Source organism: Arthrobacter sp. TMN-49 (genome assembly GCF_054511095.1).
The window spans coordinates 55,409-100,801 of sequence record NZ_JBTNDH010000014.1 but is presented as its reverse complement, the minus strand read 5'-3'; the positions used below and the strand labels follow the sequence as shown (position 1 = coordinate 100,801).

At 63.0% G+C, this 45,393-nt stretch carries 43 protein-coding genes, 1 tRNA gene, 4 pseudogenes and 2 riboswitches (1 of these 50 running past the window's edge); of the genes and pseudogenes, 23 read left to right on the top strand and 25 right to left on the bottom strand.

What is annotated here, in order from left to right:
• Positions 1 to 81: 81 nt before the first annotated feature.
• Positions 82 to 909, bottom strand: a pseudogene (locus ACX80E_RS08620) (aldo/keto reductase).
• A 24-nt stretch (positions 910 to 933) separates the two neighbouring features.
• Positions 934 to 2,149, bottom strand: a pseudogene (locus ACX80E_RS08615) (MFS transporter).
• 151 nt (positions 2,150 to 2,300) lie between these two features.
• On the opposite strand from ACX80E_RS08615, the gene ACX80E_RS08610 reads away from it, so the two are divergent.
• A complete protein-coding gene (locus ACX80E_RS08610; protein WP_459301509.1) occupies positions 2,301 to 2,759 on the top strand; it encodes a MarR family winged helix-turn-helix transcriptional regulator in 459 nt (152 codons plus the stop codon).
• Between the two features lie 304 nt (positions 2,760 to 3,063).
• Positions 3,064 to 4,434 carry an NAD(P)-binding protein gene (locus ACX80E_RS08605; RefSeq protein WP_459301508.1) on the top strand — a complete coding sequence of 457 codons (1,371 nt, stop codon included), beginning with the start codon at positions 3,064 to 3,066 and terminating at the stop codon, positions 4,432 to 4,434.
• 222 nt (positions 4,435 to 4,656) lie between these two features.
• Here the strand turns inward: ACX80E_RS08605 and sucD are convergent, their stop codons facing one another.
• From sucD to ACX80E_RS08580, 5 genes are all read right to left on the bottom strand, one after another.
• Positions 4,657 to 5,559: a succinate--CoA ligase subunit alpha gene (gene sucD, locus ACX80E_RS08600; RefSeq protein ID WP_459301507.1), complete on the bottom strand. Its 903-nt coding sequence runs from the start codon at positions 5,557 to 5,559 to the stop codon at positions 4,657 to 4,659.
• Positions 5,560 to 5,572: 13 nt separating this feature from the next.
• A complete protein-coding gene (sucC, locus tag ACX80E_RS08595) occupies positions 5,573 to 6,742 on the bottom strand; it encodes an ADP-forming succinate--CoA ligase subunit beta (protein WP_459301506.1) in 1,170 nt (389 codons plus the stop codon).
• 173 nt (positions 6,743 to 6,915) lie between these two features.
• Complete coding sequence (locus ACX80E_RS08590; RefSeq protein WP_459301505.1) at positions 6,916 to 7,668, bottom strand: hypothetical protein; 753 nt, start codon at positions 7,666 to 7,668, stop codon at positions 6,916 to 6,918.
• A 90-nt stretch (positions 7,669 to 7,758) separates the two neighbouring features.
• On the bottom strand, positions 7,759 to 10,299 hold the full coding sequence (pcrA, locus tag ACX80E_RS08585; RefSeq protein ID WP_459301514.1) for a DNA helicase PcrA: 2,541 nt from the start codon (positions 10,297 to 10,299) through the stop codon (positions 7,759 to 7,761).
• A gap of 139 nt (positions 10,300 to 10,438) precedes the next feature.
• A complete protein-coding gene (locus ACX80E_RS08580; RefSeq protein WP_459301504.1) occupies positions 10,439 to 11,293 on the bottom strand; it encodes an inositol monophosphatase family protein in 855 nt (284 codons plus the stop codon).
• 32 nt (positions 11,294 to 11,325) lie between these two features.
• Here ACX80E_RS08580 and ACX80E_RS08575 point away from each other — a divergent pair, with 32 nt between their 5' ends.
• From ACX80E_RS08575 to ACX80E_RS08560, 4 genes and pseudogenes are all read left to right on the top strand, one after another.
• Positions 11,326 to 11,952 carry a hypothetical protein gene (locus ACX80E_RS08575; RefSeq protein WP_459301503.1) on the top strand — a complete coding sequence of 209 codons (627 nt, stop codon included), beginning with the start codon at positions 11,326 to 11,328 and terminating at the stop codon, positions 11,950 to 11,952.
• A gap of 60 nt (positions 11,953 to 12,012) precedes the next feature.
• Positions 12,013 to 12,084, top strand: a tRNA-Arg gene (locus ACX80E_RS08570).
• A gap of 82 nt (positions 12,085 to 12,166) precedes the next feature.
• Positions 12,167 to 12,928: pseudogene (gene rarD / locus ACX80E_RS08565) on the top strand (EamA family transporter RarD); the annotation flags it as partial.
• A gap of 240 nt (positions 12,929 to 13,168) precedes the next feature.
• Positions 13,169 to 13,618, top strand: a complete 450-nt coding sequence (locus ACX80E_RS08560; RefSeq protein WP_459301513.1) for an NUDIX hydrolase — start codon at positions 13,169 to 13,171, stop codon at positions 13,616 to 13,618.
• 150 nt (positions 13,619 to 13,768) lie between these two features.
• On the opposite strand, the gene ACX80E_RS08555 is transcribed toward ACX80E_RS08560, so the two are convergent.
• Positions 13,769 to 15,661, bottom strand: coding sequence for an ABC transporter ATP-binding protein (locus tag ACX80E_RS08555; RefSeq protein ID WP_459301502.1), 1,893 nt, complete (start codon positions 15,659 to 15,661; stop codon positions 13,769 to 13,771).
• 298 nt (positions 15,662 to 15,959) lie between these two features.
• Between ACX80E_RS08555 and ACX80E_RS08550 the strand changes: the two genes are divergently transcribed.
• The 8 genes from ACX80E_RS08550 to ACX80E_RS08515 all read left to right on the top strand — a co-directional run bounded on the left by ACX80E_RS08550 (position 15,960) and on the right by ACX80E_RS08515 (position 21,924).
• Positions 15,960 to 16,769, top strand: coding sequence for a transporter substrate-binding domain-containing protein (locus ACX80E_RS08550; protein ID WP_459301501.1), 810 nt, complete (start codon positions 15,960 to 15,962; stop codon positions 16,767 to 16,769).
• 50 nt (positions 16,770 to 16,819) lie between these two features.
• Complete coding sequence (locus ACX80E_RS08545) at positions 16,820 to 17,479, top strand: amino acid ABC transporter permease (RefSeq protein WP_459301500.1); 660 nt, start codon at positions 16,820 to 16,822, stop codon at positions 17,477 to 17,479.
• Positions 17,466 to 18,263 (top strand): amino acid ABC transporter ATP-binding protein, encoded by a 798-nt coding sequence (locus ACX80E_RS08540; protein ID WP_459301499.1) that lies wholly within the window; start codon positions 17,466 to 17,468, stop codon positions 18,261 to 18,263. The genes ACX80E_RS08545 and ACX80E_RS08540 overlap by 14 nt, the downstream gene beginning before the upstream one ends.
• A 150-nt stretch (positions 18,264 to 18,413) precedes the next feature.
• Complete coding sequence (locus ACX80E_RS08535) at positions 18,414 to 19,256, top strand: hypothetical protein (RefSeq protein WP_459301498.1); 843 nt, start codon at positions 18,414 to 18,416, stop codon at positions 19,254 to 19,256.
• Complete coding sequence (locus ACX80E_RS08530; protein WP_459301497.1) at positions 19,253 to 20,716, top strand: WXG100 family type VII secretion target; 1,464 nt, start codon at positions 19,253 to 19,255, stop codon at positions 20,714 to 20,716. Before ACX80E_RS08535 ends, ACX80E_RS08530 begins: the two co-directional genes overlap by 4 nt.
• Positions 20,717 to 20,761: 45 nt before the next feature.
• Positions 20,762 to 21,130, top strand: a complete 369-nt coding sequence (locus ACX80E_RS08525; protein ID WP_459301496.1) for a hypothetical protein — start codon at positions 20,762 to 20,764, stop codon at positions 21,128 to 21,130.
• A 25-nt stretch (positions 21,131 to 21,155) separates the two neighbouring features.
• Positions 21,156 to 21,497 (top strand): hypothetical protein, encoded by a 342-nt coding sequence (locus ACX80E_RS08520; RefSeq protein ID WP_459301495.1) that lies wholly within the window; start codon positions 21,156 to 21,158, stop codon positions 21,495 to 21,497.
• Between the two features lie 13 nt (positions 21,498 to 21,510).
• Positions 21,511 to 21,924, top strand: a complete 414-nt coding sequence (locus ACX80E_RS08515) for a hypothetical protein (RefSeq protein ID WP_459301494.1) — start codon at positions 21,511 to 21,513, stop codon at positions 21,922 to 21,924.
• A gap of 16 nt (positions 21,925 to 21,940) precedes the next feature.
• Here ACX80E_RS08515 and fdhD read toward each other — a convergent pair whose 3' ends face one another.
• Positions 21,941 to 22,774 (bottom strand): formate dehydrogenase accessory sulfurtransferase FdhD, encoded by an 834-nt coding sequence (gene fdhD, locus ACX80E_RS08510; protein ID WP_459301493.1) that lies wholly within the window; start codon positions 22,772 to 22,774, stop codon positions 21,941 to 21,943.
• Positions 22,775 to 22,839: 65 nt separating this feature from the next.
• On the opposite strand from fdhD, the gene ACX80E_RS08505 reads away from it, so the two are divergent.
• Positions 22,840 to 25,167, top strand: coding sequence for an FdhF/YdeP family oxidoreductase (locus ACX80E_RS08505; RefSeq protein ID WP_459301492.1), 2,328 nt, complete (start codon positions 22,840 to 22,842; stop codon positions 25,165 to 25,167).
• 11 nt (positions 25,168 to 25,178) lie between these two features.
• On the opposite strand, the gene ACX80E_RS08500 is transcribed toward ACX80E_RS08505, so the two are convergent.
• Positions 25,179 to 26,210, bottom strand: coding sequence for an ornithine cyclodeaminase (locus ACX80E_RS08500; protein ID WP_459301491.1), 1,032 nt, complete (start codon positions 26,208 to 26,210; stop codon positions 25,179 to 25,181).
• Positions 26,211 to 26,333: 123 nt separating this feature from the next.
• Between ACX80E_RS08500 and ACX80E_RS08495 the strand changes: the two genes are divergently transcribed.
• Positions 26,334 to 26,765 (top strand): Lrp/AsnC family transcriptional regulator, encoded by a 432-nt coding sequence (locus tag ACX80E_RS08495; protein WP_459301490.1) that lies wholly within the window; start codon positions 26,334 to 26,336, stop codon positions 26,763 to 26,765.
• Here the strand turns inward: ACX80E_RS08495 and ACX80E_RS08490 are convergent.
• From ACX80E_RS08490 to ACX80E_RS08460, 7 genes are all read right to left on the bottom strand, one after another.
• Positions 26,746 to 27,699: an alpha/beta hydrolase family protein gene (locus ACX80E_RS08490; protein ID WP_459301489.1), complete on the bottom strand. Its 954-nt coding sequence runs from the start codon at positions 27,697 to 27,699 to the stop codon at positions 26,746 to 26,748. The genes ACX80E_RS08495 and ACX80E_RS08490 overlap by 20 nt on opposite strands.
• On the bottom strand, positions 27,690 to 28,898 hold the full coding sequence (locus ACX80E_RS08485) for a molybdopterin molybdotransferase MoeA (protein WP_459301488.1): 1,209 nt from the start codon (positions 28,896 to 28,898) through the stop codon (positions 27,690 to 27,692). The genes ACX80E_RS08490 and ACX80E_RS08485 overlap by 10 nt, the downstream gene beginning before the upstream one ends.
• 3 nt (positions 28,899 to 28,901) lie before the next feature.
• Complete coding sequence (locus tag ACX80E_RS08480) at positions 28,902 to 29,201, bottom strand: DUF6457 domain-containing protein (RefSeq protein WP_459301487.1); 300 nt, start codon at positions 29,199 to 29,201, stop codon at positions 28,902 to 28,904.
• Between the two features lie 8 nt (positions 29,202 to 29,209).
• Positions 29,210 to 29,878: a molybdenum cofactor guanylyltransferase gene (gene mobA / locus ACX80E_RS08475; protein WP_459301486.1), complete on the bottom strand. Its 669-nt coding sequence runs from the start codon at positions 29,876 to 29,878 to the stop codon at positions 29,210 to 29,212.
• Positions 29,879 to 30,561: 683 nt separating this feature from the next.
• Positions 30,562 to 31,365: an NlpC/P60 family protein gene (locus tag ACX80E_RS08470; RefSeq protein WP_459301485.1), complete on the bottom strand. Its 804-nt coding sequence runs from the start codon at positions 31,363 to 31,365 to the stop codon at positions 30,562 to 30,564.
• Positions 31,366 to 31,369: 4 nt separating this feature from the next.
• Positions 31,370 to 31,590, bottom strand: a riboswitch (cyclic di-AMP (ydaO/yuaA leader).
• 134 nt (positions 31,591 to 31,724) lie between these two features.
• Positions 31,725 to 32,474 carry a M23 family metallopeptidase gene (locus tag ACX80E_RS08465; RefSeq protein ID WP_459301484.1) on the bottom strand — a complete coding sequence of 250 codons (750 nt, stop codon included), beginning with the start codon at positions 32,472 to 32,474 and terminating at the stop codon, positions 31,725 to 31,727.
• Positions 32,475 to 32,542: 68 nt separating this feature from the next.
• Positions 32,543 to 32,778, bottom strand: a riboswitch (cyclic di-AMP (ydaO/yuaA leader).
• Between the two features lie 115 nt (positions 32,779 to 32,893).
• The gene (locus ACX80E_RS08460; RefSeq protein ID WP_459301483.1) at positions 32,894 to 33,589 is read right to left on the bottom strand and encodes a metal-dependent transcriptional regulator; all 696 of its coding nucleotides are present in this window, start codon (positions 33,587 to 33,589) and stop codon (positions 32,894 to 32,896) included.
• A gap of 240 nt (positions 33,590 to 33,829) precedes the next feature.
• On the opposite strand from ACX80E_RS08460, the gene serC reads away from it, so the two are divergent.
• The gene (gene serC, locus ACX80E_RS08455; RefSeq protein WP_459301482.1) at positions 33,830 to 34,957 is read left to right on the top strand and encodes a phosphoserine transaminase; all 1,128 of its coding nucleotides are present in this window, start codon (positions 33,830 to 33,832) and stop codon (positions 34,955 to 34,957) included.
• Positions 34,958 to 35,041: 84 nt separating this feature from the next.
• Here the strand turns inward: serC and ACX80E_RS08450 are convergent, their stop codons facing one another.
• The gene (locus ACX80E_RS08450; protein WP_459301481.1) at positions 35,042 to 35,524 is read right to left on the bottom strand and encodes a DUF3027 domain-containing protein; all 483 of its coding nucleotides are present in this window, start codon (positions 35,522 to 35,524) and stop codon (positions 35,042 to 35,044) included.
• An 11-nt stretch (positions 35,525 to 35,535) separates the two neighbouring features.
• Positions 35,536 to 35,916 (bottom strand): cold-shock protein, encoded by a 381-nt coding sequence (locus ACX80E_RS08445; RefSeq protein WP_459301480.1) that lies wholly within the window; start codon positions 35,914 to 35,916, stop codon positions 35,536 to 35,538.
• Between the two features lie 201 nt (positions 35,917 to 36,117).
• Here ACX80E_RS08445 and ACX80E_RS08440 point away from each other — a divergent pair, with 201 nt between their 5' ends.
• Together ACX80E_RS08440 and ACX80E_RS08435 are read left to right on the top strand one after the other, a co-directional pair.
• Complete coding sequence (locus ACX80E_RS08440) at positions 36,118 to 36,357, top strand: hypothetical protein (protein WP_459301479.1); 240 nt, start codon at positions 36,118 to 36,120, stop codon at positions 36,355 to 36,357.
• A 274-nt stretch (positions 36,358 to 36,631) separates the two neighbouring features.
• Positions 36,632 to 37,024, top strand: coding sequence for a VOC family protein (locus ACX80E_RS08435; RefSeq protein WP_459301478.1), 393 nt, complete (start codon positions 36,632 to 36,634; stop codon positions 37,022 to 37,024).
• On the opposite strand, the gene ACX80E_RS08430 is transcribed toward ACX80E_RS08435, so the two are convergent.
• A complete protein-coding gene (locus ACX80E_RS08430; RefSeq protein ID WP_459301477.1) occupies positions 37,021 to 37,827 on the bottom strand; it encodes an NAD(P)H-binding protein in 807 nt (268 codons plus the stop codon). The genes ACX80E_RS08435 and ACX80E_RS08430 overlap by 4 nt on opposite strands.
• An 80-nt stretch (positions 37,828 to 37,907) precedes the next feature.
• Here ACX80E_RS08430 and ACX80E_RS08425 point away from each other — a divergent pair, with 80 nt between their 5' ends.
• The gene (locus ACX80E_RS08425) at positions 37,908 to 38,321 is read left to right on the top strand and encodes a winged helix-turn-helix transcriptional regulator (RefSeq protein ID WP_459301476.1); all 414 of its coding nucleotides are present in this window, start codon (positions 37,908 to 37,910) and stop codon (positions 38,319 to 38,321) included.
• Positions 38,322 to 38,446: 125 nt separating this feature from the next.
• A complete protein-coding gene (locus ACX80E_RS08420) occupies positions 38,447 to 39,238 on the top strand; it encodes a class I SAM-dependent methyltransferase (protein ID WP_459301475.1) in 792 nt (263 codons plus the stop codon).
• Between the two features lie 7 nt (positions 39,239 to 39,245).
• On the opposite strand, the gene ACX80E_RS08415 is transcribed toward ACX80E_RS08420, so the two are convergent.
• Positions 39,246 to 40,130 carry a sugar phosphate isomerase/epimerase family protein gene (locus ACX80E_RS08415; RefSeq protein WP_459301474.1) on the bottom strand — a complete coding sequence of 295 codons (885 nt, stop codon included), beginning with the start codon at positions 40,128 to 40,130 and terminating at the stop codon, positions 39,246 to 39,248.
• A gap of 148 nt (positions 40,131 to 40,278) precedes the next feature.
• Here ACX80E_RS08415 and ACX80E_RS08410 point away from each other — a divergent pair, with 148 nt between their 5' ends.
• The gene (locus ACX80E_RS08410) at positions 40,279 to 40,530 is read left to right on the top strand and encodes a sulfatase-like hydrolase/transferase (RefSeq protein ID WP_459301473.1); all 252 of its coding nucleotides are present in this window, start codon (positions 40,279 to 40,281) and stop codon (positions 40,528 to 40,530) included.
• An 11-nt stretch (positions 40,531 to 40,541) separates the two neighbouring features.
• On the top strand, positions 40,542 to 40,871 hold the full coding sequence (locus ACX80E_RS08405) for a hypothetical protein (protein ID WP_459301472.1): 330 nt from the start codon (positions 40,542 to 40,544) through the stop codon (positions 40,869 to 40,871).
• Between the two features lie 318 nt (positions 40,872 to 41,189).
• Here the strand turns inward: ACX80E_RS08405 and ACX80E_RS08400 are convergent, their stop codons facing one another.
• The 4 genes and pseudogenes from ACX80E_RS08400 to ACX80E_RS08385 all read right to left on the bottom strand — a co-directional run.
• Complete coding sequence (locus ACX80E_RS08400; RefSeq protein WP_459301471.1) at positions 41,190 to 42,173, bottom strand: Gfo/Idh/MocA family protein; 984 nt, start codon at positions 42,171 to 42,173, stop codon at positions 41,190 to 41,192.
• 9 nt (positions 42,174 to 42,182) lie between these two features.
• Positions 42,183 to 42,488: pseudogene (locus tag ACX80E_RS08395) on the bottom strand (substrate-binding domain-containing protein); the annotation flags it as partial.
• 154 nt (positions 42,489 to 42,642) lie between these two features.
• A complete protein-coding gene (locus tag ACX80E_RS08390; RefSeq protein WP_459301470.1) occupies positions 42,643 to 43,962 on the bottom strand; it encodes an SdrD B-like domain-containing protein in 1,320 nt (439 codons plus the stop codon).
• Positions 43,963 to 44,275: 313 nt separating this feature from the next.
• Positions 44,276 to 45,393: the 3' portion of an MFS transporter gene (locus ACX80E_RS08385; protein WP_459301469.1), read on the bottom strand. The gene runs 58 nt beyond the window's last position; only the last 1,118 of its 1,176 coding nucleotides appear in the window; its start codon lies beyond the right edge, outside the window; its stop codon occupies positions 44,276 to 44,278.

Genomic DNA, 45,393 nt, shown 5'->3' with positions numbered 1-45,393 from the left:
TGCAGGTTGTTGAGGGTGCTGTGGAGAACATCCGGTGGTGTTCAACCACCATCGGCTTCCCACAACGGCCCCCGCAACCTTTTAGCCGTTGAAGTGCGCCGGGTGCGGGCCTGTACGGCCGTCCCTCTCCAGCGCATCAAGGGCTGCCAGCTGCCCATCGGCCCGTTCAAAGTCCAGGATGTCAAGGTTTTCCTTGATGCGTGATTCCGTCACCGACTTGGGGATGATGACCCGGCCCTGCGCGAGGTGCCAGCGCAAAATTACCTGTGCCGGGGTGCGCCCGTGAGCCGCGGCATTGGCCAGCACCGCTGGGTCGTCCAACACGGCACCCTGCACCAACGGGCTCCACGCCTCGGTGACAATGCCGTGTGCGGCGTTGAACGCTGCAATACTGCCCTGTTGCAGCGCCGGATGCAGCTCAATCTGGTTGACGGCAGGCACCGTTCCGCCCAGGGCAATGATCGACTCAAGGTGCTCGGGCAGGAAGTTGGAGACGCCAATGGCGCGCACCTTCCCGGCCGCCAGCAGTTCCTCCAGCGCCTTCCACGACTCCAGGTACAGCTCCGTCTCCGGTGCCGGCCAGTGGATCAGGTACAGGTCAAGGTAGTCCAGACCAAGTTTCGCCAGGCTGATTTCGTAGGCCGCAAGTGTCTGCGCGTAGCCAAGATCGGCAATCCAGGCCTTCGAGGTGATGAACAGATCCTGGCGGGGCACTCCTGACGCGGCCAGGGCCCGGCCCACGCCTGCCTCATTGCCGTAGACGGCAGCCGTGTCGATGCTCCATTAACCTGCAGCCAGAGCCGCCGTGACCGCCTGCTCCGTTTCGGCGTCGGGCACCTGAAACACGCCGTAGCCGATCTCAGGCATGCGCACGCCGTTGTTCAGTGAGATGGAGGGGATGGAAGTCATGATGTTCTCCTGGGTGTTGAGGTTTTAGACGGTGGAAAGTTCGACGGCGTGGGGGTGCCGGGGCTGTTGGGCGGCGGCGAGCTTGCGGCCGTTGACTGCTGCGTAGGCCATGACGACGACGGCAAGGGCGCTCAGTCCGGTCCCGGCCCAGATGGGTGAGGTGTAGCCCAATCCGGTGGTGATGGTGACACCGCCCAGACAGGCGCCAAGCGCATTGCCCAGGTTGAAGGCACCAATGTTGGCGCCGGAGGCGAGAGTTGGGGCCGGAGGCGAGAGTTGGGGCCGCTGACGCATATTTCATGACCCGCATTTGCAGGCCGGGTACGGTGGCGAAGCCAAAGCCGCCCATTAGGACCAGGGAAGCGATGGTCATGATCTGGCTGGTGGCCGTCAACGCAAAGACGGCCAGAATGACCACCAGGATGGATAAGGCGAGCAAAAGTGTCTTGTCCACATTCTTGTCCGCGGCCTTGCCTCCCACGGTGTTGTCGATGAACAGGCCAACCCCGAACAGAATGAGCAGCCACGGGACTGTGGTGGCGCGGAAGCCTGTCACCTCCGTCAGGGTGAAGGCAATGTAGGTGAACGCGCCAAACATGCCGCCGTAGCCAAGCACGGTTACGGTGATAGACAGCCAGACTTGGTGGGACTTGAACGCGCGCAGTTCCCCACGCAGCCCTGCTCCACGTTCGTGGGCCAGGTTCGGTACCAGAGCCAGGATGCCTATCAGCGCAATGACACCGATGACCGTGATGGCCCAAAACGTAGAGCGCCAGCCGGCGTGTTGGCCCAGCAGGGTCCCGAACGGTACGCCCAACACGTTGGCGGCTGTCAGGCCGGTAAACATGATGGCGAAGGCCCCGGCCTTTTTGCTGGGGGCCACCATGTCCGCGGCCACCACCGCACCAATGCCAAAGAACGCGCCGTGGCAGAGGGCCGCGATGACGCGCCCCGCCATCATGATGGCATAGTCGGGCGCTATGGCGGAGATCAAGTTTCCCGCGATGAACAGGACCATCAAGGCGGCCAGGACGAGCTTGCGAGGAAGCCTGGTGACGGCTGCTGTCAGCAGCAGAGCACCCACAACGACGCTCAGCGCGTAGCCGGAGATGAGCCACCCTGCAGTGGCTTCGCTGACGGCAAAATCGGCGGCAACCTCGGGGAGCAACCCCATGATGGCGAACTCGGTGACTCCGATGCCGAACCCTCCGAGGGCTAGTGCTAACAGGCCGAGAGACATGATTCTCCTTCTGGGGCTTGGGGCTGGTAAATCGGGGGCGCAAGCTAGTAGTTGCAGACGCTTCATAAATTGGTGTACACGCACCTATAGCGCGCAAGCAACTAAACTACTTTGTGCTGCACCGCACGTTTCTCGCGAAAGGAATCCGCCCATGAGCATTAAGGATGACGCAGTTGAAGTTCGCGCCCGGGGGTGGCGGACTTTGGCAGCACTTCACGGCTTGATCGAAGCAAGCATGGAGAAGGCACTGGCGAACGCCGCGCAGCTGTCGGTGGTGGAATACACCGTCCTGGACGCCCTGAGCAGGCAGGATGGCTGGCACATGCGTATGCAACAGCTGGGCCGCGCCACAGCGCTGAGCCCCAGCGCCACCACACGCCTGGTCAACCGTTTGGAGGACCGCGGGCTCCTCACGCGCATCCTGTGCGCCGATGACCGCCGCGGGATCTACACGGAGCTGACGCCCGCTGGCCTGGACTTGCTCGAAACAGCGCGCCCCGTCCACGACGAAGCGCTGGAGTGCGCCTTGGCGGAGGCTGCACTTCTACCGGAGCTGGCCCCGCTGGTAACGGCACTCCCGCAACTCCACGCCGGCGTCCCCGCCGGCTAGTTGCTCCCCGCAACCCTTAATGCGCCGAGGTAGCCGGTTGGCGTCGAGACCCGCATGCGGCGTATGTGGGTCTCGACGCTTACCGGCTACCTCGGCCGAAACGCTGGCTAGATACCCGTACTGGGTCCGCCTCACTGGAAGCACAGGAGGCCGTGGCCGCAGTCCGGGCCAGCGTTGGGGCTGCGTCTTTTCCCGTGCAGTCTACTCAAGGCTGGGAGGCCACCCCCTCCGGGCCGCACTTTTCGTTTGGGGTATTCACGCCCGACCCATTGATCAGCCACCCTCCCGGTGGTTGGATTGAGCCATGACGCGCATTGTGCGAGCAGACTACCTAGTGGTCGGCGCCGGTGCCACGGGTATGGCGTTCACTGATGCGCTGATCGAGCACAGCAACGCACGCGTGGCGGTGGTTGACCGCCGCCACTCGGTGGGCGGGCACTGGCTCGATGCCTATCCTTTTGTCCGCTTGCACCAGGCGTCGGCCTTTTACGGTGTCGCGTCGACGCTACTGGGCGGCGGCCGGGTGCAACAGCACGGACCAGAGGCCGGGCTGCATGAGCGGGCCGACGTCTCCGAGATCTGCGCCTACTATGGTCGCGTCTTGACCGACCGGTTGCTGGAGACCGGCAGGGTCGAGTTCTTTGCCAATTGCGAGTACCTCGCGGACCATCAGATCCTCTCGCGCATCTCCGGGGAGCGGTTTGAGGTGTCGCCGGGGTGCCGGATTGTTGACGCCCGGTACCTCTCCCCCACGATCCCCGCAGATACGCCGCCCCCGTTCGACGTCGCTGTCGACGCCCGCGTGATTCCGGTCAACGACCTCGCCCGCCTGGCCGAGGCGCCCAGTCAGTTCGTGATCGTTGGCTCGGGCAAGACTGCGACCGACGCCTGCCTCTGGCTGCTGGCACGCGGCGTGGACGCCGCTAAGATCTGTTGGGTCAGGCCACGCGATCCGTGGATGCTCAACCGGGCAGTGGTTCAGCCGGATCCAGCCGCGTTCCTGGGCATGGTCGCCGACATTATGGAGTCGGCCGGGGCCGCGACATCGTTTCAGGACATGTTCCTCCGGATGGAAGATGCCGGCGTCATGCTGCGGATCGACCGCTCCGTGACGCCGACGATGGCGAAGACGCCTACGCTGGCCAACTGGGAACTCCGCCAACTACGCACGATCGAGCACGTTGTGCGCCTGGGGCATGTCCGTTCGGTTGAGCGAGGACGCATCACGCTCGCGGAGGGGTCGGCCGCGATAGCGAGGGACGCGATGGTGGTGCACTGCGCGGCGTCCGGCTTGCAGTACCCGCCCAGCGTACCGATTTGGGGACGTTCGGCGATTACCCTACAGCCTATCCGGGCCGGGTTCCCGTGCTTCGGGGCTGCTCTGGCAGGGTATGTGGAAGCTACTCGTGAAGACGACGCCGCAAAGAACCGGCTGTGCCCACCAACACCGTATGCGAACACCCTGGCGGACTGGGCAACCATGAACATCTTGGGCAGCCACGCGGCGATGTCGTACGGATCCGAGACCGATATCAGGGTCTGGGCCGACGGCGTGGCGCTCAACCCTGCGCGACTTCCGCCCGAGCAGGACAGGTCAGCAGCGTTGCAGTCGGTGCTCACTCGCCTAAAGACTCAGCTTCCCCGTGGTTTGGCGAAGCTAGTCGAGCTGAGCTGAGCCGCCGTGGCGATCGTGCGCCGAGTCAGACGGACGCCCGCGAAAACTCAGCAGCGCAGCGTCTGACTCGGCGGCTTTCAGTCTGACTCGGCGCGCGGGGCGGGGCAAGGAACAGGGCGCGGCGCGCGGGCAGGGAGCACGGACGCGAGCGCGCGCGGGCACAAAAAAGCGCGGCCACCACATCTAAAGATGCGGCGGCCGCGCTCTTGCGCTCAAGAAAGCTTAGAGCGCTGCGAAAACTTCGCGCAGCAGTGCAGCCGTCTCGGACGGCGTCTTGCCGACCTTCACGCCAGCAGCCTCAAGGGCTTCCTTCTTGGCCTGTGCGGTTCCTGCTGAGCCGGAGACGATGGCGCCGGCGTGGCCCATGGTCTTGCCCTCGGGAGCCGTGAAGCCTGCAACATAGCCAACAACGGGCTTGGTGACGTGGGCCTTGATGTAATCGGCTGCGCGCTCTTCAGCGTCGCCACCAATCTCACCAATCATGACGATGGCCTTGGTCTCCGGGTCAGCCTCGAACGCAGCGAGTGCGTCGATGTGGGTGGTGCCGATGACGGGGTCGCCACCGATGCCGATAGCGGTGGAGAAGCCCAGGTCGCGCAGCTCGAACATCATCTGGTAGGTCAAGGTACCGGACTTGGAAACCAAGCCGATGGGGCCCTTCTGGGTGATGTTGTTCGGCGTGATGCCAACCAGTGCTTCACCGGGGGTGATGATGCCGGGGCAGTTCGGCCCGATGATGCGGGTGATCTGGTTCCCGGAAGCGTCAACCTTGGACTGAGCCAGGGCCCAGAACTCAGCGGAGTCCTGAACCGGCACGCCTTCGGTGATGACAACAACCAGCGGAACGCCGGCTTCGATGGCCTCAACCACTGCATTCTTGGTGAATGCCGGGGGCACGAACACGATGGAGACGTCGGCGCCGGTGGCTGCAACAGCTTCGGACACTGCACCGAAAACGGGCAGTTCAACGTCGCCGTGAACAACTGTGGTGCCGGCCTTGCGTGCGTTCACGCCGCCAACAACCTGGGTGCCAGCCTTGAGCATCAGGGCTGTGTGCTTGGTGCCTTCGCCGCCGGTGATGCCCTGGACGATGACCTTGGAATCTTTATTCAAGAAGATAGACATAGTTTCTAGACCTCTACTTCGAAGCGTTGGCGAGCTCGGCGGCCTTGTCGGCGCCCTCGTCCATCGTGGCGGCCAGGGTGACCAACGGGTGGTTGGCGTCGTTGAGAATGCGACGGCCTTCTTCAACGTTGTTTCCGTCGAGACGGACAACCAGCGGCTTGTTGGCTGAGGAACCGAGCTCGGCCAATGCGCCAACAATGCCCTTGGCAACAGCGTCACAGGAGGTGATGCCGCCGAAGACGTTGACGAACACGCTCTTGACCTGTGGGTCGTTGAGGATGACGTCCAGGCCAGCGGCCATGACCTCTGCGGATGCTCCACCGCCAATGTCCAAGAAGTTGGCGGGCTTGACGCCGCCGTGGTTTTCGCCAGCATAGGCGACAACATCCAGCGTGGACATGACCAGGCCGGCACCGTTGCCGATAACGCCAACTTCGCCGTCGAGCTTGACGTAGTTCAAGTCCGCAGCCTTAGCCTTGGCCTCCAACGGGTCGGCCGCAGCAGCGTCTTCGAGTTTGGTGTGGTGGGGGTGACGGAAGTCGGCGTTCTCATCGAGGGTGACCTTGCCGTCGAGGGCTACGATGTCGCCGGCTCCGGTGAGGACCAAGGGGTTGACCTCAACCAGTGTGGCGTCTTCTTTGGCGAAAACGTCCCACAGCTTGATGATGGCCGCGGCAACCTTGGGAGCGAGCTCCGCGGAGAAGCCTGCAGTGGCGACGATTTCCTCGGCCTTGGCCTGGTCGATGCCCACGGCGGGGTCAACGGCGACCCGGGCCAAGGCGTCGGGGCGTTCTACTGCCAGAACCTCGATCTCCATGCCACCTTCTACCGAGCACATGGCCAGGTAGTTGCGGTTGGCGCGGTCCAGCAGCACCGAGAAGTAGAACTCCTCGGCGATGTCTGCACCCTGTGCGATCATGACCGTGTTGACGGTGTGACCCTTGATGTCCATGCCAAGTATGGCTGAGGCGTGCTCAAACGCTTCGTCAGCGGTTTTTGCAACCTTGACGCCGCCAGCCTTGCCGCGGCCACCGACCTTTACCTGTGCCTTGACGACTGTGACGCCGCCAATCTTCTCGGCTGCTGCTTTTGCTTCTTCAGGGGTGTGCGCCACGATGCCGGCCAACACGGGAACGCCGTGAGCCTCAAACATGTCGCGCGCCTGGTATTCAAACAGGTCCACGGATTGGTGTCCTTCTACGTCGAAGTAGTGATTTCGAGGGGCGTTGACCCCTTCCACACACTACCGCGTCGTTGTGAAAGCACATATTTCACTAGTCCGCCACAGTCCACGGGGGTTATTCAGCTCACAAAGGGTCGTGTTTGGTGCACGACGGCGTTACTTTCCTAGCGCTCCTACCCTGCGGCCGCCGTCGGGCTGCTGGTGGGTTGTTTGGTGGGTTGCCCGGCGCCAAAAAGTTCGTACTTCTCGGCGGCAACAAAGAAGCCCACCCCGCTGGCCAGATTGGCGCACGCAACGCCGTCGTCCAGGGGTGCGCAGCGATAGCCTTGGGATTCCATGGCTGCGCCCGGGGCCAGGACGGGGATGCTGCCCATGACTTGATTCACTGTTCCGCGGGCGCCGAACGCTGCCTCCACCGCACTCACCCCGGCCCGGCAGCCGCCGTAGCTGGCCTTGTCCGGGAGGAGCGTGGCAACCCCGCCCAGGTAGCCAACGAAGGTTCCGGCACAGTTCTCGCGCACATCGGCGGCTTGAACTTGCGGGTAACTGACCATTTGGCACGAGACCACCGGGAGGGTGGGGGCTGTGGCGTTGGCGGCATCGTTGAAGTTGTTGGGTTCCCACGGCTGGTTCAGGTGCCCGGCCCGCGAGGTGGTGAAAACACAGGCAATGTTGCGTGAATCGGTGATGAATTGTGGCAGTTCGGTGGCGCCCTCGCTGGGCGGGGCGACAGCTGTGGCCTTGAGCCTGTCGACGAATGTCTGCGGCGCGGTGGGCCCCTGCGTGGCTGTCGGGTCACCGCCCCCGGTCGGCACGGTGATGCAGCCAGCCAAACTCAGGGCCACCAGCGTGGCGAGCGCGCACCACACTGGCGCGGCGGGGCGGGGTGTGCGGGCGCGCAGCCGGCCGGGCGTGTTCATGACCATGGACCAAGCTTGCCGCATCCGTGACCGTCCGCCCAACTGTGTACTAGCTGCCTGTGCAGAAGCGCTCGAAAACGCGTGCCCCCGAGCCCCTTATTCGATTTTCACCACGGGCGCATACCGCAGCAAAAGACGCTTCTCACCAATACTGAAACGCACCTTGGCCACTGTCTTATCCTCCACCCCTGTGACTTCCAGAACTGTGCCATCACCGAAGGAGGTGTGGTTGACTTTGTCGCCCACACTGACGGAGATGACTTCCTTTTGCGGTTGCACACGTCCGGCCGCCGTGCGGGCGGAAATGCTCGGCGGCAGGAGGCCGGCGGCGCGTCCCCCCACGGCCGAGCCAGCCCCCCACGACGACCCCGAGTAGCGGCTGGTACCAAAATCTCCCGCCACGGGAGCAACCCGTGCGGTGCCTTCGCGCTTCCATTCAATGAGCTCGGCCGGGACCTCATCAATGAACTGGCTGGGCGGGTTGTACTGGCTCTGGCCCCACAGGCTGCGCACTTCGGAGCGCGTCAGATACAGCCGCTTCCGTGCCCGGGTCAGCCCCACATAGGCCAGCCGGCGCTCCTCCGCGAGCTCCTTGGGATCAGTGGCCGAGCGCGAATGCGGGAACAAACCGTGCTCCATGCCTGTCAGGAACACGACAGGGAATTCCAGGCCCTTGGCCGTGTGCAACGTCATGAGCGTCACAACACCAAGCCGCTTCGCCTCGGCCACGGCGGCAGCAGCCTCGGCCTCGGACCCGCCAGGAGCATCGGGGATCTGGTCGGCGTCAGCCACCAGCGAGACTTGCTCCAGGAACTCCCCCAACGTTCCTTCCGGGTTTTCTTGCCCAAATTCACGCACGACGGCGAGAAGTTCAGCCAGGTTCTCCACGCGGGACTCATCCTGCGGGTCGGTGCTAGTGCGCAAGCCCGCCAGGTAGCCGCTCTGCTCCAGCACAGCTTCCAGGGCCGTGGCGGGGCTGGCGGTGGCGGCCACCTCGCCAAGATCTGTCATCATTTTCGCGAAGACGTTGACGGCGTTGAGGGATCGTGAGGCAATACCGGGCGCTTCCTCGGCCCGGGCCAGGGCTGCCGAGAACGAGATTCTTTCCCGCTGCGCCAACGCCGCCACGGCGCCTTCGGCACGGTCCCCGATACCGCGCTTGGGTTCGTTGAGAATCCTGCGCAAGTTCACGTCGTCGTCCGGGTTGACCAGGGCGCGCAGGTACGCCAGAGCGTCCTTGATTTCCTTGCGCTCGTAGAATCGGGTGCCGCCGACCACCCGGTACGGCAACCCCACCCGCACCAGAATGTCCTCAATGGCGCGGGACTGGGCGTTGGTGCGGTAGAAAATGGCCACGTCACCGGGACGGATATCCGTCTCATCCTGGAGCCTGTCAATCTCCTTGGCGATGAACCGGGCCTCGTCGTGCTCGGACTCGGCCACGTAGCCAACGATCTTTTCGCCGTCACCCTCGGCCGTCCACAGGCGCTTCTCGCGCCGATTGGGGTTCCGGGAGATCACGGCGTTGGCGGCGCTGAGAATGTTCTGCGTGGACCTGTAGTTCTGCTCCAACTTGATGGTGTCAGCGGACGGATAGTCCTGCTCAAATTCGACAATGTTGCGGATGTCGGCGCCCCGGAAAGCGTAGATGGACTGGTCGGAGTCGCCCACCACTGTCAGCTGGGCCGGCGCAATGCCGCTCGTGTTGGCGTGGTCGGTGCCCACAATTTCCTTCACCAGCGCGTACTGGGCGTGGTTGGTGTCCTGGTACTCATCCACCAGCACATGCCGGAAGCGGCGCCGGTAATACTCGGCAACACCGGGGAAGGCCCGGAACATGTACACGGTTTGGGCAATGAGATCGTCAAAGTCCATGGCGTTGGCTTGGCGCAGACGTTGTGCATAGCCCGTGTAAACCTCCGCCACGGCGGCCGCGAAGGGCTCGTTGAAGTTGGTGTTCATGGAATTCTCATCGTCATCGATGAGCTCATTCTTCAATGCCGAGATCTTGTGCATCATGGCCTTGGGCGCAAACTTCTTCGGATCCAGCTCCAGGCCCTTGGCCACCAGCGTGATCAGGCGCAGCGAGTCGGCCGAATCGTAGATGGAGAAGTTGGAGTTCAGCCCGATGACTTTCGCCTCGCGGCGCAGAATCCGCACACATGAGGAGTGGAACGTGGAAATCCACATCGACTTCGCCGCATCACCGATCAAGGCCTCGATGCGTTCACGCATTTCCGCCGCGGCCTTGTTGGTGAACGTGATGGCCAAAATCTGGCCGGGGTGTGCCTGGTCTGTGGCCAGCAAATACGCGATCCGATGGCTGAGCACCCTGGTCTTTCCTGAGCCGGCACCCGCCACAATCAGCAAAGGCGCGCCGGTGTGCACCACGGCCGCTTCCTGCCCCGGGTTCATGCCCTCGAGCAACTCGGCCGGGTCAGGCCAGCGCCGCGGAGCCGCACCGGGCCCGGCGTCGTAGTACTGACCCTCAGGCTGGGGCGGCGAGGCGGACCCGTCGGGCGCAAATTCGGGCGCGTCAGCACCGGGGTCGTCCTGCTCAAAGGGCTGCCACACGGGCAGTCCGGCGCCGGCGCTGGGCGTAGATTTGGGCTTTTGCGGGTAAGGGTCAAACAACATATCCATGGTGACATCCAGTCTAGTTGCCCCCACTGACAATCCCCGCGCCCTCCCCCTGCTCGCAAGCTCGCAGCGGGGCCCTCGGGCGCGTGGCCCCACCCGCGCCCTCCCCACAGCTTGCACTCCCCGGCCGCTCCGACTAGTCGTCCTCCCCAGCCGCGCCTTGTTCCAGTGCCGTCCGGAGCTGCGCCACCGCGGCCGCCGGCCCGGCCATGAACCAGTCAAGACCGTTGACGTGGACGACGCCGGTGTCCCCGCCTGCCGCCCGAACGATCCCTTTACCGGGGAGCCAGTCCCAGGACGGGCAACTGTGCTGGAACCACACACCGAGCTCGCCTTGAGCCACCCGGGCCAGATCGCACGAGCCCGAACCGAGCATGCGCAAGGTGGCCGGGAGCACTGCTGCGTGCTGCCACGGCACGGCCGCCCGGGGTTGGGCCAGCCAGGTGGGGTGAAGGTAGGTGCCGGCGGAGAGCTCCGCCAACGCGTGGCGTGTGTCAACACGTATCGGCCGGCCGTTGAGCGTTGCCGGATGGGCCGATCCCCCCAGCCACAGTTTGTCCTCCTGATGCTGGTACACGGCGCCCAGCAGCACCGGCGCGTCATGCAAGGACGCCGGCGCCGGAGGCGAGCCTGCTGGCAGCTGCGCCAGCGCAAGGGCTGCGCACCAGTACGTTGACCCGCTGGCGAAGTTGAACGTGCCATCCACCGGGTCGATGACCCAGACCCGGTCCGAGGTGCCCGCGAAACCGGCGCCTTCCTCGCCCACGATCGAGTCGTCCGGGCGGGCATGGCGCAGTTGCGTGAAGATGTAATTCTCGGCGGCCAGATCGGCGGCCGTGACAAAATCTGAGGCGCCGCTCTTGATCCGTCCCCCATCGCGGAGAGCACTTAAACCTTCGGCGCGGATGGCGTGGGCCAGCGTTCCCGCCTGCCGCAGCAGCTTCGCCGCCAATTCGTGGTCGTTGAGCGCGGGGTCGAGTTCCAATGCCATGGCATCAGCCTAATCTGAGCGATAATGATTCCATGGCTAAAACTCCCGCTCAACGTGCAGCAAAGCATGGCGGGGCCGCTACGCAGCCCGGCGCCCCCGTCATTAACTCCAGCACTGCGCGTTCACCGCACAAGGCGCAGAACAACGCGAATCTGCTGCTGATTGCCGGTTCCGTGGCGAGTTTGTTCCTGTTCTGGTACTTCCACGTGCTGACGTTGAACCAGATGACAGATCTTTCCGGCGGCCTGGCCATGCCCGACTCCATGGTTTTTGGTTTTGACGTTGCCCACATTGAGGCGTTGCGGGCAGCCATGGATTCCGACGCCATGGGTCAGTTGCAATTCGTGCACAAAACGGCCGGAACACTGTTTCCCTTGGTCTTTGCCTTGAGCGCCCTGACCTTGACGGCCATCAATGTTGCACAGAAGGCAGTGCGGCGGGTGCTGTGGGTTTTCCCTGTCCTGTTTGCGGCCGTTCAACTGTGGGCCAATGTTGCCGTTGACAATATGCTCGGCGCAGAATCCCTTGACCCATCGGCTGTCTCGCTGGCTTCGACGCTGGTCATGGCGAGCTGGTTCCTGTTGGTACTTTCGATGGCCGGGCTCGGTGTGGCCTTGTTCCTTGGCCGGAGGAAGAAAGTGAAGCCTGTCGAGGGCTAAGGGGCCCACACCCCACACCCGTTTTTGCTTGCTTGCCAGTTCCGCTAGGCTTGGTGACGCGCCTCTGTAGTCCAATGGATAAGACAGCCCTCTCCTAAAGGGCAAATCCGGGTTCGATCCCCGGCGGGGGCACTCTTTTCTTCCCGCAAGGCCACAACTGGCAGTGTTGTAAAACAGCCAGTTTCCTGCGGCCGTAAACGGTGAGGATCCTGCCATGGGCACCGACACTGCCGCACGCGGCGTGGCAGTTTCCCTCACGGCGTCGCTCCTCTTTGCTGTGATCTTCCTGCTGGCCGGTCTGCTGCCCGGCTGGGGCGCCGAAGAGATCTTTGGTTGGCGCATCGTGCTGACGCTTGCCACCTTGGCCGGCATTTTCCCTTTCCTTGGCTCGGCACGTACCGAGATCCGCGCCCTGATGACGCGTGTTCGACGTCGTCCGGCTCTCCTTCCGCTGGGGGTCCTGGCCGCAGCGCTGGTGGGTGTGCAGCTGTGGCTGTTTATGTGGGCGCCACTGCACAATATGGCGTTGTCCGTGTCCTTCGGCTATTTCCTGCTGCCGCTGACCATGGTGCTGGCTGGCCGCGTGTTCTTTGCCGACAAGCTCAGCGTGCTGCGCAAATTGGCCGTTGCTGCCGCGGCGCTTGGTGTGGCCCATGAAGCGTTTGCTGCGGGCGGGCTGGCCTGGCCCACCCTGGTGGTTTGTTTGGGGTACCCGGTGTACTTTGTGCTGCGCCGCAAGATCGGCTTCGACAATCTGCCGGCTTTTGCCGCCGAGCTGCTGTTTCTTCTGCCGCTGGGCATCTACTTCATCCTGACGGGTCCGCACGGCATTGGCTCCGGCGGGCCGGGAAGCCTTGATGGAGTGTGGGTGACTTGGGCCATCGGTGTCCTGGGCGGTGCCGCCATGGCCCTGTATCTGTTGGCCAGCAAGTGGCTGCCGCTGTCCTTGTTTGGCTTGCTCAGCTACGTGGAACCGGTTCTTCTCATTGGCGTTTCCTGGATCTTGGGCGAAACACTGGGTTGGGCCTCGCTGCTGACGTACGGACCCATCCTGGCGGCATTGTTGTTGCTGGCCTTGGACGGGCGCCGCGGCCCGCAGCCTGAGCCCTCTCCTCTCCTCTCCTCTCCTCTCCTCTCTCGCGAACGGGGAGTAGTGGTTGATGTTTGGCGTAAACATCGACCACTACTCCCCGTTCGGCAGGAACCCCCACGGGTCATGGCGTTCGGTGGGATCAAATTCGTTAGGATCAAAGACGTGAAAAGTGTTCTAAAGGTTTCAGCTGTTTGTGTTTACGACCCCGCCGGAAGGCTCCTGACGGTGCGCAAAACCGGCACCACCAAGTTCATGCATCCCGGCGGCAAGCCGGAGCTCGGCGAGAGCGCAGCGCAGGCGGCTGTCCGCGAATTGGCCGAAGAAGTGGGCATCGATGTTGACGCTGCCGCCCTTGAACTCATGGGTGTTTGGCACGGCACAGCCGCCAATGAAGCCAACACCGACATCGAGGCCACTGTCTTCACGGCGCCGGGGCGCTGGGATGCGGACGCTGTTGTGCCCACCGCCGAGATTGCTGAACTGCGTTGGATGGACGTTGCGGGAGCGGCCGATTTTGACGACCTGGCGCCCCTGTTGACCGAGTTCGTCCTCCCCCGCCTGAACAGCAACTAACATCCCCGCGCCTGAACACCCCAAACTGACCCGCAGAAAACGCCGAAAATCGCGTCAAAAACGCGAATTTTCGGCGTTTTCTGCGGGTCAGTTGTCCTAGGTGGCAGTTGCCCGGGGCGGGTCAGTTCAATGTCGAGGAGCCCTGACGCCCTACTGCTCCTGCGTCTCGGCCACCGCGGCCACTGCCTGGGCGAATTGGGTTTCATGCAGTTCGGCGTAGCGCCCGCCGCGAAGGATGAGTTCGTCATGTGTGCCGTGCTCCACGATGCGTCCGGCTTCCAACACCAAGATGGCGTCGGCCGAACGGATGGTGGACAACCTGTGTGCAATGACCAGGGCCGTCCTGCCCTCCAGTGCCTCCCCCAGGGCCGCCTGAACTGCAACCTCGTTCGTGGAGTCAAGGGCTGCTGTGGCCTCATCCAAAATCACCACGGCAGGTTGCACCAACAGCAACCTGGCGATGGTCAGGCGCTGACGCTCACCACCGGAAAGCCTGTACCCGCGCTCCCCCACCACGGTGTCCAGACCGTCGGGCAGCGCCGTGGCGAAGTCCTCCAGTCGCGCCCTTTTCAGGACGTCCCAAATTTCCCCGTCAGTTGCTGTGGGCTTGGCCAGGCGCAGATTGGAGCGGATTGACTCGTGGAACAAGTGCCCGTCCTGGGTGACCATGCCCACCCCCGCCCGGAGCCCGTCAAAGGTGAGGTCACGCACGTCCATGCCGCCAATGCGCACACTGCCGGCGTCGACGTCGTACAGGCGCGACAGCAGCTGGGCGATGGTTGACTTGCCAGCCCCGGAGGAACCCACCAGGGCAATGGTTTGCCCCGGTTCGGCGCGGAAGGAAATCCCGTGCAACACGTCCTCGCCGCCGCGGGTGTCAAGCACGGCCACATCCTCCAACGAGGCCAGCGAAACCTTGTCTGCCGACGGGTAGGCGAACGAGACGTCGGTAAATTCAATGCTCAACCGGCCCGCCGGGACGGGCTTGGCCGTGGGCTTCTCGGAGATCAAGGGTTTCAGGTCGAGAATTTCAAACACCCTGTCAAAGCTGACCAGTGCGCTCATGATGTCCACGCGGGCGTTGGCCAGGGCAGTCAGCGGCGCGTAGAGACGGGTCAGCAGCAGGGCCAGGACGACGACGTCGCCCGCGTTAAGCGTGCCACCGATCGCCAAGGCGCCGCCGAGGCCATACACGAGCGCCAGGGCCAGGGCCGAAACCAGCATCAGTGCCGTGAAAAACACAAACTGCATGACGGCCGTGCGCACACCAATGTCGCGCACCCTGTTGGCCCGTGAGGCAAATTCGCGCGACTCCTCGCCGGGGCGGCCAAACAGCTTGACCAGCGTGGCGCCCGGTGCGGAGAAACGCTCCGTCATCTGCGTGCTCATATCGGCGTTCAGGTCCGCCGCCTCACGCCGCAGTCCGGCCAGGCGGCGGCCAAACCGGCGTGCCGGCATCAAGAAGATTGGCAGCAACACCAGCGCCAACAAGGTCACCAGCCAGGAGGTGTTCAACATGACCAGCAAGGTCAGGATCAGCTGCACGGAGTTGGACACGATCCCGGACAGCGTGCCGGAGAACGCCTGCTGGGCGCCAATGACATCGTTGTTGAGCCGGCTCACCAAGGCACCGGTGCGGGTCCGGGTGAAAAACGCTATGGGCATGCGTTGGACGTGGTCAAAAACCGCTGTGCGCAGGTCCAAGATCACGCTCTCACCCAGGTTGGCCGAAATCCACCGGATCACCAGGGACAGTCCGGCGTCCAAAACCGCCACGACAGCAATTAGCACGGCCAGCCGCACCACCACATCAACAGCAGTTTTCGCCACAATGGCATCAACCACCTGCCCGGCAAGCACCGGGGTGGCCACCGCCAGCGCCGCCGAAACCACTGACAAGACCACAAAAACCAGCAATTTGCGGGTATAGGGCTTGGCGAAACGGATGGTCCGGCGCAGGGTGTCCTCCGAGATTCCACCATTGCTCTTGTTCGAGCGCATGGAACTCCACAAAGAGCTCCAGGCCGCGCCTTCCATACTCATGCGTGTATTCCTTAGTCGTTAAGAGGGCAAGCTACCAGCCTAATCCTCCCTGCCGCGCCAGGAGGACTCCTGGTCCGGTGATTCAGAGCAACAAGCACCATACAAGGAACCACATTGCCACCAGCTAGCGCAAATATCCACAGTGAGTCAATTCACTACCTTAACAATGACGTCACATGATGAAATATTAGCTCTTGTTTTGCGGTTGAGCAGTGATAACGTCCATTCATGGGCTGCCCGTGAGCCACACTAAAGTCACGGGCACACACGATCTTGCACAGCAAAGGAACACTGAAAAATGAATCGTCGGAGCTTTGGACTTGTCGGCCTGCTCACAGCAACATCAATTGCCCTGGCGGCCTGCGGCGGCGCAGGATCCACCGGTGCCGACTCCGGCGCGGATGTCTCCCTGAGCCAGGTCAAGGATGCTGGTCAAATCGTGTTCGCCACCGAAGGCACCTACAAGCCGTTCAGTTTCCATGAAGGCGGCGCCGGGGATCTCACCGGGTACGACGTCGAGGTTGCCACGGCTGTTGCTGCCAAGATGGGGGTAAAAGCCAAGTTTGAGGAAACCCAGTTCGATTCGATCTTTGCCGGTCTGGAGGCCAAGCGTTTTGACGCCGTCGCCAACCAGGTGAGCGTTAATCCCACGCGCCAGGAAAAGTATGAGCTTTCCACCCCTTACACAGTGTCCAGAGGTGTGGTGGTGACCAAGGAAGGCAACACCGACATCTCCAGTGTGGCCGATCTCAAGGGCAAAACGACCGCCCAGTCACTGACCAGCAACTGGTACACGCTGGCCACCGAAAGCGGGGCCAATGTGGAGGCCGTGGAGGGCTGGGCCCAGTCGGTGACACTCCTGAAGGACGACCGTGTCGACGCCATTGTCAATGACAAGCTCACAGTCCTTGACTACCTGGATAACAACCCCGGCTCGGGTTTGAAGATCGCCGCCACCACCGAGGAGTCCTCGGATTCCTCCTTCGCGTTCCGTAAGGGCGCCACGGCCCTCAACGACGCCGTCAACGCGGCACTGGCGGAGCTCGCCACGGACGGCACGTTGACCACCTTGAGTAAAAAGTACTTTGGCGAAGACTTCAGCAAGTGAGCTGCGGCGCCTTAGTCATAGTTCTGCGATGCGCGGGTTAGAGTTCAGCCATGAACGTTGAGCTATTCTGGAGTTCGCTGGGTCCGCTGCTTTTAGGCGCCGTCCAGGGCACCATCCCACTGGCGCTGGCGTCGTTTGCCCTGGGGCTGCTGATTGCCTTGGTGGTGGCCGTGATGCGCATCAGCTCCAACAAGCTGGCCAACGGTGCGGGCCGGGTGTATGTCTCGCTCATCCGCGGCACACCCCTGCTGGTGCAGCTGTTCGTGATCTTTTACGGGCTGCCCGCCGTGGGTGTGAAGATCGAACCCTGGCCCAGTGCCATCATCGCGTTCTCCTTGAATGTTGGCGGCTACGCTGCCGAGGTCATTCGCGCGGCCATCCTTTCGGTGCCCCAGGGGCAGTGGGAGGCCGGGCACATGATCGGCATGTCACGCAATCAGACACTGCTGCGCATCATCTTGCCCCAGGCCGCACGCGTTTCGGTCCCGCCGCTGTCCAACACGTTCATCTCCCTGGTCAAGGACACCTCCTTGGCCTCCCTGATCCTTGTCACCGAAATGTTCCGGGTGGCGCAGCAGGTGGCGGCGTTCAGCCAGGAATTCATGCTGCTCTACCTTGAAGCGGCCATGATCTACTGGCTGATCTGCCTTGCCTTGTCGAGCGCCCAAACACGTGTGGAAAAGAGGTTGGACAGGTATGTCGCCCACTGATGCTGTTCTTGAAGTTCGCGGCCTGAACAAATCCTTCGGCACCAACACTGTGCTGCGCGGCATTGATTTAGATGTCCCGCGCGGCAAAGTGGTGGCCCTGATTGGCCCCTCCGGTTCCGGCAAGACGACCATTCTGCGCTCTCTCAATGGCTTGGAGATGCCCGACGCCGGATCGGTCACCGTGGGTGGTCGCGACGCCACCGGTGTCGACGCGCAACTGCCCCCGCTGACCCTAGATTTTGACGCCAAGGTCACCCCCAAGGAGGTCGCCGCGCTGCGCGACCGCAGCGCCATGGTGTTTCAGCACTACAACCTTTTCCCGCACATGACAGTGCTGCAAAACGTCATCGAGGGCCCCGTTCGGGTGCAAAAACGGCCACGAACGGAGGTCATCGCCGAGGCGGACGCCCTGTTGAAGCGTGTGGGCCTGTTCGAGAAACGCGACGCCTTCCCCTTTGAACTCTCCGGCGGCCAGCAACAGCGCGTGGGCATTGTCCGCGCACTGGCCTTGAAACCGCAGCTGCTGCTCTTTGATGAGCCCACCTCCGCCCTGGACCCGGAACTGGTGGACGACGTCCTGGCTGTTATCAAGGAACTGGCGGATGAGGGCTGGACCATGGTGATTGTGACGCATGAGCTCGCCTTCGCCCGCCAAACAGCCGACGAGGTGGTGTTCATGGACGGCGGCGTGGTGGTCGAACGTGGACCGGCCAGCCAGGTGTTGCGCAAGCCGCAAGAGGAACGCACCCAACAGTTTATTCGCAGGCTCTTGCACGAAATCTAGTTCCACCGGCGCTCGGCGGCGCGGGCCATGGGCAGTGCACCCCATCGCCAACCCCACGCCCGTGACGTACCTTGGTACACAGTTAGGCGCATGACCCGGCGAACGGACCACTTTTGCCGGTGCCTTCGAAGCGTGCACCAGGGGAATCACATGACCGCATCAGACACAGCGCGCCCGATCGTTTTGCGCCGCCTTCAGATGAGCACGGCCGCCTGGCGGTTGCTGTGTGAATCCACCAGCGCCACCCTGGGTCTAGCCCACGACGACGTTGACGGCCTAGCTGCGGACGGCGCGGCGCCGTTGGGCGAAGAAGACGCCGCCGCCGGATGGGCGGAGCTGAAGGTGCTGGGCATGTCCCCGGCGCCGGGTGAGGTGAAGCGGCTGTGGACGGGCGCCGTGGCACTTTTGTTGACGGCACCCATCACCGTGACGGCCCGGGCCACCTACAACGGGGTCAGCACCACAAGCGTTTTGGGGTTGCGGGCCGGGCGGGGGCTGGCCGCCCACCAGCGGCACCTGTCGGAGCGCCATGAGGACGGGACTGTCTTCACCGGCAGCGAGGACAGCATGGAGATCACGCTTTTCGACGAGGAAAACGTGTGGGGTGCCACCGCCACGCTGCTGCCTCCTCTGGACGTGGTTCGGGCTCCTGCCAAGGCCGCACCGATGGACAGCGAACCCTCCGCAGTTCTTGGAGTAGGGACGGATCCAGCGTCGCTGCCGCCCGAGGACGCCAACGTCACGCTGAGCGTCACCACCACTGCGCCCGGCCTGCCGCCGCGCATCTGGGCCGGCATGTGGTCGGTCCAGGGCGAAACCCTCTATTCAGTAACCACCCGCACCGCCGATGCCCCCGAGGTGCGGCTGACCAAAGTGCCCGCCGGGCACATCGCCAATGAACTCATCTTTGCCATGGTTGGAGCCCATGACGCCCTGGACGGCGCAGAGAAGGCCGCCGGAGGCACCGCTGCAGGCGAAAGGGGCGCATCATGAGCGACGGATTCCAGGGCCTAGACCCGGCGGACTGCCGCGGCCTTGTAACCGTTCTCAAACGCTCCGCCCAGCAGCTTGAACTGGTCGCCTCGGAGGTCAACCGGACCGTTGCCCGCACCGGCTGGCAGGGGCAAGACAGCGAGCGCTTCCGTGCCCAGTGGCCCGCCAACCGACAACGGCTGAACCTTGCCGCGACAGCCCTTGACGATACCGCCTCGGAGTTGCTGCGCGAAATTGCCGAGCAGGAGCGCGCCAGCACCGTGGACGGCGGCGGCAACAGCCTGTGGGATGACATTGTCGATGCCGGCAAGGACCTCTGGGACGACGTCACCGAAGGTATTGGCAATGATGTTGACGGCATTGGCGACGCCATCAAAGTCGGACAAGGCTGGATAGCCGAGCAGATTGATTTCTCCGCTATTGTCGCGGCTGCCGATACCGGCGCCGGGCACCTGGAACACTTTCTGGGCGTCGGCGAGCAATGGCTGTCCGGGAGTCCACCCTCACTAGCAGGCCTAGTTGCTTCGGGGTCCCTGGCCCTGGGGAGCAGTTTCAGCACCGGGTTGAGCGCGCTCTCTGGCGGGCATCTGAACCTCAGCCTGTTTGAAGACGGCACCCCGTACGCGGGCCAGCCCCAGGAGGTCACCAACAGCTCGAGGAACCCGCTGCAGCTGCCCAACTCCATCAGTTCAATTTTCGGGGGCGTCGAGGACGCCTACGACATGGGGCATGTTTCCGGCCTTGAAGACGGCGACATACGAATTGTCACGGTGCGGCAAGCTGACGGCACCGTGGCCCACATTGTGAACATTCCCGGCACGGAGAATTGGGGTGTCAACGGCAGTGGCCAGGCCCGTGACCTGACCAGCAACCTGATGCTCGTGGCCGGCCAGTCCACCACGGCCCAGCGCGACATTGTCTTGGCCATGGAACGAGCGGGCATCAAGCCCGGCGAGCCCGTCATGCTGGCCGGACACAGCCAAGGCGGCATCCTCGCGGTCCAGCTGGGTTCAGACATGGACTTCACTTCCCGATACAACGTAACCAATATCTTGACAGTAGGCTCTCCAGTTGACACCAGTGACGTTGACTCAAGCATCAAGGTGCTTGCCGCCCAGCATGAAGGCGACATCGTGCCCAAGCTCGATCTCGGAGGGCTCAACGCAAACCTTCAAATGTCCCAGACACCTGCCAACGTTACAGTCGTCACCATGGACGACCCGCCACGGGACACACTCGGCAATATCCTCCACTACGCGCCCTCACCCGTGGGCAACGCAATTCAGGGAATTCGGGACGTCGGAGCCAACCACGCCACGGACGACTACAAGTCTGATTTGGCCAACACCGCCAAGTATCCGGATATACGCTCGTATGAAGGTGACCCATCCATGGATGCATTCCTCAGCAACGACCCCACCATGGTGTCCGCTGTGGACATCCCCGTAGGCCGGAGGTAGCAAGGAATGACCACGAGTAACCGCAGGATAAGTATTGTTCTACTTATGGGACTCATTTCAGCATTTCTATCGGGATGCGGCGGTGGGGCATCCCTGGTCAAGGACATGGATGCCTCCCTGGCCCAGGTGCCGGGCGTTGTATCGGTCAAGACCGAATACAACAACAATGCGGGCATGAGCAAACGCATCAATGTGCGCCTCACGGTTTCCCCGGACGCAGCTCTGAAAACCGTACTGGATGACTCCCTACATGCCTTTGCGGGCGCTTCCGGCTCCACTAAGGGGACCGTTTCCGTGGCGTACTACGTCTTCACCGAGGGCGTTGAGGAAAACGGAATCCGCCCAGACTCCCTCGGCCTGAGCACCACGCCCACCGTCGATGAGATCCGCCAGTATGCCAACTCCCACCAATAGGCCGTCTTCCGCCGACGAAGGCTAGATGGCTGGGGCGCTGGCACGTTGCCGCGTCTGCGCCTCGCCGCGCGTCAACGTGTTGGAGGTCAGGCACCGCGACGATCTTGTACCCCAGCTTGATCTTGGTGGGGCAGCCGCCGGGGCGAGTTTGGGGCCAGCCGGAGCCGTCGATGGCGCGGTCCTCGGTGCTGCCGCAAGCGATGCGCTCACCAATCACGACTACAACAATTACCGCGATTCCATGGCAGACACGGGGAAGTATCCGGACATTGCCAGCTACGAAAATGACCCCTCCATGAGTCCTTTCATCACCGATGACAGGTCTAGAGTTAGTGCTGTTGACATCCCCACCGGGCGAAACGGATAGAGGCTTGGATCAGATGTTCAAAAAACTAGGGACGGTCATTGTTGTGGGACTTCTGGCTGTGTTGCTGGCCGCGTGTGGCGGCGGGAAAACCGGTAACGACAGTTCCGCTGCCGAAAACCTCAAGTCGGCGATTGCCGCCGTGCCCGACGTCGTCGAGGTCAAGGCCCGCTACAACGTGAACGCCGGCATGGGCTCCACAGTCAATGTCCGCATCATGGCGCAGGCAGGTGTTCAGTCATTGGAGACAGTGCTGCGGGAGTCGTTGCAGGCGTTCGCCGGGGCAGCTGACGGCATCAAGGACTCCTCCAGCGTTTCCTTCCAGGTCACCGAGGTGGGGCAGGAAAACACCATCAATCCCACAGCCGTGGGATTGGCGCAATCGCCCAGCGTGGCGCAGATCATCGAATACGCCAGCGGCGCGCAGTGAAAGCATGGTGCGGGGACTACCCCACGCGCCCCGGATGCGTGTAGACGTTCAGCGTGTTCCCGCGGCTAAAGCCAACCACTGTCACCCCGGCGCTGTGAGCTAATTCCACGGCAAGGGACGACGGCGCACTCACGGCCGCGAGCACCGGCACCCCCGCCATCGCCGCCTTTTGCACGAGTTCAAAGGAGGCCCGCCCGGAGACCTGCAAGATGGTGTTGGCCAGGGGCAGCGCCTGATCCCGGAACGCCGCCCCCAGGACCTTGTCCACGGCGTTGTGCCGCCCCACATCCTCGCGCACAGACACCAGCTCCCCGGCAGGGGTGAACAAACCGGCCGCGTGGACGCCGCCGGTCTTTTCAAATAGTTTCTGCTGCTTATGCAGGGTGTCGGGCAGACCGGCCAGCACGCCAGCAGCAATCAGCGGCTGTGCCACGTCCGAGGCCATGGCGAAGTGCGAGGACTTCCGCACAGCATCGATGGACGCCGTCCCGCAGATCCCACAGGCGCTGGAGGTTGTCACATGGCGTTGGGCTGCGGCCAGGGGCAGGGCCACGTCGGGGCGGAGCTGGGCTTCGACCACGTTAAACGTTTGGACCCCATTTTCGTCCTCACCGGCACAAAACCTGAGGGAAATCAGCTGTTCCGGGGCGAAGATGATGCCCTCGGAGAGCAGGAACCCGGCCACCAGATCAAAGTCGTCGCCCGGGGTGCGCATGGTGACGCTGAAGGATTCGTGCCCCAGCCGGATCTCCAGCGGCTCCTCCACGGCCAATGCTTCCTCACGCACCACCCTGCGGCCACCAGCAATGTCAATCCTGGTGGCCCTGACCCGCCGGATCAGTCGTCCCATGCAATCCTCCAAAAACAGTAACGTCTAGTATCAGACTAGATGCTCCACGGCGAAGGGACCCCCGCATGGCTGGCAAAGCGCCCCAGGAAAACATTGATGAACAACAGCTGCGCGTTGGCAGCGTGCAAAAGAAGGCCGTGGGCATCCCCGGCGTGGTGCACGCCCTGGAAATCTCGCTGCAGCAGATGGGGCCGGTGCGTTCGGCCCAGGCACTGCTGAAGATCAATCAAAAGGACGGCTTTGACTGCCCCGGCTGTGCCTGGCCGGAGGACGAGAAACGGCACAAAGCCGAGTTTTGTGAGAACGGGGCCAAGGCCGTTGCCGAGGAAGCCACCACCCGGCGGGTGCCCCCGGAATTCTTCGCCAAGCACAGTATTAACGAACTGCGCACCTGGGACGACTTCCGGCTGGGCCAGCAGGGCCGGCTGACTGATCCGATGTTCCTGGCCGAGGGCAGTGACCACTATGTGCCGGTTTCCTGGGATCACGCCCTGGGACTGCTGGCCGACGAGCTCAAGGCGCTCAAGGATCCCAACGAAGCCATCTTTTACACGTCCGGGCGCACCTCCAATGAGGCTGCTTTCCTGTACCAGCTCATGGTTCGTGGACTGGGCACGAACAATCTGCCCGACTGCTCCAATATGTGCCACGAATCCAGCGGCTCGGCCCTGACCGAAACCCTGGGTATCGGCAAGGGCTCGGTGTCGTTGGAGGACATCTACCGGGCCGAACTGATTGTGGTCGCCGGGCAAAACCCGGGCACCAACCACCCGCGCATGCTCACCGCCTTGGAGAAGGCGAAGAAGAACGGCGCCGCGATCGTGGCCGTCAACCCGCTGCCCGAGGCCGGGCTGATGCGTTTCGAGAACCCGCAAACAGTGCGCGGACTGGTGGGCGGCGGCATTGCCCTTGCCGATGACTTCCTGCAAATCAAACTCGGCGGCGACCAAGCGCTGTTCCAGGGCTTGGGCAAGTTCCTGTTGGAGGAACAGCGCCGGCCGGGGTCCGAACATGCCGGACGCGTGTTTGACACGGCCTTCATCGACGCCCACACCACAGGTCTTGGCGCGTACCTGGCGCAGCTGGAGGCGCTCACCTGGGCGGAAATTGTGAAAGCCTCGGGTCTCACCGAGGCCCAGATCCGGTCCACCGGTGCCCGGCTTCTGGCGTCCAAGGCCACAGTTATCTGTTGGGCCATGGGCCTGACCCAGCACAAACACTCGGTGGCCATGCTCCGCGACGTGGTCAACGTGCTGCTCCTGCAGGGCAATATTGGCAAGCCCGGCGCCGGGGTGTGCCCCGTCCGCGGCCACTCCAATGTTCAGGGGGACAGGACCATGGGCATCTTCGAACGCATGCCGGCCGCGTTCCTGGACGCTCTCGACGCGCAATTCTCCTTCACAGCACCGCGCGCCCACGGCTTTGACACGGTGGCTGCCATCGCGGCCATGCGTGATCGCAAGGCCGGCGTCTTTGTGGGTATGGGCGGTAATTTTGTGCGCGCCTCCCCCGACTCGGACATCACCGAAAAGGCCATGGGCAACCTTTCCCTGACGGTGCAAATCTCCACCAAGCTCAACAGGTCCCACCTGGTCACCGGCCGCCAGGCCCTGATCCTGCCCACCCTTGGCCGGACCGAACGTGACACCCAGGCCAGCGGCGATCAGCGTGTCAGCGTTGAGGATTCGATGAGCGCCGTGCACGCCTCGCGCGGCCGGTTGGCCCCGGCGTCGGGCAATCTGCTCTCCGAAGTGGCCATCGTGTGCCGGCTCGCCACGCTGCTGTTTGAAACGGCCGACGGCGGCACCCGCCCGGGCGCCCCGCTCGCCGACTGGAGCGCCCTGGCCGGGGACTACAGCCTGATCCGCCGGCATATTGCGGCCGTGGTCCCCGGATTTGCGGACTTTGAGGCCAAGCTTGACCAGCCCGGCGGTTTCATTCTGCCGCACGGGCCCCGCGATTCACGGTCCTTCGCCACGGCCTCCGGGCTGGCCCACTTCACGGCCAACACGCTGGAGTACCCCACGGTCCCGGCCGGGCGGTTGCTGCTGCAGACGCTGCGCTCCCACGACCAGTACAACACCACCATTTACGGCAAGGATGATCGGTACCGCGGCATTAAGAACGGGCGCCGGGTGGTCCTGGTGAACCAGGCGGATCTTCACGAGCTGGGCATTGCCGACGGCGCCATGGTGGACTTGGTCTCGGAATGGAAGGACGGGGTTGACCGCAGGGCAGCGAACTTCCGGGTGGTGGCCTACTCGACCCCTGTTGGCTGCGCCGCCGCGTACTACCCGGAGACCAACGTCCTGGTGCCGCTGGATTCCACCGCGGATGTCAGCGGCACACCCACCTCGAAATCGGTTGTCATTCGTTTGGAGCCGGTCGGCTAGCCCGCCAGCGGTCAGGATCCGGTGGGGGCGAGGACGCCCATGAGCCCGAACAGGTCCTTGGGGTTCTCGGGGTTCGCCACCAGGTCAATCTCCTGGCAGAACTCGGTGCCGGCCACGGAATCGCGGACGTAGCGCAGGGCGGAGAAGTCCTCGACGGCGAATCCCACCGAGTCAAAGATGGTCACCTGGTCTTGGCTGACGCGCCCCGGCGCCTGGCCAGTGAGTACCTGCCAGAACTCGGTGACGGCGAAGTCCGCCGGCAGTTGCTGAATTTCGCCCTCGATGCGGGTTTGCGGCTCAAACTCCACAAAGACGCTGCCCCGTTGCAAGATGGCCGGTGCCAGCTCTGTCTTGCCGGGGCAGTCCCCGCCAATGGCATTGATGTGAACGCCCGGTTCCACCATGTCTGCGCTGAGAATGGTGGCCTTGGTCTTATCTGCCGTGCAGGTGGTGATGATGTCAGCTCCCCGGACGGCCGCCGTTGCCGACTCGGCAAGGGTGATGTCAAAGCCGAGCGGGCGCATGTTGCGCACAAACTTCTCCATGGCTGCCGGGTCTGTATCCCAAACAGTGAGTTTTTCGATGCCCAGAACACCACGAAAGGCCAGGGCCTGGAATTCGGACTGGCTTCCGGTGCCGATCAGGGCCAACCGGCTGGAATTTACCCGGGCCAGTTTCTTGGCCACCAGGGCCGAGGTTGCAGCCGTCCGCAACGCAGTTAATACAGTCATCTCCGACATGAACGTCGGGTAACCGTTGTGTACATCGGCCAGCACCCCAAACGCTGTCACCGTTTGAAAGCCACGCAGCGGATTGGCCGGGTGGCCGTTGACGTACTTAAATGCGTAGCTGTCCTGGTCGGCGGTGGGCATCAGCTCAATCACCCCAAACGCTGTGTGGCTGGCTACTCGCGGGGACTTATCAAACTCCTCCCAGCGCCGAAAATCATCGCCAAGGTAGTCCACCATCTCGGTCATGATGGTTTCCGGCCCGCGGGCGGCAACCCAACGAATCATATTTTGAACATCCACAAAGCGCGTCATGGGCTTCCTTCAGCTAGTTTTCCTTCACTGTACGGCGTAGCGATTTGCATGTTCAATGAGCAGATCACTCACATTCCGCACGGCTTCTGCACACTATGCGACCCTTCGCTATACACTTTGCCCATGACTACCCTTGATGACCTTGACCGAGCACTGCTGTCAGCACTCCGCGAGAACGGCAGGGAACCTGTGGCGAGCCTGGCCAGGCGGCTTGAGGTTTCCCGGGCAACAGTCAACAGCAGGCTGGAGAGGTTGCTGGCGTCCGGCACGGTGGTGGGGTTTTCCGTCCGGGTGCGCGACGAGCTGGACCCACTGGCCATTCGTGCCATCTCCCTGATCGAGGTGGAGGGCAGGGCCACGGACCGGGTCATCAGCCAGCTCAAGGGGCTGCCAGAAATCCGGGCACTGCACACCACCAACGGTGCGTGGGATCTGGTGGCGGAGTTGGGTGCTGCGAACCTTGCCGACTTTGACCACGTGTTGGGGAAGATCCGGTCCATCCCGGGGGTGGTCAACAGTGAGACAAGCCTGTTGCTCAGTTCGGTGCTGCGTTAGAACCACTCCCGGCGGCACCGCCACCTGTCAACCACACTCCCTCACCCAACCAGTGCAGGGTCTGTTCCCAAAACGTGTGCCTGTATCTGCTGTGGAACAAGGCAAAGTGCCCCAAACGTGACTCGCCATAGTCTTCCGGGCGCAGGTGGATGATGCGACCGGCGCTGTTGGGGGTGTAGGCCACTGCCCGTTCCATGGCGGCACGGGTGGCGTAGGAGTCGTCGTTGGGTGCCACGGCCAGGATGGGTGCGGTCAGGGCCAACTGGTTCGCGCGCAGCGCCTCACGCTGGGACCCGGCCGCCGCCGTCGTCGTAAAATCCTTGCGGGAACGCGCCCAATCCAGGGCAACTCCGCGCGGGAGATCCTCCATCACCCCGAACCGCTTGGCCGGAAAATACCCCACCGCCGCCACCAGAGGCAGGGTCACCAGGCATCGAACGGCGTGCTCAACTTTGTGCCGAACACTAAAGTCACGCCAATGCGCGTGCTGCCCGCCGACTGTGAGGATGCGTGAGAGTGCGCTGGCGTTTGCCGCCAACCCCACCCCGAAGCCACCAAAGCTGTGCCCCACAAAGTGCACCGGCAAGCCCTGCGAACGGTCCACGGCCCACCCGAGGACTGCGTCAATGTCCAGGGAGCCCCAGTGGTACCAGCGCTGGTTTTGGCCGCGCAACGATCCGCCGCGAGACTGGCCGATCCCCCGGTAGTCAAAGGTGAGCGCCGTAAACCCGTGGGCAGCCAGGAATGCCGCGTAACGATGATAGTAGCTGGCCAACACGCCCGTGGCACTGCCAATGACCACCGTGCCACGCACGTCCACGCCGCCGGGAACGGCAAACACGTGCCCGTGCAGCAGCCGCCCGTCGGCGCAACTGAACGTTTCGGGCCGTGCGCTCACCTGGCCGTGCTGCACTCCCCCGGCGGTCACGTCCATGGCAGGGCGAACGCTGTGAGGGATTCGCCCATTTTTGCCCCGTGCGGCGGGACCACCATGATGCCGTCAGCACCGGCCAGACCACGCATCATGGCAGAATCGGTGTGCGCGCACGGCGAAGCCAGCCCGTACACCAGGCGGTACGGCATGAGCCTGGTGGGGCCGTGAAACTCCTTGATGGGCGTACCGCACGGAACCTCGCGGGTGGCCGGCATGGGGGCGCTGCCCAGTTTTGCCAGCAGCGGCGCGGCCACACTCAGCAGAGCCACCATGGCCGCCAGGGGGTTGCCGGGCAGCCCCACCAAGAAACGGCCGTCGGGCAGTTCGGCCAGTACGGTGGGGTGTCCTGGCCGCATGGCGATGTTGTTGATGTGGAAGGTGCCGCCCAGTGCCTCAACGGCGCGGCGCAGGAAATCCGCGCTGGAGTTGCCTGTGGCCCCCGTGGTGATCAGGACGTCCGCGGGCAACTCCGGCACGTCAGCCAGGGCTGCCACCATCGCCTCAAGACTGTCGCTGGCCCGTTCCAGACCCACCACCGAGCCACGCAACAGGTTCACCACATGCGGCAGCTGCGGCGAAAATGCGTCACGCACTTCCCCTGCCGCAGGAATGCCTGACGCTATAACCTCATCGCCCGTCAGCACGATCTTGACCAGGGGCTTGCCTAAAACACTGAGATCGTCTGCCCCGCCCAGGGCCGCCAGGGAAATATGGGCGGGGTTGAGCGTGGTGCCGGCTTTGATCAAAACCTCGGCCTCGGCTGCTTCTTGCGCCACGGGGCGGATGTGCTGGCCGTTCTTGGGCTCGCCGGGCCGTGAGTCCTGGCCAAGAAGCAAAACTGGCAGGCCGTCGTCGTCGTTCTTGATCTGGCCCGACTCGCTGCGCAGCACAGCCTTGGCGCCGGGCGGTACAAGACCTCCGGTGAGAATGGGAACAGCCTGCCCGGCCACCAGGCGGTGCCCCGGTTCGGCAAAGATCCACGGCGGGCTCCCCGCCACAGCCCACCCGTCCATGGCGGCGGACGCGTAGTGCGGCATGGGGTGGCTGGCCAGCAAATCCGCCGCCAGCGTCCGCCCCATCGCGTCCGTCAGCGGCACCGGGTGGGCCGGCAACGCCTCGGGCAGGGCATAGGCCAGCGCCCTGGCCTCGGCCCAGGTGCGCGGGGCCCTATGTGGCCGATCTACCGGCGTGGAACCCATGGGTTAGTGTTCGGCAGCGGTGCCGGCGGCAGGCTCGGCCCGTTCCGCCTCCGACATTGTCGTGGCCAGCCCCAAGGCAGCCTTCATGGCTGTTGCCTCATCGACCTGGCCGGACCCCGCCGCCAAGCCTGCCGCCAGCCCCGCCACGAAGGTGGTCAGTGGCGCCGCCGGGCGAACTATCGAATGGGCCGCCACCCCGGCAAGGTCGAGCACTGCCGCGATGTTCACCTCAATATCGGCAATCTCAAACGCCTCTTGAAGCTTGGTCAGCCACGCTTGCAGAAGTTGTTCCTGGTTTTCCACCTGGTTCCTCATTCCTGCTCGCAACCCCGCACCCCAATGCCGTGGCTGCGGGCGTCATCCCACGTATCTATGTCCGCTGTGATGCCCTCAGGGACAACACATTCCTTGATGCTTACACTAGCAATGAGTGAGCGCACGGACGCGTTCGCCAGCCGTTGTGACGTCCGCGCCGCAGCCACCGCGGCGAGTAGTTCCGGCACGGGGTAGATGCCTGCCAGCGGCTGCAACCGGCCCCGGTCAACGGCCAGGACGGCTTCTGGTGCGGAAAAGCCGTCCGCTGCGAGCAGGAGCCGCGCCACGGTGGCCGCCGCGGGCATGTCACACGCCAGGATCAGCACCCTCCCCTCGCGGGCCGGCAAGGCGGCCAAGCCGGCGGCGATTCCCGCGGCGGGGCCGGCAAAAGGCGGATCCTCCTGGACGGCCACCACCTGCTCCCGCAGTTTTGCTGTGCCCAGCCAGGCTGCAACACTTTCCACCGGCCCGACGACGGCGATGCTTGGTTGGGCGCCCGCGGCCCCTTGCGTGCTGGCGGGGTGGGCGGTTTCCGCGGCGGTGATCGCCTGCGCCGCGGCCTCCACTGTGCGGGCCAGCAACGTTTTGCCGTCCACCACAAGCCCCGCTTTGGGCACACCGCCCAGACGCCGGGAGAGCCCGCCGGCAAGAATCACTGCCTGCATGGGAGAGGTTTCGGCGTCAGCATAGGGCAATGCTACAGGGCACGGCCGGAGCTTTTCGGTGAGTCATTGCAAGGGGTTCGTGGTCGTAGGCGATCATTGAGGGCCGATGGTTCGGCCGATTTGGTTGTTGTGCCAGATCGCGGGCGTCATCGACAACAGACGTTTGCTATCACGAGCTGTGACGCCGATTGGGGGGCGTCCGCCGTGTTGTTCGAGGTCGACTTGGCCCTTGATGGTGTCGTAGATGGACACGATTGATCTCCAAGTATGAGATTCGCTTAGATTCGCCGATTCTGGACACCCTTGCACCTCAAATTGCGACGCCACGCCGTACCCATACCTTGGTAGACGGCGTCATCTCCTAACATTTCGGGCTCCTGGCAAAAAATGCCATAGCTTGACGGAAATGCCATAGTTTGTACTATGGCATTTCCGTCAAGCTATGGCATTTTCGTGCAGCGGGCGGCCGCCGAGTATGACGATTGGGTAGATACGCCGATTCTCGACACCCTTGCACCTCAAATAGCGACGCCACACCTACACACCCCTTGGAATTACTCAACCGGCCAACCGCGGACAGCTGCCGAGCAGCCGCCGGACCACTGCCGAACGGGCCCGGGCGAGGCTGATTAAAGCAATGAACCCCGTCGAAGGACGGGGTTCATTGCTTGAAAAAGAAGTTCTTAGTGACCCATGGCGATGAAAACGGGGCCTGAACCGACGTTGGCGGAGAAGATAGCGGTTGTGCCGCCACCCCAGCCACCGTGTACGGCCTTGCCGTCGCCAATGTAAACAGCGATGTGGGCCATGCCCATGCCGCCATCTGCATAGTAGATCAAGTCACCGGGCTGAGCTTCGGCTGCGGAAACCGTACGTCCCAAGCTCAAGTAGCTGTCGGGCCAGCCGTGGTGGTTGATGCCAGCGGCAGCCAAGGAGTTGGTTGCCAATTTGGTGCAGTCCTGAGCAACGCCAATCTGAGCCAATGCGGCGCTGGCGATGGTTGCGCCAATTCCGCTCTTGGTGACAGGCTTGGCCTCAGGAGCTTTGGTGGTGACAGTTGCAACAGGTGCGGCAACGGGAGCCGCTACTGCCTCTTCTGCCTTTTCTGCAACAGGTGCTGCAACGTCGCTAACAACGTCGCTGCTTTGCGCCTCTACAACTACCGGTTCCTCAACAACAGGGGCCGGGGTGGAGGTGATCGACGGGGTGGCGAAGGAGATCTTCACCGTGGATGCTGCTGTGATTGCGGAAACGTGCTCCGTATTCATGTTCAGCGTTGTAGCACCATCAGAAGCGCGCTCCACAGTGGGAGTAGCCGCGTTTGCTGCGATACCGGATGTTAGTACTAGTCCTGATGCAGCTGCGATAACAGCCGCCTGACGACCAACCCCGCCGACGTTTGAGCTGACGGCTTTCGTGAGGGTGGAGATCGGGCTGGTCTTAACAACCTCGGCGCGGTGGCGCCCGAGGGCAGTGTTTGAAGCCAAGAAGGTTTCCTCTCCCAATGCCTGCGAGGTAAGCTGTCGGATTCGGATGGGAGTCACCCGGCCGCTTCACGTTTTGGCGCGCACAAAGAATGTCTTCTTCTGCGTGTTTGAACGTGTCGCGGCTTCACCCCAAGGACTTCTGCAAAAAAACTGCGAAATCCGTTTTTTGGTTCCCCCGCCCCTGCCAGACGATTGATACGAACGGACCATGAGCAGTGGCAGAGCTAGGCAATCCACTCACGGACGCCAGCTTGATTCGAAGTTAGCGCGATTACGACGTTACAACAGAAATTAGGCAATGTCACGTTCAGGTCACGGTCGTGTGACTAAGTCGTAATCAAATGGCGCCTGTGGATGAATTAAAGCCAGCCCATGGGGTCGACTGTTTCATCGTCAACAATGACCTCGAAGTGCAGGTGGCACCCGGTCGAGGCGCCTGTGGTGCCGCTGAGGCCCACCTGATCGCCGCGTTCGAGCTTCTGGCCAACCTTGACCTTGTTCTCGCTCATGTGGTTGTACGAGGTGGAGAGGCCGTTGCCGTGGTCAACGACCACGCGGTTTCCGCCACCGAAGTCGTGCCAGCCGGAGAAGGTGACTACTCCACCGGCGGCGGCGAACACCTGGTTGCCGCACTGGATGGCAAAGTCCTGGCCGGTGTGTTGTTCATCAACCTGGCCCGTGATGGGGCTGACACGTCCGCCGAACGGCGAGCTTGGTACAAGGCTCTCCAGCGGCGCGGACAGGGTTCCCTTGGACGCAGCGGGGGCGACGTTGGAGGCATTGACCTTCAACGTTTGCTTCAGCTGACCATCGGGGTTCAAGGCGCTACCAAATTCTGGCGACTCAAAAGTTATGGGGATATCGGCCGATGCGGTGACCACGGCCTGAGCCTGCGCAGTTGCGGCGAATTCCGGCGCAACCTGGTGCTGGTCTATGGCCTGCGTGGACGGCAACGTGACGGCCAGGACCAGTCCCGTGGCGGCCATGGCTACGCCCATTTTCTGGCCGGCACCGCTGGCTGCTCCGGCACGTAGCAACGCGGCTACGGAAACGTTCGACGACGAATTGGCACGCTCTGCGGCAAGTGCTTGACGGCGGCTGCCAGTCATCGCTACAAGCTCATGAGTGGCCGGCGACGGCGCGCGACGGCGCCCCCGCTGCTTTACCTCTGACACTAAAAGCCTCTCTTATGATGCACCTGCGAAGTTAGCTGTCGGATTCGGATCAGAGAGTGGAGCTTTTGATCCGGCCCAGCCTCGAGACACACGTCTGTCCATAGCGCCGCCCCATGGACTGCGTCAGCGAATAGTTTGCTGTGTGTTCGAATACGGACTTCACCCCAAGGCAGACTGCACGCCTGCCGAAAGTGGTTCCCCCGCCCTTGCCTAAACGATTACTGTGCCGTTGTGCGAAGGCAAGGTTCGGTGTCGCCCAACGGTAACGCTTTGATTACAGCGCCTGTTTCTTACTATACGGTACCAGCGGTAAACGTAATAATTCCGTTACCTTTGTTATCAATAAACGTGAGTCAGCTCATGGCGACGAAGATATGGGAGGCCACCTCGGGAGGCAGTTCCAAGGCCCCTTCGATCCCCGGCACGCGCACGGAAATGTACTCCCCCACCTGGGCCAGGGAGATCTGTGCGCCGGGGCGCAGCCCACCCTCGTCGAGCTGGACCAACAACTCCGGATCCACCTGGATCCGCTCGGACAGCCGGTGGATGATGACCCGCTGTTCGGGGGAATAGCTAACCATGGCATCAACAAGTGTCACCAGGCCGGCCGCAAACAACGGTGAAATGTCCCCACCGAGCTCTTCGAGCCCCGGAATGGGGTTGCCGTAGGGGGACTCCGCCGGGCGGCCCAGCAAGTCAAACAGGCGTTGCTCCACGCGTTCGCTCATGACGTGTTCCCAACGGCAGGCCTCCTCATGAACGTAGGCCCAGTCAAGGCCGATCACATCCGAGAGCAGCCTTTCGGCCAGCCGGTGTTTACGCATCACGCGGGTGGCCTTGTCCCGGCCGGCGGTCGTGAGCTCCAGGTGCCTGTCCCCGGACACTATCACCAGCCCGTCCCGTTCCATCCTGCCAATGGTCTGAGAAACTGTGGGCCCGGAGTGGTGCAGACGCTCGGCAATGCGTGCCCGCAGCGCCACAATGTTCTCTTCTTCCAACTCCAGGATGGTCCGCAAATACATTTCGGTCGTGTCAATCAGATCGGCCACGGCAGTATCCTCCTGTTGTTGGGTGAGTTTTTTGGGCAAAGGCTATCGCCTCTACGTTAGCCTGATTGGCGCTACCGACGGAAACCTGCGGCGCCTGCGCGCCGCGCGATAGTGCCGTAATGGTGTGCGAATCTTGCCCAAGATGTCAGTACTTTTCCGCTGGGCGGACTTCTACGGCAGAATTGGCAACAGCCCTTGGGTCCTAGCTACCTTCCATCGCATAATTTTTTGGAGCAACTTGTGAGCGAATCCACGCCCCTCACCATTCCCGCGCAGCTGCGCCCGGCCGACGGCCGTTTTGGCGCCGGCCCCTCCAAGGTCCGCCCCGAGCAGGTCGCCGCTCTCTCCGCGGCCGGGGCAACGCTCCTGGGCACCTCCCACCGTCAGGCTCCCGTTAAGAACCTTGTCGGCGAGGTACGCAGCGGCCTGAAGGACTTCTTTGGCGCCCCCGACGACTACGAGGTCATCTTGGGTGTTGGTGGCTCCACGGCGTTCTGGGACGTTGCAGCCTTTGGGCTGGTGGAGAACAAGGCCCAGCACCTCTCCTTTGGCGAGTTCGGCTCCAAGTTTGCCGCCGCCACCAACAAGGCACCGTTCCTTGCCCCGTCCTCGATCATCACCTCAGCCCCCGGCACCCGCCCGGTGGCTGTTGCTGAGGCTGGCGTGGACGCTTACGCCTGGCCGCAGAATGAAACCTCCACAGGTGTTGCGGCTCCCGTGCGGCGCGTTGCAGGCGCTGACGACGGCGCCCTGGTGCTGGTGGATGCCACCTCCGCCGCCGGTGGCCTGGCCGTGGATGTGCGGGAGAGCGATGTGTACTACTTCGCCCCGCAAAAGAATTTCGCCTCCGACGGCGGCATCTGGCTTGCACTGTTCTCCCCGGCTGCGCTGGAACGTGCCGCCCGCATCGGTGCGTCCAACCGTTGGGTTCCTGACTTCCTGAACCTGACTACCGCCATTGACAACTCCCTGGTGAACCAGACGTACAACACACCCGCCCTCTCCACGCTTGTCACCCTGAACAACCAGGTCCAGTGGCTCAACGCCAACGGCGGCATCGACTTCGCCTCGGCCCGCACCGCCGACTCTGCCGGCCGGCTCTACTCCTGGGCCGAGTCCTCCCCCGTCGCCTCCCCGTATGTTCTCGACCCGGCGGACCGTTCCAACGTGATTGTCACCATCGACTTCGACGAGTCGGTGGACGCGGCGGCCGTGGCCAAGGTGCTGCGCGCCAACGGCATTGTGGACACCGAACCGTACCGCAAGCTTGGCCGCAACCAGTTGCGGATAGCCACCTTTGTGGCCATCGATCCCGAGGACATCACGGCCCTGACCAGGTGCATTGACTACGTGATCGAAAACCTCTAACACCCACGGAGCCCGTGAGGCCTCCTGCAGGTCAGCTGAAAAGAGCCCCACCAGTTGGTGGGGTTCTTTTCACGCCATCTGCCGTCAGTTGGACTCGGCGTCAGTGTCGACGGCGGCTTCAGGTTCGGCGTCGTCGTCGTCGGGCTGGTCACTCTCAACCGCCGGCTGCTCCTCGGGCTCAGGCTGGTCCTCGGGGCGCACCCGCTCGGACCAAGGCACCCACGGCGGCGCCAGAACGGAGTCGTTGGTGGGCAGCATCCCCACTTCGTTAACGGTGGAGTACTTGCCCCGCGAAACCCGGGCCAGCGTGGCAAACCACACCCAGCCGCCGTATCCGGGCAGTTTGGATTCAAATAAATGTGTCACGCAACGGACACCTTCGCTGCGGGCACCGAGATGCCTGCCAATGTCGCCGTCATGGGCGATGGTTCGCACAGCAGCGCGGGCAGTTGCCACATCCGCTGCCAGGGCGGCGTCGGGCTTCCCTACCCGCCAGGTGGGTACACCCGGGCGCGGCATTGCCTCCGGAACAGCTGCGGCGGCTGATTCGCCAGAAAATTCGGTCATGGTGGGCACCGTTATGCGTCGAAGTTGTCGGCAACCTTGCGCAACGCTGCGGCAATCTTGCTCGCGTCACCGTCAGGGTACTTGCCGTTGGTCAGAGATCCTACAGAGTGTTCGAGCAACGTCACCAAGTCCTGCACAATCGGGGCAAGGTCGCGGGCGGGCATGCGCTTGGCCTTGGCAACGGAGGCGCTGCGATCCAAGATCTTTGCAGCCATGGCTTGAGCACCTTTGCGGCCATCGGCTACGCCAAATTCCATGCGCATTCCGGGCTTGATGTCTGTTGCATCCGCTGGCAGTGCGTTTGCGCGCAAGAAAACTTCACGGCCGTCGTCGGCAGCAATGATGCCGAAGCCTTTTTCGTTGTCGTACCACTTCACTTTGCCGATAGGCACTTGCTTACCCCTTAAAAAGTTTTGTCGGTGGAAATCACTTTCCGTGCCTGTGCGATAACTCGTCGCAGTCCTGCGGGCCTTGAATTGCGGCAGACGGTACCCACAGTGACAGATCGTGTAGCAACACGTACCCCTACGTTACCGTGTTGACACCACTAGCGCGGCTTTGTGCCCCACCTGTCCGCTGTTAGCGTTATGTTCATGAACCCCCTTTTTTCAGCCCCGCAACCGGTGAGCCGTGGCTGGCAGATTTTCAATTATGCGGCCATGGCCATGGCCGTACTGGCCCTGATCGCCTTGATAGTTGTCCTGATCAGCAAGTGGGCTGGCGGCACTCCGTGGCCCGGTTTCAACTGGATCTCCATGATCGCCCTGCCCGCAGCGTTTCTCATGATGGGCACCAGCGTGCTGCGCTCCGTGGCCGTTCGCCGCCGGCTCTAGTATCCGCCCCTGCTGAGCAGTGTCACCGAGTGCGGACGCAACAGCAAATCAGTGCACGCAAACGCGCCGCGCAGCTGCATCAATGAAGCACAGTTGTGCTTTTATCTTGTGCAGGCGGCCGACCTGGCGGTGGAGATCTTGTGGACCAGCGGATCCGGGGTGGTACTGCCCTGTGGTGATGCCGCGGTGGTATTGCCCTGTGGTGATGCTTGAGCCCTGATCGTAGAAATTCTCAACATACGCCGCGCCAATGCTTGGGCTACTCTTCTCACGTATGAAACCCGAGGCACACCTCCACATCCGCATCGCGCGTCCGACCCATGACATTGAAGCGGCGATTCGGTACTGGGTCGAAGGAGTTGGCCTGCTACTCCAAGGGCGCAAGGAAGACGGTCCCTCCGGACACAAGCTTGCCTTCATCGGATGGCCAGATGCCGCCTGGCACCTAGAAATCGTCGAAGACCACACCCTGGAACCTTCACCCACCGCGGAGGATCTTCTGGTGATCTACCTCGGCGAAGCCATTGACGAGGACTCCATTTTGCGTCTGGAGCACGCCGGAGGCGTCCGCGTTTTGGCCCGCAATCCCTATTGGGATGAGCACGGCATGACCTTCGCCGACGCCGACGGATACCATTTGGTACTAGCCACCCGCGACTGGCCTTAGTGGTGCCCCATCGCCGCCGCGGCAATCGGGATCGGGTCCGTGAGGCAGCCGGCAATGAGTTTTTCGAGATCGGTGGTTGTGCCGGCCAGGAAACCGTTGGCGATGGCTGAATAGGCTGAGAGCAGCATGCTCGGTTGGAACGGCAACAGCCCATTGGTGTTGAGCGTTTCCCGGCGGGCTGTGAGCGACTCCGGCCGGTAGTCCAGACCGGCATGCCGGGCAACGTCCTGTGCCGTGACCGCATGGGATCCCACCAGGTCGTACACTCGTCCGGCGTGGGCTTCCGGATTCCTGGCCACCACCGATGCCGCCGCTGCCAGGTCGGCCCGGGCGACAACAGCCACGCCAGCGTTTCCCAACGGCGCCGTCACCACGTCGCCGGACGGGGCCATGAGTGCGCCGAGGAGCTCGGCGTAAATTCCGTTGCGCAATATCGTCCACCGCAGCCCGCTCGCCTGAATGCGACGTTCTGTCCAGCGATGGGCCAGCGCAAAGCCAAGGTGGTCACCATCGGTGGCAAGGCTGGTGTAGATGATGTGGTGCACCCCGTCCCTCTCCGCGGCCGCCACTGCACGATCGTGGCGGAAGATGACGACGTCGTCCTCGGCGTAGCCGGCGGAGACCAGCACGAGCGTGTCGACGCCCTTAAAGTTCAGTGTGCCGGGATCGTCAAAATCGATCCGACGCTCATTGGCGCCAGCGGCCGGGGTTCGCGTCCCACCAACCACCGGCACTGCCGCGGCGTTCAACGATTCAACAATGGAGCGGCCCAACTGCCCCGAAGTACCTGTCACTAAGATCATGAAGTATTCCAATCGTGGTTCTGAAGAGTAACTATGCTTATCTTCAGTAACTTCAGCGAACGGCACAAGGAGGCACTTCGATGTCACAGAGTCACATGGAAGTAACCGCCCCGCTCGACCCCTGCGGCAAGGCGGACCACCCAGATTGTGGCATCAGGGACATGCTCAACCGCGTCGGGGACAAATGGTCTGTCTTGGTGATCGTTGAGCTTGCCTCCGGCATTCGCCGGTTCAGGGAGCTCCAGCGCGCCATCGACGGCATCTCACAACGCATGCTGACCCTCACCGTCCGCCGCCTCGAACGCGACGGGCTGGTGATCCGAACGGTCTACCCGACGGTTCCAGCCCACGTCACCTACGAACTCACCGATCTGGGCCGCAGCCTCACGCACCTGGTGAAGCAACTCGCCGACTGGTCGCTTGAGCACAAGGACGTCATCGCAGAGTCCCGCACCAACTACGACGCCACAAACCCCAGCAACACCATGCAGTAGCCCGACGGCGCCCAGCCCGCTCCTGCACGGTGGCCGCCCACGATCTTCCCCGTGCCCCACAGGGCCTTCAGGAGTAGGATCAAAAAGCAGGCTCCCCGGTGGATTCAGCAAGCAACGGAGGCGTCATGAGCACCGAAGAATCAGTGGCCGCACACTACGGCCGGATCGATGTAGAGCAACTCATGCTGGGCAAAATCAGTGCCATGGGCAAAGATCCCGAGCACTTTGAGGTGGCCGATCTGGAGGGCATGGACCAGATGCATGCGGGCGGTGCCGAGGCAACCTCACGGGTGGCAACGCGGGCCGGGATCAACGCAGGAAACCATGTGCTTGATATTGGCTCGGGCCTGGGCGGTGTCTCGCGTCATTTAGCCCACTACTACGGGGCCAGCGTTGCCGGGGTGGATCTGACGGCCGAAATGGTAGCCGCGGCAACGTCACTGACCCGCCGCACGGGCCTGGCCGGCTCCGTGACGTTCACTCAGGGCAGCGCACTATCGCTGCCCTTTGACGAGCAGTCCTTTGATGCCGCGGTTTTGTTTCACGTTGGCATGAACATTCAAGACAAGGATCAAGCCTTTGCCCAGGCTGCTCAGGTTCTTCGCCCGGGCTCCGTCCTGGCCGTGTTCGACGTCATGCTGATGAGTGGTGACCTCGAGGAGTACCCGCTGCCGTGGGCCAGTTCGGCCGATACGTCCTTCCTGCAACCGCCCCTTGCGTACAGTGACGCCCTGGGCCAGGCCGGATTCAGTGTGGATTTTGAGGTGAAAGTCCCTGCCGCGGACTCCGTGGCCTTCCTGGAACGAGCCGTGGCCGGCGGTCCGCCAGGGCTGGCCGAAGCCCCACTGAATAACTTACTCAAGGCCTTCCGAACAGGCTTATTGGCTCCCGTGGAGATTTACGCTCATCTCGACTGAGCGCCCTTCAGGGCTGGGCGAGGACCGTTTTGAGTGACTTCAGGGCCTCGGCAAGCGGCGGCAGGTGCCGGTGCCAGGCGCGTTCCCACTCCAAAGACACCCAAGGATCCGCAATTCCCTGGGCGGCGGAAACGTTCGCAACCAGGGCCTGCATGTCCACCAACGGCAGCTCGCCGTCGCCCGGCAAGGTGAGCGTCACCGCGTGAGTCCCCGGGGTCCGCACACCATCCTTGTACTGCGCGTAGGCCAAAGAGTCCGCCAGCAGCTCGGCCGTCCGCTCGGGCAGCTCGTCATAACGCCACGGGTGCATGAGATCCCAAATAACCTTCACGGGCGCGTCCTGATCGACATGGGCCAGAATCCGCCCAATATCCGCCGCCCGAGGGTGCGAATCGTGGGTCTCCAGCAGGATCCTCACCCCACGCTCCCGCGCCAAGGGCGCAGCGGCGTTGAGCCTGCACGCGCCAAGGAGATCCGCCGCCAGCATTTCCTCCGTTGTTTCCTCCGCCAACTCCCCTGGTTCAAGGCCGGCCCCGGGGAACACCCGCAGCTGGGCCGAGCCGCGCGTATTTCCAACGGAAAGGTCGGCGGCAAGTTCGACGGCGGCCAACAAGGCAGCGAGCACGGGATCGTCGGCGTCGGGCTGGCAACCGGGAGCGGCGTCCACGGGGGCGCAGACGCTCACATAGCTGGCCAGCGTCACCACTGTCAGGCCGGCGGCGGCCAGCGTTGCGGCAACTGTGCGGCGTTGCGCGGCGTCCATGCCCGGGAACACGAACTCGCCCTCCGCTGCACGCAGTTCAACCCCTGAAGCGCCGGATGACCGGGCAAGCTCGATGACCTGCGCCAAGGAATCACCGGGACAGCCCAGGGTGGAAAACGCCAATGGCATGAAGACCCTTTCAACGGCAAACGTTCATGTGCTCCCACACTAGTGAGGAGACCGCTTTCCATCAATCGTGCGAGCTATTTCACTACCCCTTGATTCCTCCCCTGAAGCACTGGTAACACTTGGGTTTCCTTGTCTCCAAGGAGCACCCATGCCCGGCCCGCTCACCACCACTGCCGCACAGCCCCCGCTCCCCAACATTGTCTTCATCCTCGGCGACGACCAGGGCCTCTGGGCGCTGGGCTGTGCCGGCAACACGGAGATCCGCACACCGCACCTTGACGCCCTGGCCGCCGGCGGCACCCGGTTGGAGAACTTTTTTTGCGTCTCCCCCGTCTGCCCCGCCCGGGCGAACCTGATGACCGGGCAGATCCCCTCCGGCACGGTGTGCACGACTACCTGACGGGCGTTGAAGTGGGTGAGCAGGCCCCGGACTACCTGGCCGGGCAGGAGATCTTCACCGACACGCTGGCTGAGAACGGCTACCGTCTGGGCTTGTCCGGCAAATGGCATGTGGGCGCCAACGACGTCGCCCGCAAGGGTTTTATCCACAGGTACGGGCTGGAAGGTGGCGGCAGCCCGTATACGGGAGCAACCATGTACCGCAACGGCGAGCGCGAAAAAACCAGCACGTACCTCACCGATGCCATCACCGGGAACGCCCACGCTTTCCTGGACTGGGAGGCCGCCGGGCCCGAGCCGTTCTTCCTTGCTGTCAACTACACTGCACCGCACAAACCCTGAAAGGGTCAGTAGCCCCAGGAATTTGAGGAACTGTACGCCGATTGCGCGTTTACCAGCTGCCCGCAGGAGCAGCCCCCTCCGTCCGCGCTCCGGTAGCCCGGATCCGCTCGGAGCCTTCACCGGCCCCGCCTGGGACGGGACGGCGGTCTTTGCCGGTCATCCTGGCCAGTAGTCCTTCATTCCTCTCCTCGTGGTGGTTTTGACCCTGCGCACTCACCGACGCGGGAAGGCTCAAATGGCTGGGCGCACAGTGTCCGGCCACAGGGAACGCATGCGCCAGCCTGAGGTCAGGGGAAATTAGCCGAGCCGGCTGCTGACCTACCGCACACCGTCGAGGCGCACCGGCGGCCCCTGCTGGGCCGAGCTGTAGGCAGCCAGCACCAGCTCCACCACATGTTTGGCGTGGTGGCCACTCACACTGGGCGCGGCGCCCCGAACGGCTGCCGCAAAGTCGGCCAGCTGGGCGGTGAAAGCATTTTGGATGTCGTCGCTGCCGGTGGCGTGCAGTTGGGTGCGTGTCCCGTCAATCTCCATGAAGGTGCCGTGGCGCGGGTCAACCGTGACGGTGCCCAGCTCGCAGACGACAAGCATTTCATCGATGTGTTCGGGGGTGTCCGAGACGATGGAGATGCGAACTTCAACGCCGTTGGCCAGTGTGAGTTCCACGGCCCCGTCGGTTTCCACCGGTGCCCCAAACCGGTGAAGCGTGGTGGCGTTGATCTGCACGGCGGGGGCGCCACCGAGCCACACACTCCTGTCCAAGCAATGCGCGCCAATGTTGATGAGCGCCCCTCCCCCGGAAATTGCCTTGTCAAAGAACCAGTCGGGGCGCGTGCCGGGCCGGTAGTCGGTGCTGCGGTAGTCGTGGATCATCAGCACCTGACCCAGATCGCCGGTGGCCAGCGCCGCCTGTAGTGCCATTTTCTCGGCCATGAAGTGTTGGATCATGCCCACCACCATGACCACAGTGGCTGCGGCGCACGCCTCCTCCATGATCAGGCAGTCGGCCAGGGTGGTGGCCATGGGTTTTTCCACCAGCACGTGCACTCCGTGGGCGGCTGCGGCCAGCACCATTTCCTTATGCAGGCTGTGCGGGGTGTTGATGACCACCGCGTCCACCACCCCCGCAGCCAGCATGGCCCGATAGTCGGTGAAGACGGCAGCGCCCCACGGCGCGGCCACCGCGGCGGCAACGTCGTGGCGAAGGTCGCAAACAGCGCTCAGTTCAATCCCGTCAAGAACAGCAGCACCCTTGGCATGCAAGCCAGCTACCGCTCCTGCCCCAATAATTCCTAGTCGCATTTCCTTGACTCATTCCTGTTCGTGCTGTGCGGACAGCCTTTTGGCCCCGCAAGATTCCCTCACAACAAGCGGCGGTCGCAGCCGCACCTGATGGACGGGGCAATCGTCCCCCTCGACCAGGCGGCGCAGCAGAATCTCCGCAGCCATCCGGCCCATGCGGTGCTTTGCCGGGGAAACAGCGCTCAGCGGGACCTCCGCGAGGTCCGCCAACTCGTCGTCGTAGGAGACTAACGCCGGATCCGCCGGAACCCTGACTCCTGCCCGGCGCGCGGCAGCCTCCAACCAGGTGGCCTCCCTGTCCCCGAAGATCAGAACGGCGGCGGGAGACCTCTGCCATCCATAGGCTCGAGGTTTCCCTCAGGGTTATGGACAGGCCTGGCGCCCGCTGGCAGGTGCGCTGTTGCTCCATCTTGGTGTGGCTCACGAATCTTCTGACCGTTGGTTCGCCCGCTTTGGAGAACTATCGAGGTTAGTGCTTGTGCCGGCGCCGGGTTGTAGCCATTACGGCAGCCCCACAGCCGAGCAGCAGCGCGCCACCCACCACCAGGGGCGAATTTGCTCCGGCAAATCCGGTTGAAGCCAGCGCCTTGGCAGAATTCGCCGCTTGCCGCGACGCGGTGACTGCCGGAGCTTCCGTCGGGTTAACTGTGGGGTCAACGGTCGGGTCAACCGTCGGGTCCACTGTGGGATCAACCGTGGGATCAACCGTCGGGCCCACCGTCGGATCCACTGTCGGGTCAATCGTCGGGTCCACTGTGGGGTCAACCGTCGGCGTGGGGATTGCGGCTTGTTCAAAGTTCACGCCGGTGACGTCGCCTTGGCTGAGGTCAACGGTTTGGTTCGCATCGCCCACCAGTTCGCAGCCTTCGGCGGCGGTTGCCGAGACCGTATAGGAATCGATGGCCAGGAAGTTGGTGAACGAATAGGTCCCGAGCGAGTCGGTGATGGTGGAAGCGACAACTTGGTTGGCGGCATCCTTGAGGTCCACAGCAACCCCCGGCAAGGTGCAACCGGACACTGATCCGGAAATGTCATGGGCCACTGTTGCAAACCAGGTTTGGTAGGTCGGCAACCCGGAGGTTCTCGTATAGGTCACGGTCAGGCTGGTGAGTGGTACTCGTGGCATGAACCAACCGGAGGCACCGGAGGTGTCTTGGTTGGTTCCGAATCCGCTGCCCAGCAACGTGCCCGTGGCAGAATCCCAGGTCGGCAGATCAAATTGACGCACGCCGTCGACAAGGTCTCCGGTACAAGACCGCGGTGTAGGCGCATCGCAGTAGTTGAAAACGCCCTGGAACCCAAGATCAGCGACGGGGACTGGCTGGCCGGCGGCATCCAGGGCCGAGACTACGGCCTTGTCAGCATCAATATCACCCAGCACAAAACCCCATGCGCTGGCCGGTGTCGGCGTATCAAAGGCATATGTGGTGGTGCCAGGTCCTGTGGGAGTGTCTTGAAGCGGACGCTGGTTGATGTAGCCCTGATCCTGGCTTGATCCAAACACCAGGCCAGGGGCACTGCCGGTCGGCAGGTATGTTGATGCACCTGTTTGGGTGGTGACCAGCCGGGACGATGCGGCGAAGGTGGTTTGCGGGAATCCGGAGCCCAGTTGCACAGAGCCCGTGTAGGCCGGGGCCTGACCCGCAAGCTGCCAGGCACCGTAGCCGCCTCCACCGCCGTCGACCATGTCTGCTTGCGAGGCTGTTGTACCTCCGAGGACCAGGACAGCCACCATAGCGGCGACTCCAACGGCGGGCAGGTATTTTCTCAATGTGATCCCCAAAGTCATCGGTGACGGATTTAGACTCGTGCGGCCTCGCACATTCCGTCAGAACATGCCTAATGTAGCAGAAGCGACCCGGCTCCGGTCTAGATGACGAAGCCCTCCTGCGTCTCTCGGAAAGGGATGCAACGGCAGTGCTCGCCGCGCCCAAGAACGACTGGAATTCCCGAATTTGCCTGACCCGACCACGAAACAGTGAAACTGTCCCGAAGGCTGCCGCGTCGGCAGTCGGTGGATACTCATCAGTGGGCCGCTATGGCGGAACACCGACGGGTGTCAGAGGGGATTGTTGACCAACTCCTCGAAAGCTAACATCCCCTCATGCCACCAGGACCTTGAGTTCCGCACGGCGCAGCAGGAACACGCGCACAGCGATGGCGGCCAGGGCCAACCCCGCCAAAATGGCGCCCGTCCACGGCAGCTGGCGGATGCCCGCCGTCGAGATGGACCAGCCACCCAGCGCCGCACCCACCGTGATGCCAAGATTGGAAAAGGAGATGAAGAGGCTGTTCCCAAAGTCAGGGGCGTCAGCAGTATCGAGACCAACCCACCGCTGGCTCACAATCAGCCCGCCCGAGTGGACCAATCCCCACACCAGGACCGCCGCAACCATTGGTATCTGGTACGGGCCTGCAGCGAATACCAGGGCATAAGCGCCAACATAGACCAGCGGGAATGCCACCACTGTGCGGACCACATGGCGCTGGAGCAAGAAACCAAAGATTGAGTTGCCCAAGATCATGACAACCCCAAAAGCCACAAGCAGTGCACTCACCCACGTCCCGTCCATCTTCGCCACCTGGCCCAGATAGTCGGCAAAGTAGCTGTAGGTGGAGAACATGGCCGCAAAAATCAGGACAATGGAACCCAGATTCAGCCAGAGCAAGGGCCTGCGCAGAATGCCCAGTTGGCCGCTATAAGAGATGCGCCGCTCGGCGGGCATTGAGGGTAGCCATTTCCAGATCCCCACAAAGGCCCCAAGATTCACCAGGCTGCCGAAGAGAAACGCGGCTTCTAAGGAAAACCGCGATCCCAAGTACGCCGTCAAGGGAACACCCAGAGCGAATCCCACCGTGACGCCGGCAAAGATCCTCGTGGCAGCCTTGCCTGCCTCTTGAGCTGGAACCATTCGCGCGGCGGTTGTGAGGGCTACGGCGAAGAACACCGGATGGACAATGGCAGGGATGACGCGGAAGGCCAGCATCCAGCCAAAATCAGTGGCGAACGCGTACACAAGGTTGGCCACGGCGAAGACGGCAATGGACCCCAGCAGCACCCACTTGCGGTTCATGCCGGAGGTCAACAAAATGGTGAACGGCCCACAAACAGCCACCACCAGGGCGAAGACGCTGACCAACCACCCCGCGTCCGCCGTCGAGACGCCAAACCGTTCACCCACTAGGGGAAGGACGCCCACGATCCCTATTTCGGTGGTGA

Coding starts and splice junctions, on each gene's coding strand:
- ACX80E_RS08610 (WP_459301509.1), top strand. CDS start 2,301: ATGAGCATTAAGGATGACGCAGTTGAAGTTCGCGCCCGGGGGTGGCGG.
- ACX80E_RS08605 (WP_459301508.1), top strand. CDS start 3,064: ATGACGCGCATTGTGCGAGCAGACTACCTAGTGGTCGGCGCCGGTGCC.
- sucD (WP_459301507.1), bottom strand. CDS start 5,559: ATGTCTATCTTCTTGAATAAAGATTCCAAGGTCATCGTCCAGGGCATC.
- ACX80E_RS08590 (WP_459301505.1), bottom strand. CDS start 7,668: ATGGTCATGAACACGCCCGGCCGGCTGCGCGCCCGCACACCCCGCCCC.
- pcrA (WP_459301514.1), bottom strand. CDS start 10,299: ATGTTGTTTGACCCTTACCCGCAAAAGCCCAAATCTACGCCCAGCGCC.
- ACX80E_RS08580 (WP_459301504.1), bottom strand. CDS start 11,293: ATGGCATTGGAACTCGACCCCGCGCTCAACGACCACGAATTGGCGGCG.
- ACX80E_RS08575 (WP_459301503.1), top strand. CDS start 11,326: ATGGCTAAAACTCCCGCTCAACGTGCAGCAAAGCATGGCGGGGCCGCT.
- ACX80E_RS08560 (WP_459301513.1), top strand. CDS start 13,169: ATGGCGTTCGGTGGGATCAAATTCGTTAGGATCAAAGACGTGAAAAGT.
- ACX80E_RS08555 (WP_459301502.1), bottom strand. CDS start 15,661: ATGAGTATGGAAGGCGCGGCCTGGAGCTCTTTGTGGAGTTCCATGCGC.
- ACX80E_RS08550 (WP_459301501.1), top strand. CDS start 15,960: ATGAATCGTCGGAGCTTTGGACTTGTCGGCCTGCTCACAGCAACATCA.
- ACX80E_RS08545 (WP_459301500.1), top strand. CDS start 16,820: ATGAACGTTGAGCTATTCTGGAGTTCGCTGGGTCCGCTGCTTTTAGGC.
- ACX80E_RS08540 (WP_459301499.1), top strand. CDS start 17,466: ATGTCGCCCACTGATGCTGTTCTTGAAGTTCGCGGCCTGAACAAATCC.
- ACX80E_RS08535 (WP_459301498.1), top strand. CDS start 18,414: ATGACCGCATCAGACACAGCGCGCCCGATCGTTTTGCGCCGCCTTCAG.
- ACX80E_RS08530 (WP_459301497.1), top strand. CDS start 19,253: ATGAGCGACGGATTCCAGGGCCTAGACCCGGCGGACTGCCGCGGCCTT.
- ACX80E_RS08525 (WP_459301496.1), top strand. CDS start 20,762: ATGGGACTCATTTCAGCATTTCTATCGGGATGCGGCGGTGGGGCATCC.
- ACX80E_RS08520 (WP_459301495.1), top strand. CDS start 21,156: ATGGCTGGGGCGCTGGCACGTTGCCGCGTCTGCGCCTCGCCGCGCGTC.
- ACX80E_RS08515 (WP_459301494.1), top strand. CDS start 21,511: ATGTTCAAAAAACTAGGGACGGTCATTGTTGTGGGACTTCTGGCTGTG.
- fdhD (WP_459301493.1), bottom strand. CDS start 22,774: ATGGGACGACTGATCCGGCGGGTCAGGGCCACCAGGATTGACATTGCT.
- ACX80E_RS08505 (WP_459301492.1), top strand. CDS start 22,840: ATGGCTGGCAAAGCGCCCCAGGAAAACATTGATGAACAACAGCTGCGC.
- ACX80E_RS08500 (WP_459301491.1), bottom strand. CDS start 26,210: ATGACGCGCTTTGTGGATGTTCAAAATATGATTCGTTGGGTTGCCGCC.
- ACX80E_RS08495 (WP_459301490.1), top strand. CDS start 26,334: ATGACTACCCTTGATGACCTTGACCGAGCACTGCTGTCAGCACTCCGC.
- ACX80E_RS08490 (WP_459301489.1), bottom strand. CDS start 27,699: ATGGACGTGACCGCCGGGGGAGTGCAGCACGGCCAGGTGAGCGCACGG.
- ACX80E_RS08485 (WP_459301488.1), bottom strand. CDS start 28,898: ATGGGTTCCACGCCGGTAGATCGGCCACATAGGGCCCCGCGCACCTGG.
- mobA (WP_459301486.1), bottom strand. CDS start 29,878: ATGCAGGCAGTGATTCTTGCCGGCGGGCTCTCCCGGCGTCTGGGCGGT.
- ACX80E_RS08465 (WP_459301484.1), bottom strand. CDS start 32,474: ATGACTGGCAGCCGCCGTCAAGCACTTGCCGCAGAGCGTGCCAATTCG.
- ACX80E_RS08450 (WP_459301481.1), bottom strand. CDS start 35,524: ATGACCGAATTTTCTGGCGAATCAGCCGCCGCAGCTGTTCCGGAGGCA.
- ACX80E_RS08440 (WP_459301479.1), top strand. CDS start 36,118: ATGAACCCCCTTTTTTCAGCCCCGCAACCGGTGAGCCGTGGCTGGCAG.
- ACX80E_RS08435 (WP_459301478.1), top strand. CDS start 36,632: ATGAAACCCGAGGCACACCTCCACATCCGCATCGCGCGTCCGACCCAT.
- ACX80E_RS08430 (WP_459301477.1), bottom strand. CDS start 37,827: ATGATCTTAGTGACAGGTACTTCGGGGCAGTTGGGCCGCTCCATTGTT.
- ACX80E_RS08425 (WP_459301476.1), top strand. CDS start 37,908: ATGTCACAGAGTCACATGGAAGTAACCGCCCCGCTCGACCCCTGCGGC.
- ACX80E_RS08420 (WP_459301475.1), top strand. CDS start 38,447: ATGAGCACCGAAGAATCAGTGGCCGCACACTACGGCCGGATCGATGTA.
- ACX80E_RS08415 (WP_459301474.1), bottom strand. CDS start 40,130: ATGCCATTGGCGTTTTCCACCCTGGGCTGTCCCGGTGATTCCTTGGCG.
- ACX80E_RS08410 (WP_459301473.1), top strand. CDS start 40,279: ATGCCCGGCCCGCTCACCACCACTGCCGCACAGCCCCCGCTCCCCAAC.
- ACX80E_RS08400 (WP_459301471.1), bottom strand. CDS start 42,173: ATGCGACTAGGAATTATTGGGGCAGGAGCGGTAGCTGGCTTGCATGCC.
- ACX80E_RS08390 (WP_459301470.1), bottom strand. CDS start 43,962: ATGACTTTGGGGATCACATTGAGAAAATACCTGCCCGCCGTTGGAGTC.